The following is a 57,671-nucleotide window of genomic DNA, read 5'->3' as shown; positions in this document are numbered from 1 at the left end:
GCCGAGGCGGCGCAGGTCGGCCAGGGCGAGTAGACCACGTCGAACAGCGCCGGCACCCCGGCCAGGGCGTCGGCGTAGGCGTCGGCCGCGCCGCCCGGCAGCGTGGAGACGACCAGGTCCACCCCCAGAGCGGCGTCGAGCTTGTCGAACGTCTCCACGGCCAGCGCCACGCCGAGCCGTTCGGCCGCCTCCGTGGTCTCCGTCGCGCGGGCCGGGTCGCGTACGAGCAGCGTGGCGGAGCGCAGGCCGAGGCCGCGCAGCGCCGCGAGCGCCGAGGCGGCCGTGGCGCCGCCGCCGAGCACGGTCGCCGAACCCGGGGCGGGCACCCCCGCCTCCGTGAGCGCCTGCCGGACGCCGTGGACGTCGGTGTTGTAGCCGTGCGCCGCGCCGTCGCGGAACACCACGGTGTTCGCGCCGCCGACCTCGGTGACGGGCTCGGTGACGGTGTCGAGCAGGGGCAGCACCGCGCGCTTGAGCGGCATCGTCAGCGACAGGCCCGCCCAGGCGTCACCGCCGTCGGGGGCGGCGGGGTTCTCGCCGCGCACCGGACGCAGCCGCCGGAGGGTCTCCGGCAGCGCCGCCTCGTCGCACTCGATCGCCTCGTAGCTCCACCCGGCCAGCCCCATCGCCGCGTACGCGGCCCGGTGCAGGCAGGGCGAGAGCGAGTGCGCGATCGGTGAGCCCATCACCGCGGCCCGCATGATCACCTGCTCCTTCACGCCTTACCGAACTGCGAGCACCCTATCGCCCCGGGAGGAGGCGTCCCGCGTGGCGCCGTCGCGCACCCCGGGCTCCCGCCCCCGACGTGCCGGACGAGTGGCGTACCGCGTCCCCCGGACACGGCGAGGGCCGCCCGCGTGCGTGCGGGCGGCCCTCGCCGGTCGTCATCCCCGAGCGGCGGCCTCCGGCGCGCGGACGGACCCGCGCCCCGAAGGCCCCCGGTTCAGCCGCCGTTGCGGCGGTACTCGTCCAGCAGCTGCTGGAACTCGGCGTCCGTCGTGGCGAACTTGGTGACGTTGCTCTTCGGGTCGGTGGCGACGAAGTACAGCCAGTCGCCCTTCTCCGGGTTGAGCGCCGCCTCGATCGCGTGCTCGCCCGGGTTCGCGATGGGGCCGGGCGGCAGCCCGTCGTGCATGTACGTGTTGTACTTCGTGTCGATGCGCAGCTCGGCCTCGGTCGCGGCCGTGCGGTACTTGCCGAGCCCGTACATGACCGTGCTGTCCATCTTGAGCTTCATGGGCGGCTGGTGCTGGAGCCGGTTGTAGATCACCCGGGCGATCTTCGGCATGTCCTCGTACCGGCCGGCCTCGGCCTGGATGATGCTCGCGATCGTGACGATCTCGCCCGGCGTGTGGCCCAGGCTCTTGGCGCCGTCCGCCAGGCCGGTCTTGTCGGCCTCCTGCTCGAAGCGCTCGACCATCTTGCCGAGGATGTCCGCCGGGGTGTCCTTCGGCTGGAACTCGTACGTGGCCGGGAAGATGTAGCCCTCCGGCCTGCCCTTGGCGTACCGGGGCAGGTCCAGCGCGCGGGCGTTGCGGGACGCGGCGAGGAACTCCTTCTGCGGCTTGCCGGTCTGCTTGGCGAGCTGGGAGAGCGTGTCCGACAGGCGCAGGCCCTCCTTGATCTGCACCCGCACCAGCAGGCGGTTGGTCGAGTCGAGGAGCTTGACCGCGTTGGCCGCGGACATGCCCTTGCGCATCGTGTACGAGCCGGGCTGGAGCGAGGCGCTCTTGCCGGCGTTGGCGATGGCGTTGGTGAACGCCCGGGCGCTGGCCACGACCCCCTGCCGCTCCAGCTCCTGGGCGACGTCGGAGGCGCTCTGGCCCTCCTTGATCTCGATCACCACGTTGCCCTGGCCCTGCCCCGTGTAGTCGTCGGGGACGAGGGCGCCGCTGAGCCACTGGTAGCCGAAGTAGCCGCCGCCGCCGATGATGCCGGCGAGGACGATGAACGCGAGAAGCGGGGCGATGAAGCGGCCGCGGTTGCGGCGCCTGCGCCGCCTCCTGTTGCCGCTTCTGCCGGAACCACGGGACCGGCGCCGGTCACGACCTTCGTCGTCCTCGGCGCCCAGCAGGAAATCCATGTCGAGCTCGCTCATAGGTGCGCTGGCCAATCTCCCGGTTCGGTACGCCCGCCGTCAAGCGGCCGGACCGAACGATGGGGGGTCACCGTACGGAACGGGGGGATCCGCCGGTCGTGCGCCGATGCCCCGGGGCCGTGACTCTCCGTAGCCGTGCGGGGCGACGGAAGGAGCTGCGGCGTCCCGGCTCCGTGACTCCGCCCGCGGATCTCGCCGATCCTCCGGGGGGTGAGGGGCGTCGCGGGGAGCATCAGTTCGTCCCGAGGTTTTCGTTCAACTCTTCCCGGTATCTCACGAACTCGCTCTCTTTGTCGGTGAATTTGGTGATTCTATGCGCCGGATTGGTTGTCACAAACCAGTACCAATCCCCCTTCGCGGGGTGCAGGGCGGCGTGCAGCGCCCGTACCCCCGGGTTGGAGATCGGTCCAGGTGGCAGCCCTCTGCGCGTGTACGTGTTGTACGGAGAGCCGACCCTCGTCTCGCCGGGTGACAGGCGGGAGGTCCGCTTCCCGAGCGCGTACAGGGCGGTGGAGTCGATCCGGAGCGGCAGGTCGCGCCCCAGCCGGTTATAGATCACCCTGGCGATCTTCGGGTAATCGGCGGGGCGGCCCGGCTCGGCCTGCACGATGCTCGCCACCGTGACGGCCTCCAGCGGGGTCAGGTCCATCCGGGCCGCCCGCTCCTCCAGGTCGAGCCGGTCGGCCACGGTCACGAACCGCTCCACCATCGCCGCGAGCAGTCCCCTGGCGGTCGTGCCGGGCCCCATCTCGTACGTGGCGGGGAACAGGAAGCCCTCCAGGCCCCGGGCGTAGTCGGGCAGGCCGACCTGGCGCGAGTCGACCGCGCGCAGGTCGGCCAGCGGCACGCCGGCCTGCTTGGAGATGCGCCGCAGCGCCTCGTCGAGCCGCAGCCCCTCGGGAACCGTGATTCGCCGCACGGCCTGCGCGCCGGCCGCCACGGCTCCGCCGCCCTCCGGGTCGTCCGGGCTCAGGTACGCCCTGAGCAGCCCGTACGCGCCGGCGGCGAGGACGAGTGCGCTGAGTGTGAGGCCGCCGATGACGACGGCGGCCCGGCGCACGCCTTCGCGCCGTCCCACGGGCAGCGGCAGCGTGTCGGCCTCGTCGGCCTCTTCGCCCCCAGGACCGCCTTCGGCGCTGTCGCCCGCTTCGGCGCTGTCGTTCCCTTCGGCGCCGTTGCTGGCTTCGGCGCTGTCGCTCGCTTCCGCGCGATGGTGGCCTTGGGCGCGATGGTCGCCTTGGGTGGCACAGTGGTCCCCTGGGACGTGGTGGACCCTGTGGACGCTGCCGTCCTCAGCCCCTTCGTCACCTCGCCCCTGCGGAACATCTCGGCCGAGGCCGTCCTCACCGCGCGCCTGGGACGTGTCGCGCCCCGGCCGCTCCGCGGCGTCGCCCCGGAGGGTGTGGGCCGCGGTGTGCTCCTCGCTTCGCGTCGAGGAGGGAGTCGGTAGGTGGGGGGCGCCGGCGCGGGGCTCCTCGTCGTGCCCCCGCGCCGCTCCCCCGCTCACCGAGTCGCTCCGCGCCCGGCGGGGCGGGCTCCGGTCAACGCGGCGGCTCCGGCCGAGCGACGGGACGCGATCGATGAGCGACCCGAGAGACCAATGCGGCTCGCCCTGTTCAAAGGGCGGCTCACCAGATCGGAGCGGCCGGACCTCGTCGCAGAACGGCCCACGGGACGAGAGCGCCCTGTCCTCGCCGAAAGGCGACTCAGGAGATCAGAAAGCCCAGCCACCCTCAAGGAGCGGCTCACCCGACCAGAGTGCCCGGCCCTCCTCAAGAAGGGACTCACCTGACCGGGGTACTCAACCCCCCTCGGGGAGGGACTCACCCGACCAGGGTGCCCGGCGCACGCCGAAGGACGTCGTACGAGACCGGAGTGGCCGGTCCCCGTCGGAGGGCGGTTCATGAGGCCGGCCCGGCGTCCGCCGCGGACGGCGGATCGACGGGCCTGCCCGGCGGCGCGCCGGTGGCTCTCTCGGAGTCCAGGGCGTCCTGCAGCAGCACGACGGCCGCCGCCTGGTCCACCACGTCGCGCTGCTTCTTGGCGCGTACCCCGCTGGCCCGCAGCCCCTGCTGGGCGGCCACGGTCGTGAGGCGCTCGTCGAACAGCCGGACCGGTGTGGGCGCGAGCCGCCCGGCCAGCGCGACCGCGAACGCGCGGGCCAGCCCGGCGGCCTGCCCCTCACGGCCGGACAGGGAGGTGGGCAGGCCCACCACGACCTCGATCGCCTCGTGCTCCGCCACGATCGCGGCGATGCGGTCGAGGTCGCCCCTGCCGCGCCTGACGGTCTCGACCGGCGTGGCCAGCATGCCCGACGGGTCGCTGCGGGCCACGCCGATGCGGACGGATCCGACGTCCACGCCGATCCGTGAACCGAACCGCATGTCAGCCGAGCTGCCCCTCGATGGCCTGCTCGACCAGCCGCAGGGCGTCGCCGATCGCCTCCGGGCGCGTGCCGCCGCCCTGCGCGACGTCGTCCTTGCCTCCACCGCCACCCCCAAGAGCCTTGGCGGCGACGCCGACCAGTCTCCCGGCCTTGAGCCCTCGCTCGCGTCCCGCCTCGTTGACCGCGGCGACCACCACGGGTCGGTCGGAGGGGACGCCGGCGATCACGACGACCGCAGGCCTGTCGGCCGGGAATCTGCCACGCACATCAAGCGCGAGCTTACGCAAATCATCACCGGTCGTGCCATCAGGCGCGCGGTGTGTCACCACGGAGACGCCCTGCAGGTCACGAGCCTGCCCGGCCAGCTCACCGGCCACCTGGAGGACCTGGGCGGATCGGACCCGCTCCAGCTCCTTCTCGGCGGTGCGCAGCCGGGTGACGATGCCCTCGATGCGCTCGGGCAGCTCCTCGCGGCGCGCCTTGAGCTGCTCGGTGAGCTGGGCGACCAGCACGCTCTCGCGGGCCAGGAAGCGGAAGGCGTCGATGCCGACGAGGGCCTCGACGCGGCGCACGCCCGCGCCGACCGACTGCTCGCCGAGCACCTTGACCAGGCCCAGCTGGCCGGAGCTGTGGACGTGGGTGCCGCCGCACAGCTCGCGCGAGTAGTCGCCGATCTCGACCACGCGGACCTCGTCGCCGTACTTCTCGCCGAACATCGCCAGCGCGCCCATCGCCCGGGCCTCGGCCTGGGAGGTGTAGAAGGCGTTGACCTTGAGGTCGTTGATCAGGACGGCGTTGACCTCGTCCTCGACGTCGCGCAGCACGCTCGGCGGGACGGCGCCGGCGGCGGTGAAGTCGAAGCGGAAGCGGCCCGGGGAGTTCTCGGAGCCGGCCTGGGCCGCCGACTCGCCCAGGGCGTTCTTGAAGCCGCGGTGGACGAGGTGGGTGGCGCTGTGGCTGCGCGAGATCGCGCGGCGCCGCTCGATGTCGATCTCCGCCTGGGCCTCGTCGCCGGTGCGCAGCTCGCCGGAGCGGACCTTGCCGCGGTGGACGACCAGGCCCGCGAGCGGCGACTGCACGTCGACGATCTCGACTTCGGCGCCGGCCGTGCGGATGACGCCCTGGTCGGCGAGCTGGCCGCCGCCCTCGGCGTAGAACGGGGTGCGGCCGAGCACGACCTCGACGGTCGAGCCGGCGCCCGCGGCCGGGACGGGCACGCCGTCGACGAGGACGCCGACGACGGTGGTCTCGGCCTCGGTCTGGTCGTAGCCGAGGAACTCGACCCGGCCCGCCTGCTCCAGCAGCTGCCCGAAGACCGAGATGTCGGCGTTGCCGGTCTTCTTCGCCGCGGCGTCGGCCTTGGCCCGCTCCCGCTGCTCCTTCATGAGGCGGCGGAAGCCCTCCTCGTCGACCTTGAGGCCGTGCTCGGAGGCCATCTCCAGGGTCAGGTCGATCGGGAAGCCGTAGGTGTCGTGCAGCTGGAACGCCTGGTCGCCGGAGATCGTGGTGCCGGACTTGCGCTTGGTCTCCTCGACGGCCACGTCGAAGATCGCGGTGCCGGTGCGCAGCGTGCCGAGGAAGGACGCCTCCTCGGCGTCGATGACCGCGTGGATCTGCGGCGCGTCGGCCTTGAGCTGCTCGTACTGCTGGCCCATGACGTCGATGGCGACGGAGGTGAGGTCGTGCATGTAGCGGTCGTCGCCGGAGCCGAGCAGGCGCAGGTTGCGCACGGTGCGGCGCAGGATGCGGCGCAGGACGTAGCCGCGGCCCTCGTTGGCGGGCATGACGCCGTCGGCGACGAGCATGGTGCCGGTGCGCACGTGGTCGGCGATGACGCGCAGGCTGACGTCCGCGCGATGGTCGCGGCCGTAGCGGGTCTTGGTCAGCTCGGCCGCGCGGTCGAGGATCTTGTAGGTGGTGTCGATCTCGTAGATGTTGTCGACGCCCTGCAGGATCGCCGCCATGCGCTCCAGGCCCATGCCGGTGTCGATGTTCTTGCTGGGCAGCTCGCCGCTGATGTCGAAGTCGATCTTGCTGCGGACCTGGCTGAGCTGGTACTGCATGAACACGAGGTTCCAGACCTCGAGGTAGCGGTCCTCGTCGGCGACGGGGCCACCGTCCTTGCCGTACTCGGGACCGCGGTCGTAGTAGATCTCCGAGCAGGGGCCGCCGGGGCCGGGCACGCCCATGTGCCAGTAGTTGTCCTCCAGGCCGCGGCGCTGGATGCGGTCGGCGGGCAGCCCGACCTTGTTGTGCCAGATGTCGAACGCCTCGTCGTCCTCGTGGTAGACGGTCGCCCACAGCCGGCTCTCGGGGAAGCCGAAGCCGCCGTCGGACTCGCTGCGGGTGAGCAGCTCCCAGGCGAACGGGATCACCTCGGCCTTGAAGTAGTCGCCGATGGAGAAGTTGCCGAGCATCTGGAAGAACGTGGCGTGACGGGTGGTCTTGCCGACCTCGTCGATGTCGGGCGTGCGCACGCACTTCTGGGCGGTGGCCAGCCGTGACGCCGGAGGCTTGCGCTGCCCCAGGAAGTACGGCTTGAACGGCACCATACCCGCGTTGACCAGGAGAAGCGTCGGGTCCTCTGCGATCAGGCTGGCCGAGGGCACTACCTTGTGCCCACGCTCCTCGAAGAAGCGCAGGAAGCGGCGCGCGATCTCTGCCGACTCCATGGTGGCCATCCTTTGCGTTAGTCGTGTGTGGTGGATCTGTGGCGGTCAGTCGCCCTGACCAGCCTGGTCAAGGCCGAACCTGGCGCGCAACTCGGTTTCGCGCTCGGCCGCCTCGCCGAGGGCGTCGGAAGTAAAGTCTCTCACCCGCGCGAGCATGCCCGCCGCGCCGGCGGCCGTGCGACGGGCCACGTGGTCGGGCTGGAGCGCCTGCAACCGGCGCATCACCCACAGGGCGATGAACGCGCCCAGGGACAGGTAGAACAGCCGCCGGATCACGGGCGCCTCCCCGCCTGGCTCACGGACCGGCGCCCGGCCTGCCCTGCGGGACGGGCCGTGGCCCGGGCCGCGCGCGGACGGCGGGCTTCGATCGCCCGGCGGACGCCGTGGACGAGCGAGGACACCTTGATCAGGGGGCCCGTGAAGATGGTCTGGGTCACGGCGCTGAGCTTGGCGGCGTGGCCGCTGACCTGCTTGAGGTCCTGGGCGATGGCCTCGACGGCGACGAGCTGCCGGTTGGTCTCGTTGACCGTGACGCTGACGTCGTCGAGCAGCGGCGCGACCCGGCTGCTCAGGTCGGAGACCGCGCGGGTGGTCTCGGTCAGCAGCCTGGCGAGCCTGACGAGCACCAAGGTGAGCACGCACACGAGGACGATCCAGCCCGTGGCCGCGATCAGCCCGGCGACCTCTCCAGCGGTAAGCATCCGGTCATCTCCCTCGTACGCTGCGCCGGAAATGCAAGAACCCTATCGCGTTCGGGGACCCAGGTTACTGGGCACCGCGCTCGCGGCCGGATCCGCCGCACCGTGATCACCCCTGCCGAGCCTGTCTTGGCCGCGGTCGTCGGCAGGTGTGGGCGGAGGTCAGCGGGCAGGGGCTCCGGTCATTCGCAGGTGCGGGCCGGGTGGACGTCGGGGGCGTACTCCGGCCACTGGGCGGCCGTGAGGCCGGTGCCGACGAGGCCGCACAGCCTGCGCTCCCAGGAGGCGGGGTCCACGTCCCAGAGGACGACGGCGCGGTCGTCGCCCGCCGAGGCCAGCGTGCGGCCGTCCGCGCTGAAGGCGAGGGTGAGCACCTCGCGCGTGTGGCCGGTCAGGGGCGGGCTCAGCCGGGTCCTGGCGGCGGCGTCCCACAGGACGACCCGCCCGTCGTCGCCGCCGGTGGCGAACGTCCGGCCGTCGGGGCTGACGACGACGGCGTTGACCGGCCCGGCGTGGCCCGCGAGCGGGGCCGTGAGGGGGCGGCGGGCGGCGCCGTCCCAGAAGGTGACGCCGCCGCCGAGCCCGCCGCCGGCGAGCGCCATCGTGGGGCCGCGGGGGCCGGTGGCCATGCCGCCGACGACGGCGGGCCGGTGGACGCGGGCGGAGACGCGGTGCCGCGCGTCCCACCAGGTGAGCGTGCCGTCGGCACCGGCCGACACGAGCGTGCCCCCGGCGCCGTACGCGAGGCCGACGATCCCGTTCTGCACGCCCGTCGGATGCTGTACGCCCGTCGGAGGCGGGCCGGGGAACGGCCCGGCGACCAGGGCGCGCCGGGGGACGTCCCAGAAGGTGACGCCGCCGTGCAGGTCGCCGGCCGCCAGGGTGCGCCCGTCCGGGGCGAAGGCCAGCCGGGCCGGGACGTCCCGGTCCGGTGCGACCAGGCGGCCGACGACGGCGCGGCGGGTGGTGTCCCAGAGGGTGATGGCGGCGTCGTAGCCGGCGGCGGCGAGGGTGCGGCCGTCCGGGGCGAAGGCGATGGCGGTGCTGACCGTGACGGTGTCGTCGCGCAGCGGCTCACTGAGCGGGGCAGCCCTGTTCGGGTCCCGGTTCGGGTCCCGGATCGGGTCCCACAGGATGATCGAGTCGTCGTCGGAGGCAGAGGCGAGGGTGCGTCCGTCGGGGCTGAACGCCAGGCCGGTCACGCGTTCGGTGTGGCCGGTGAGCCGCCGGTCGAGGCGTCCTCCGGCGGCGGGGTCCCAGAGCACGACGCGGCCGGCGGCGTCACCTGTGGCGAAGATCGTCCCGGCTGCGCTGCTGGAGGTGCCGCCGGTGGCGGAGGGGGGCGTGGCTGGGCTGCCGGGGGCGGAAGGGGTTCCGGCGGGGCTGGAGGCCGGGCTGGACGCCGGGCTGGAGGTGGCCATGATGGAGAGGGCGCCGCCGGGGCCTGCCGCGACCGTGGTGACGGGGCGCGGCCCGGTCGTGAGGCGGGTGGCGCGGGGTTTGGCCCGGGTGAGGTCCCACAGGTCCGCCGACCCGTTCTCGGAGACGGTGACGAGCGTACGGCCGTCCGGACCGAACGCCACGCCCTCGACGGCGTCGCGGACACCGGTCGGGCGGCGCAGGAGGCGGGCGCGGCCGGTGCGCAGGTCCCAGAGGGCGACGGAGCCGTCCATGCTCCCGGAGGCGACGATCTCCCCGTTCGCGGTCGCGCCGGTGGCACCGTTCGCCCTCCCGACCCTCTTGATCCCGACGATGGCGCCGTCTGCCGTCCGGGCCCTCGTGATCCGGCGGGCGGCGCCGTTCGTGATCCCGGCCCCCGTGGTCACGCCGGCGGGCCCGGATGCCGCGCCTGAGCCGCCCGGTGCGAAGGCGACGGCGAAGACCGGGTCCGCGTGGCCGGCGAGCGGCGGGCCGTGGCGGGTGCCTCGCGCGGCGTCCCAGACGATGACCTTGCCGTCGTCGCCGCCGGAGACCAGCAGGCGGCCGTCCTGGTTGAACGCGACGCTCGTCACCTCAGCGGTGTGACCGGTCAGGGGACGGCCGTGCCGGGCGCGGCGGGCGACGTCCCACAGCAGCACGGCGCGGTCGGTCGCCGAGGCCAGCAGCCGGCCGTCCGGGCTGAAGGCCACGCCGCTGACGGCCTTCGCCGGTGCGGGCAGCGCGGGACCGGTGCGGGCGTGGCGGGCCACGTCCCAGAGGTACAGCCTGCCGTCGTAGCCGCCCGACGCCAGCAGCCGGCCGTCCGGGGCGAAGGCGAGGCTCTTGACCGTGTCCGTGTGCGCCGGAAGGCTCGCCACGTGGCCGAGGCCGCGCACGTCCCACAGGTCCAGCCGTCCGTCGTACGTGCCCGTGGCGAGCGTACGGCCGTCGGGACTGAAGGCCAGGGCGCTGACCGGGCCGGACAGGACGGGCAGGAACGCGGCCACGCGGCTGCGCCGCAGGACCTGCGTGAGCAGCGCGCTGCGCGCCTCCGCGGTGTCGGCCAGCCGGTACGCGGCCAGGCTGAGCCGTGTCGACAGCACGGGGTCGTCGTCGAGCAGCGGCATCGCCTCGGCGGCCAGGCGGCGGGAGGCGGCCAGCAGCGCGCGCCGCTCGGCCAGCTCACCCTTGGCCGCGGCCTCCTCGCGGTTGCGCGCCGCCACCACCGCCATCGTGCCCGCCAGCACCGCGAGCACCGTCAGCAGGGCGGCCGCGGTCCGCGTCAGCCGTAGCGTACGGCGGTGCTGGCGGAGGTCCTCGCCGATCAGCTCGTCCTTGGCGATCCCGTGCAGGGGCGCGGCGACGTCGGCCACGCAGCCGTGCAGGCGCGGCTCTCGGGGCGAGAGCCCGGCCCGTCCGCGCGCCCACCGCAGGTCCACCCAGAGCGGCTCGCCGCCGAACCAGTCCAGCGACTCGGGCGGCAGCGCGGTCGTACGGGACGGGTCGAACCCGCCCAGGTCGTCGTCCCAGGCCAGCTCCCCGCCCGTCAGGACGATCAGGACGGTGGACGGCGACCGGTTCTCCCGCCACCACCGCAGCTCCCGGCGCACCCAGCGCGACGCTGCGGCCTCCGGCGAGGCCAGCAGGACCAGGTGACGGGAGGCGGCCAGCGCCCGTTCGATCGACGGCCACAGCTCCGGCGCCGCCGGCAGGCTCACCTGGTCACGGAAGACGTGCAGCGCGCGCCGCCGGTACCAGGGTTTGCCCATGGCACGCAGACCGGCCTCCAGCAGCGGTGCGAGCCGCGCGTCCGCGGTGTGGCTGTAGGAGATGAACGCGTCGTACGCCGCCGTCTCGGCCACGTCCGTCCCCTTCCGCGTCGCGGGTCGCCCAGCGCCGACGGTACGTCTCGTAAGCGCGTCCCGCAGGGGAAACCGAGCGTCGCGCGGCGGGAACCGGGCGTCATGCGGCGGCATGCGTCCGTTCCGTGGCGGGCCACGCGTCCTGCGGGGGAATCGGTCCGGGATCGGACCGTTGGGGTCGAAGTGCTTGGGGTCAGGGCGGTCGAGGCCAGGGCGTTGGGTCAGGGCGTTGGGTCAGGGCGCTCGGAGTCAGGACGCTGGGGTCAGGACGCTCGGGGGTCGGAGAGCTGGGGACAGGGAGGTGGAGGCCCGGGTGCTCAGGGGCACGGGGCTGGGATCGCGGTGCTGGGGCAGGGCGCTGAGGACAGGCCGTCGGGGCTAACGCGCCCGAACCTAGGGCTCCCGGTGGGCGGCCGGTTCCAGGGGTCGCGTGGGGGGTTCCCGCGTACGGTGCTGAGCGTGGAAGGGGCCCGGCTCCCGGGGCGTCCTCCGGACGTTTCAGGGAGCGCGGGATGGAGCGCGGCATGGACGGAGACGACGGCGTCGCGTCAGGACGCGGCGCGCGCCCCTGGGAGCCCCGCCGGACCCGTGGCAGGTCGCGTGGAGCAAGGCCGCGCGAGTCGAACGCCCGCGAGTCGAACCCGTATGAATCGCCTTCCCGTCGGTCAGGGCCGCGCCGGCCGACCTCCCGTCGGCCGACCTCCTGTTGGCCGGCCTCTCGCTGGTCAATCTGGCGCTGGTCAAGCCCCCGCTGGCCGGTCTGGCTCGCGCCGGGTTCCCGCCGGTCGGGTCCGCGCGGGCGCGGCGAGCGCGGGCCGGGTTACGACGCGTTCATCTCGTACGCGCACGGCCCCCACGACCGGCTCGCCGTGGCGCTGCAGCGGCGGGTCGAGCGCTTCGCCAAGCCCTGGTACCGCAGCCGCGCGCTGCGCGTCTTCATGGACCGGGCCAGCCTGGCCGCCGCCCCAGAGCTGTGGCCGTCGATCGAGCGCGCGCTGGAGGCGTCCGCCTGGCTGATCCTGCTGACCTCGGCGAAAGCGGCCTCCTCGGCCTGGGTGGATCGGGAGGTCGCGTGGTGGCTGGCCCACCGGTCGCCGCGGCGGCTGCTCGTGGTGGCCCTCGACGGCGGGCTCGCGTGGGACCAGGCGCGGGGCGACTGGGCCGCCACGGCAGCGGTACCGGCGGCGCTGCGTGGCGTGCTCCCGCACGAGCCGCTGTGGGTGGACCTCAGCGGCCTCACCGGCCCCGGCGCGGCCTCCCCCAGCGCGGCCGTCCCCGGCACGACCGAGCCCCGCACGGCCAACTCCAGCACGACCGAGCCCCGCACGGCCAACCCCGGCACGACCGAGCCCGGCACGACCGAGCCCGGCACGACCGAATCCGGCGCAACCGGTCCCGCCATGCCGGACGATCCCCTGATCTCCGGCAGCCCCGTGATCCTCGGCGATCCCGTGATCCCCGGGGCTCCTCCTACCGACGATTCCGCCATCACCGGCGACTCCGCGGCTCCCGACGACGTCGTGATCCCCGACGACCTCGTCGCCGCGGTGGCCGCGCCCCTGCGCGGCCTGCCCAAGGACCTCCTGGTGGGTGAGCACCTGCGTGAGCGCCGCCGGACGATGCGCTGGGTGCGCGTCGTGGTCACCGTCCTGACCGTCCTGCTGGTGACGGCGGTGGCGGCGGCCCGGATCGCGGTGGGCGAGCGGGACGAGGCGCGGACGCAGGCGCGGGTGGCCACCTCGCGCCAGCTCGCCGCCGAGGCGGTCGCCGCGCTCCCGTCCGACCTGGACCGCGCCCAGCTCCTCGCCGTCGCCGGGTACCGGACGGACCGCAACCCGCAGACCCGCTCGGCCCTGTTCCAGGCGGTGACGGCGGCTCCGCACCTGGTGGGCTACCTGCACGCCGGGGCCCGGGTGTCGGCCCTGGCGGCGTCCGGCGACGGCCGTGTCGTGGTCGCGGGCACGGCCGACGGGCGGCTCGTGCGGTGGTGCCACACCTGCGGGACGCGGGAGGAGACGAAGGCGGACGGACGGCTCGTGTGGGACGTCGCGGCCGGCGCCGACGGCTCCGTGGTGGCCGCCGCGGACGGTGAGAGCGCCGTGGTCTGGACGCGGGAGCAACGGATGACCCTGGAGGCGGGTCGGTGGCCGGCCAGGGCGGCCGTGTCGCCCTCCGGGCACCTCGTCGCGCTGCTGGAGGAACGGCCCGGCGCGGAGCGCTCCGTGCTGGCCGTGCACGACCTCGCGCGGGGGACGACGCAGCGGCGGACCCTCCGCCGGGTCTACGCGCGGATCGCCTTCACCGGCGAGGCGGCGATCACGCTGATCGACATGCACGGGCCCTGGGAGCGCCGGGCCGTCTCCGGCCTGCGCCGCCTCGCCGGCTCCGGCCTGCTCGGCACCCCCATGGGCGGCTACACGCTGGGGATGTCGGCCGACGGCCGGCACGTCGGGTTCTGCAAGTACGGCGAGGTGACGACCTGGGCCACCACCGGGCCGCCCGAGCCGGCCATCCGGTCGGGCGCTGTGCCGTACGTCTTCGCGGAAAGCCTGGCGATCAGCGAGGACGGCGGCCGGGCCGCGGTCGCCCAGAGCGGCACGATCCGGGTGGTGCCGCTGAAGCCGGGCACCTCGCCGTCCCCCGTCCTCGCCGAGCTCACCGGGAACGCCGACACCGATCGGGTCGTCTTCGCGGGCGGCCCCACCCGGCTGGCCTCCACCTCGGGGGACGACGTGGTGCTGTGGGACCTGGAGCGGTTCTCCCGCCTCGGCACGGCCACGGAGGTCCCCTCCCTGGAGCAGGACGCCACCGCGGGCGTGCCGCCGCGGCTGGAGTTCTCCCCGAGCGGGCGCCGGCTCGCGCTCGCCAGCGCCGTCGGCCGCATCGTGACCACGTTCGGCGTGGCCGCGGGCCGGCTGTCGGAGGTGTCGCGGAGCGAAGGGCAGGTCGTGGACGCGCCGAGCGACGTGCCGCTGTGGTTCGGCGAGCGGCTCGCGCGGCTCGGCCCCGACCGTTCCGGCCTGAGGCTCGTGGACGACGGGAGCGGCCGGGTCCTCGCCCGGTGGCCGGTCCCCGCCGCGGAGGCGGAGGTCGCGGAGGCGCGCCAGGTGCGGGGCGGCACGCGGCTCGTGGGTGTGAGCAGCACCGGAGCGGTGAGCACGTACGACACCCGGACCGGGGAGGTCCGCCGGCTCCACCAGGTGCCCGGCAGCACCTGGTGGGGCGACACCGCCATCAGAGCGGACGGCGGGGGCGCGGTGACGGGCGCCCTGAGCGGCGAGGGCACGGCCTACGTCGACCTGCTCACGGGAGCGGCGCACGAGGTGGGAGAGGGACGGTCCTCGGGTGTCGTGTTCGCCCGGGAGGGGCTCGTCATCCAGCGCGAGAGCGGGCCCCTGGAGCTGTGGGACGTCCAGGGCAGGCGGCTGCTCCGCACCTTGCCCGGTGTCGGCAACCCGGCCGGCGCCCTGGCGGTGAGCCCGGACGGCGGCACGGTGGCGCGCGTCCGCGCCGACGGCTTCGCCGTGCTCACCGCGCTGGGCACCGGGGATCCGATCGGCACGTTCCCGCTCCCCGTTCCGGAGAACGCGACCAGCCCGACGCCCTGGGACGCCACCGCGATGGCGTTCACCCGCGACGGCCGGCACCTGGTCACCGCCACCTCCGGCGGCCGGCTCGCCGTGTGGCCCGTCGATCCGGCGGACTGGCGGCGCATCGCCTGCCGCACCGCCGGGCGCTCCCTGACCTCCGCCGAGTGGAACGGCGGGGCGGCCGGCGGTCCCCCTCCCGCCTCCTGCGACCGGTGAGCCCCGGCTCGCGCCGGACCGCGCAGCGGCGCACGGACCGCCCGGCACGTGGCCGCCGCCGCGTCAGGCGCCCCACGCGTGAACGAACACGCGCGGGAAGAAGCCGCGCGTCAGGTGCCCCGCAGGAAGTCGCGGATCTTGGCCCAGCGGTCGGCGACCGGGGCCTCCGCGCCGTGCCGGGTGGGCTCGTAGTAGCGCCGCTGCCGCACCTGCTCGGGCGCGTAGTCCTGCCGGACGAGGCCGTGGTCGAAGTCGTGCGGGTACTTGTAGCCCTCGCCGCTGCCGAGCTTGGCGGCGCCGGGGTAGTGGGCGTCGCGCAGGTGGACGGGCACCTGGCCGATGAGGCCGCGGCGCACGTCGCCGGCCGCGGCGCCGATGGCCTTGACGACGGCGTTGGACTTGGGCGCCAGCGCGCAGTGGATGACGGCGTGGGCGAGGTTGATCTGCGCCTCGGGCAGGCCGATGAGCTGGACGGCCTGGGCCACGGCGACCGCGGTCTGCAGGCAGGTGGGGTCGGCCATGCCGACGTCCTCGGAGGCGAAGATGACGATGCGCCGCGCGATGAAGCGCGGGTCCTCCCCCGCCTCGACCATGCGGGCGAGGTAGTGGAGCGCGGCGTCGGCGTCGGAGCCGCGCATCGACTTGATGAACGCGCTGATCACGTCGTAGTGCTGGTCGCCCTGCCGGTCGTAGCGGACGGCCGCCTTGTCGACGGCCCGCTCGACGACCTCGACGGTGATCTCGTCCTCCAGCAGGGCCGCCGCCTCCAGGTACGTCAGCGAGCGCCGGGCGTCGCCGCCGGCCAGCCGTACGAGGTGGTCGAGCGCCTCGGGGGTCAGCGTGGCGCGCCCGGCGAGGCCCCGCTCGTCGGCGGCGGCGCGTTCCAGCACGGCGCGGATGTCGTCGTCGGTCAGCGACTCCAGCGTGAGCAGCAGCGAGCGCGACAGCAGCGGCGAGATGACGGAGAAGAACGGGTTCTCGGTCGTGGCGCCGATGAAGGTGACCCAGCGGTTCTCGACGGCGGGCAGCAGGGCGTCCTGCTGGGCCTTGTTGAAGCGGTGGACCTCGTCGACGAAGAGCACGGTCTGCCGGCCGGACATGCCCAGCTCGTTGCGGGCCTGCTCGATGGCGGCGCGGACGTCCTTGACGCCGGCCGAGACGGCGGAGACCTCGACGAAGCGGCGCTTGGTGACGTTGGAGACGACGTAGGCGAGGGTGGTCTTGCCGGTGCCGGGCGGCCCCCACAGGAAGAGCGACATGGGCGCCTCGCTCTCGACGAGGCGGCGCAGCGGGGTGCCGGGGCCGAGCAGGTGGCGTTGGCCGATCACCTCGTCGAGGGTCCGCGGCCGCATCCGGACCGCGAGCGGCTGAGGTGTGGCCTGCTCGGCCGCCGAGTCGAACAAGCTCTCCACAGCGTGAGATTACAGGGTGGACCGTGTGCAGTGGTCCAGAGCCGGGCGGCGGTCCGGGGGTCAGGAGCTCCACACCGCTCGGGCGCCGGAGTCGCCGGCGCGGAAGACCAGGTACGCGGTCGCGGCGGCCAGCGCCACGACCAGCGCCGACAGTCCCAGCGTGGCGGTACGGCCCAGGCGGTCATGGGTGGAGCCGCGCGCGGATGTGGTGGCGTACACGAGCACCAGCGAGCCCAGCGCGAGGGCGCTGACCGACAGCAGCAGCGGCAGGGCGAAGCCCTCGTGCACCTCGATGCGCTCCCCCAGCGCGCCCCCCGCCGAGGCGAAGCGGGCCTCCCGCAGCCGCTCGCCGCTCTCCCTGGCCGCGAAGACGGCGGCCGGCGCCACCACGGACAGCAGGACGAGCGCCCAGGCCAGCAGGGGCCGCCGGGCCGCGAGCAACGCGTACCCGACGGCGACCACGGTGAGCAGCACGGTCAGGACGACGGCGAAATGGATGATCAACGGGTGCGCCGGCAGGCCCAGGATCTGGTCGAACATGGCATGGGCTCCTTTTCGTCCTTATTTCAACTACGTGCTGGTGCGCGATATGGTTCCGACCTGCCGCGCCACAGTGACCGGTTTTCATCACTTACGTCCATCACATTCAGGTGCCGGTAGCATTCGAGGAGTTGTTCGGTCATGCGTAGGCAAAGTGGAGGACATACCGGTGAGCGGCGAGGACCGCCAGAGCCAGCTGGCGCGGGAGCACAAGGAGCGGCAGGCACAGCGCGCCGCCGCGCAGTCCGCCAAGGCGCGGCGGAACACCTTCATCGGCGCGGGCGTTGCCGTCGCGGTGGTGGCGGGCGGCATCTTCGCCGCGACCACCCTGGTCAACCGGGATCCGGCCAAGACCGTCGCGGCCGAGAGCACACCCTCCGCCTCGGCCAGCCCGTCGGCCGCACTGCCCACGGCCAAGCCCACCCCCACACACACCGGCCCGGTCACCTGCACCTACAAGCGTGACACCTCGGATGTCCCGCAGAAGTACGTGGGTATGCCGGGCAAGCGGCCCAACATGAAGCTCAGCACGATGACCGTGGTCACCAACCACGGCAACATCGTGATCGACCTCGACCCGGCCCTCACGCCGTGCTCGGTCAACTCGATGGCGTTCCTGGCCAAGAAGCACTTCTACGACAACACCAAGTGCCACCGCCTGGTGACGCCCGAGACCTCCGGCCTGTTCCTCCTGCAGTGCGGCGACCCGAAGGCCAAGGCCGACGGCAAGAACCCCACCGACGGTCAGGGCACCGCGGGCTACGTCTTCGCGGACGAGGCCGTCGGAGCCGTCCCGTACACCAAGGGCGTGGTCTTCCTGACCCAGCCGCAGGACGCCGCGGGGCAGAACAGCAGCCAGTTCGCGATCTCGATGTCGGACGAGAACGCGCAGATCGAGCCGCAGTACTCGGTGCTCGGCATGGTCAGCTCCGGCCTGGACATCATCGAGCGGGTCGCCAAGGACGGCGTCATCGTCAACGACCAGGACATCACGGGTGACGGCGGCTCGACCGCGCCGAAGAACCCGGTCATCATCAAGCGGGTCATCGTGAAGTGACCCCGCGGGGCCACGTCGGCGGCCGCCTCACCGGAGATCCGGGAGGCGGCCGTCGCCGTCTCCCGCCACCGAAGCCCAGCGCCCCCGCCTCCGCGAAGGAGACGGGGGCGCTGTCAGGACGCCTGTACGGGCCTGTGCCTACGCCTCACCCTTGGGCTGGGCGTCGACACCGGCCTCCTTGCGCTGGGCGGCCGTGATGGGCGTGGGGGCCGCGGTGAGCGGGTCGAAGCCGGAGGCCGTCTTCGGGAACGCGATGACGTCGCGGATCGACTCGCCGCCCGACAGCAGCATGCAGATGCGGTCCCAGCCGTAGGCGATGCCGCCGTGCGGCGGCGGGCCGTACTTGAACGCCTCCAGCAGGAAGCCGAACTTGCTCTCGGCCTCCTCCTTGGAGATGCCCAGCACGTCGAAGACGCGCTGCTGCATCTCGGCGCGGTGGATACGGATGGAGCCGCCGCCGATCTCCATGCCGTTGCAGACCATGTCGTAGGCGTAGGCCAGGGCCTCGGCGGGGTGGTCCTGGAAGTTGTCGGCCCACTCCGGCTTGGGGCCGGTGAACGGGTGGTGGACGGCCGTCCAGCCGCCCTCGCCGTCCTCCTCGAACATGGGCGCGTCCACCACCCACAGGAACGACCACTGCGACTCGTCGATCAGCCCGCAGCGGCGGCCGATCTCCAGCCGGGCCGCGCCCAGCAGGTCGCGCGAGGCGTTGCGGGCGCCGGCCGCGAAGAAGATCGCGTCGCCCGGCTCGGCCTTGACCTGGGCGGCCAGGCCGGACAGCTCCTCCTCCGACAGGTTCTTGGCGACCGGGCCGCCGAGCGTGCCGTCGGGCTGCACGAGCACGTAGGCCAGGCCCTTGGCGCCGCGCGAGCGGGCCCACTCCTGCCAGCCGTCGAGCTCCTTGCGGGTCTGGGAGGCCCCGCCCGGCATGACGACCGCGCCGACGTACTCGGCCTGGAAGACCCGGAACGTGGTGCCGGAGAAGTAGTCGGTCATGTCGACGAGCTCCTGGCCGAAGCGCAGGTCGGGCTTGTCGGAGCCGTAGCGGGCCATCGCGTCGGCGTAGGTCATGCGCGGCAGCGGCATCGGGATCTCGTAGCCGAGCACCTCGCGCCACAGGCGGCCGATCAGCTTCTCGCCGACCGCGATGACGTCCTCCTGGTCCACGAAGGACATCTCGATGTCGATCTGGGTGAACTCGGGCTGCCGGTCGGCGCGCAGGTCCTCGTCGCGGTAGCACTTGGCGAGCTGGTAGTAGCGCTCCAGGCCGGCGACCTGGAGGAGCTGCTTGAACAGCTGCGGCGACTGCGGCAGGGCGTACCAGTTGCCCGGCTGCAGGCGGACCGGCACGAGGAAGTCGCGCGCGCCCTCGGGCGTGGAGCGGGTCAGCGTCGGCGTCTCGACGTAGACGAAGCCCAGCTCGTTCAGCACCTCGTTGGCCAGGTAGGTGGCCTTGGAGCGGGTGCGCATGGCCTGGGCGACCTGCTGGCGGCGGATGTCGAGGTAGCGGTACTTGAGGCGGGCCTCCTCGGAGACGCCGACGTTGCCCTCGATGGGGAACGGCAGCGGCGCCGACTCGCTCAGCACCTCGACCTCCTCGGCCACCACCTCGATGGCGCCGGTGGGCAGGTCGGGGTTCTCGTTGCCCTCCGGGCGCACGCGCACCTGGCCGACGACCTTCACGCAGTACTCGGCGCGCAGGTCGTGGGCGTGGTCCTCCTCGCGGAAGACCACCTGCGCCGAGCCCGAGGCGTCGCGCAGGTCGATGAAGACCACACCGCCGTGGTCACGGCGCCGGGCCACCCATCCCGCGAGCGTCACCTGCTGCCCGGCGTGCTCCTCACGGAGCGACCCGGCCGTATGCGTGCGAATCACTGCACTTTCCCTTTCAGAACGTCGACGACCTGGGCCAGCGGCACCTCGGTCTGCTCAGCGGTGGTCAGGTCCTTCAGTTGGACGGCCTCGGCCGCCAGGTCGCGCTCGCCCAGGATCAGCGCGAAGCGGGCGCCGGAGCGGTCGGCCCCCTTCATCGCCCCCTTGAGCCCCTTGCCGCCGAAGGCCATGTCGGCGCTGACGCCCGCCCGGCGCAGCTCGTCCATGAGCAGGAACATCCGGCGGCGTGCGTCCTCGCCCAGCGCGACACCGTACACCTGGACGCGCCCGGGCGCCTCGGCGGGCACCAGCCCCTCGGCCTCCATGGCGAGGAACGTGCGGTCGACCCCGAGCGCCCAGCCGACGCTCGGCAGCGGCGGGCCGCCGAGCATCTCGCTGAGCCCGTCGTAGCGGCCGCCGCCGCCCACGGCGGACTGGGAGCCCAGCCCGCCGTGCAGGAACTCGAACGTGGTGCGCGTGTAGTAGTCGAGCCCCCGCACCAGCCGGGGATCGTCCTCGAAGGCGACCCCGGCGGCCGTCAGCAGCGAGCGGACCTCCTCGTGGTAGGCCTTGCAGGCCTCGCACAGGTGGTCGACGACCAGGGGCGCCCCGGCGAGCTGGGCCTGCACCTCGGGCCGCTTGTCGTCCAGCACGCGCAGCGGGTTGATCTCGACGCGGGCGCGGGTGTCGGCGTCGAGGTCCAGGCCGCGCAGGAACTCCTGCAGGGCGGCGCGGTAGGCCGGCCGGCACACGCGGTCGCCCAGGGAGTTGAGCAGCAGCCGGACCTGGGTGAGGCCGAGCGCCGCGAAACCGCGCGCGGCGAGCACGATCAGCTCGGCGTCGAGCGCCGGGTCCTCGGCGCCCAGGGCCTCGGCGCCCACCTGCCAGAAGTGGCGGTAGCGGCCCTTCTGGGCGCGCTCGTAGCGGAACTGGCTGCCGGAGTACCACAGCTTGACCGGGAGCTGCCCGTTGTGCAGGCCGTGCTGGAGCACCGCGCGCACGACCGAGGCCGTGCCCTCGGGGCGCAGGGTCAGCGAGCGGCCGGCCTTGTCGGGGAAGGTGTACATCTCCTTGGAGACGATGTCGGTCGACTCCCCGACGCCCCTGGCGAACAGCTGGGTGTCCTCGAAGACGGGCGTCTCGACGTAGCCGTAGCCGGCCCGCCGCGCCGGGGCGACGAGGGCCTCGCGCACGGCGAGGACCTGCTCGGAGCGGGGCGGGAGCCAGTCGAAGGTGCCCTTGGGTGCTTGGAAACTCATGGATTCCCTGTCAGATGCCTCGTGTGGGACCGGCGTGCGGCGCGGCCTCCCTGAGATAAGGATTGGTGGCGCGCTCGTGGCCGATCGTGGTCTGTGGTCCGTGGCCCGGCAGGACGACCGTATCGTCAGGCAGCGTCAGGCACTTGGTGGCCAGGCTGCGCAGGATCGTCGGGTAGTCGCCGCCCGGCAGGTCGGTGCGGCCGATGGAGCCGGCGAACAGCAGGTCGCCCGCGAACATGATCGCGTCGTCGGGCAGCCGGAAGCTCACCGACCCCCTGGTATGGCCGGGCGTGTGGTCCACCGTGAACTCCAGCCCCGCCAGCGGGAGCGTGGCGCCGTCGGACAGCTCGCGCACGTCGTCGGGCTCGCTCAGCGTGATGCCGCCGAAGAGCTGGGCGCCGACCGAGCCCCAGCCCGCGGCGGGGTCGGACAGCAGGTGGCGGTCGTCGGGGTGGATCCAGGCCGGCACGTCGCGGGCACCGCACACCGGCGCCACCGACCAGACGTGGTCGAGGTGGCCGTGGGTGAGCAGGACGGCCACCGGCCTGAGCCGGTGCTCGCGCAGCAGCTCGTCGACCCCGTCCACGGCGTCCTGACCAGGGTCGACGATCACGCACTCCTCGCCCGCGGCGGGCGCGATGACGTAACAATTGGTCTGGAAGGCCCCTGCGGGGAAGCCTGCGATGAGCATCTGCCTCAGGTGATCTCGTCAAAAAAGCCAATGGGAATGTAACCGAAGGGTACCGGTGCGGGTCGCCGGGCTGCGAATCATCGCCCGTTGGCCGATACGATTCGCCCACCTCAGTTGATTGACTATGGGAGGCAAAGCGGTGGCCACGGGGAAGGACCGGCAGAAGCAGCTGGCGCGCGAGCACCACGAGCGCCAGTTGCAGCGCCGCATCGAGCGCGAGCAGAAGGCCAAGCGCACCGCGATCATCGGCTCCACGGTCGGGGTCGTGGTCGTGGTGGGCGGCATCGTGGCCGCGGTCGCGCTGCTGGGCGGCGACCCCGCCAAGGAGGCGGCGGCCACGCCCACCGCCTCGGCGCAGGACACCTCCGCGCCGCAGGACACCGCCTCGGCCTCGCCCGCCGCGCAGGCCAAGCCGTACGACCCGAAGACCGGCACGTGCGGCTACGTGGCCGACACCGCGGGCGGCAACGTCAAGAACGTCGGCATGCCGCCGGCCAAGGTGTCGCTCAAGCCCGCCACCAAGACGATGACGCTGAAGACCAACCTGGGCGACATCGAGGTCACGCTCGACAACGCCAAGGCGCCCTGCACCGTCAACTCCCTGGCGTTCCTGGCCAAGAAGAACTACTACGACGGCAGCAAGTGCCACCGCCTCGGCAGCGACAAGTTCCCGATGCTGCAGTGCGGCGACCCGACGGCCAAGGCCGACGGCAAGAGCGGCGGCGACGGCACCGGCGGCCCCGGCTACGTGATGGCCGAGGAGAACCTGCAGGGCGCCGCGTACAAGCGCGGCGTCATGGCGATGGCCAAGACCCAGGCGCCGGGAAGCACGGGCAGCCAGTTCTTCCTGGTGTACGGCGATATCGGACTTACCCCGGATTACACGCCGGTGGGTACGATCACGAAGGGGCTCGACATCCTGGACAAGGTCAACAAGGCGGGCGTCATCGGTGACGCCGGGGACGGCACGGGAGCACCCAAGGAAACCGTCGAAATCAAAGACGTGACAATAGCTGGCAAGAGCTGACGTAATACAACAAGGGACGTCATGTCCCGAAGGGTCTGATGGAAAGTGCGGGAGGACACGGTGAGCACCGACCCGTGGGGCCGGGTAGACGACGACGGCACCGTCTACGTGCGTACGGCTGAGGGAGAGCGCGCCGTCGGCTCCTGGCAGGCCGGTGAACCCGAGGAAGCGCTGGCGTACTTCCATCGCAAGTACGACGAGCTGGCCGGCCAGGTTCAGCTGCTGGAGCAGCGGGTCAAGGGCACCGACCTGGCGCCGGCCCAGGCCGAGGCCAGCATCGTCAAGCTGCGCGAGGCCGTGGCCGAGGCGCACGCGGTGGGCGACCTCGGCGCGCTGACCGCCCGGCTCGACGGCCTGTCCGAGCTGGTCGCGCACCGCCGCGAAGAGGTCAAGGCGGCCCGCGAGCACGCCCGGGCCGAGGCCAGGGCGGTCAAGGAGCGCATCGTCGCCGAGGCCGAGCGCATCGCCGACGAGACGACCCACTGGAAGTCCGGCGGCGAGCGGCTGCGCCAGCTCGTCGAGGAGTGGAAGGCCGCCGACCGCATCGACCGGGTCACCGAGGCGGCCCTGTGGAAGCGGCTGTCGGCGGCCCGCACCGCGTTCGCCAAGCGCCGCAAGCAGTACTTCGCGGGCCTCGACGAGCAGCGGGAGGGCGTGCGCGCCGCCAAGGAGCGCATCGTCGAGGAGGCCGAGGCGATCGCCGGCTCGACCGACTGGGGCGGCACGGCCGCGGCCTACCGCGACCTGATGCAGCAGTGGAAGAGCGCCGGCCGGGCCTCGCGCGAGGTCGAGGACGAGCTGTGGGCCCGTTTCAAGGGCGCCCAGGACCAGTTCTTCCAGGCGCGTTCGGCGGTGTTCGCCGAGCGCGACGCCTCGCTCGCGGCCAACGCCGAGGTCAAGGAGCAGCTGCTGGCCGAGGCCGAGAAGATCTTGCCGGTCACCGACGTGCGCGCCGCGCGGGCCGCGCTGCGCCACCTCGTGGAGCGGTGGGAGGCCGCCGGCCCGGTGCCGCGCGACCAGCGCGACCGCCTGGAGGGCGGGCTGCGCAAGGTGGACGACGCCGTCCGCCGCGCCGAGGAGGCCGAGTGGAAGCGCTCCAACCCCGAGGCGCGCGCCCGCGCCCAGAGCACCGTCGACCAGCTGCGCACCTCGATCGAGCAGCTGGAGAAGCGCCTGGCCAAGGCGCGTGACGCGGGCCGGGCCAAGGACGTCAAGGAGGCCGAGGAGGCCCTGACGGCCCGCCGCTCGTGGCTGGAGGAGGCCGAGCGCACCCTGGCCGAGTTCAGCTGACCGGCCGAGGTCGGCTGACCGGCTGAGGTCGGCTGACCGGCTGAGGTCGGCTGACCGGCCGCTGCGCGACTCGCGCGCCGGTCCGGCACGCGCCCGCGCGGGCGACGGGGGTCGCCTGCGTGTCCGCGCGCCCGTCCGCGTGCTCGGCGCCCTGAGCGGCGGGCGGGCGGACGAGCCGGGAGCCGTCAGCTCCCGGCGCCGCTGACGCGGTAGACGTCGAAGACGCCCTGGATGTTGCGCACGGCCTTGAGCACGTGGCCCAGGTGCTTGGGGTCGCCCATCTCGAAGGTGAACTTGCTGACCGCCACCCGGTCGCGCGAGGTGGTGACCGAGGCGCTCAGGATGTTGACGTGCTGGTCGGACAGCGTGCGCGTGACGTCGGACAGCAGGCGCGGCCGATCCAGGGCCTCGACCTGGATGGCGACCAGGAACACCGAGTCGTCGCCGGGCGACCAGCTCACCTCGACCAGGCGGTCCGGCTGCTCCTTGAGCTGCTGGACGTTCGTGCAGTCGGCCCGGTGGACCGAGACGCCGTGGCCGCGGGTGACGAAGCCGACGATCTCGTCGCCGGGCACCGGGGTGCAGCACTTGGACAGGCGCACCCACACGTCGGCGTCGCCCGCGACGACCACGCCCGCGCCGCCTCCGCCCCTGGGGCGGCCGCGCAGCCGCGTCGGCAGCGACGTCTCGGCGATGTCCTCCTCGGCGCTCTCGACGCCGCCGATGGACGTCACGAGCTTCTGCACGACCGTCTGGGCGGCCACGTGGCCCTCGCCGACGGCCGCGTACAGGGCCGACACGTCGGGGTAGCGCAGGTCGCGGGCCAGGGCCAGCAGCGACTCGCCGGACATCAGCCGCTGCAGCGGCAGCCCCTGCTTGCGCATGGCCCGCCCGATGGCCTCCTTGCCCGCCTCGATCGCGGTCTCGCGGCGCTCCTTGGAGAACCACTGCCGGATCTTGTTGCGGGCCCGGCCCGACTTGACGAACTTCAGCCAGTCGCGCGACGGCCCGGCGTCGGGCGACTTGGAGGTGAAGATCTCGACCGTGTCGCCGTTGCCCAGGCGCGACTCCAGCGGCACGAGGCGGCCGTTGACGCGGGCGCCGATGCAGCGGTGGCCGACCTCGGTGTGGACGGCGTAGGCGAAGTCGACCGGCGTCGCGCCCTCGGGCAGCGCGATGACCTGCCCCTTCGGGGTGAACACGTAGACCTCGGAGACCGACAGGTCGAAGCGCAGCGACTCCAGGAACTCGCCCGGGTCGGAGGTCTCCTTCTGCCAGTCGAGGAGCTGGCGCAGCCAGGCCATGTCGCTGCCCGGCTTGACCTTGCCCTGGGGGCCGGGGGCGCCGACCTCCTCCTTGTACTTCCAGTGGGCGGCCACGCCGTACTCGGCCCGATGGTGCATGGCGTGGGTGCGGATCTGCAGCTCCACCGGCTTGCCCTCGGGGCCGATCACCGTGGTGTGCAGCGACTGGTACATGTTGAACTTCGGCATCGCGATGTAGTCCTTGAACCGGCCGGGCACCGGGTTCCATCGCGCGTGGATCGTTCCGAGGGCCGCATAGCAGTCGCGCACGCTGTCGACGAGGACCCGGATGCCGACCAGGTCGTAGATGTCGTCGAAGGCGACGTCGCGGGCGATCATCTTCTGGTAGACGGAGTAGTAGTGCTTGGGCCGGCCCTTGACCACCGCGCGGATCCGTGCGTCGCGCAGGTCGCCGGAGACCTTCTCGATGACCTCCTGCAGGAACAGGTCGCGGCGCGGGGCCCGCTCCGACACCATGCGCGCGATCTCGTCGTAGCGCTTGGGGTAGAGCATCGCGAACGCGAGGTCCTCCAGCTCCCACTTGATGGTGTTCATGCCCAGGCGGTGGGCGAGCGGGGCGAAGATCTCCAGGGTCTCGCGGGACTTCTGGTGGCGCTTGTGCTCGGGCAGGTAGCGCATGGTGCGCATGTTGTGCAGCCGGTCGGCCAGCTTGATGATCAGCACGCGGATGTCGCGGGACATGGCGACGACCATCTTGCGCACGGTCTCGGCCTGCGCCGCGTCACCGAACTTGACCTTGTCCAGCTTGGTCACGCCGTCGACCAGCGAGCCGATCGTGTCGCCGAAGTCGGCGCGCAGCTCGTCCAGGCCGTAGGAGGTGTCCTCGACGGTGTCGTGCAGCAGGGCCGCGCACAACGTCTCGTCGTCGGTGCCCAGCTCGGCCAGGATCGTCGCGACGGCCAGCGGGTGCGTGATGTACGGGTCGCCGGACTTGCGCTTCTGGTCGCGGTGGTGGTGGGCGGCGACCTCGTAGGCGCGCTCGATCAGGCGCAGGTCGGCCTTGGGATGGGTGGCACGGACCGTGCGGAACAGCGGCTCCAGCACCGGGTTCATGGCCCCACCCCCAAAGCGGCGCCGACGCGTCGCAGGAGCGCCGCCGGCAGGTTCGGCACTTCCTGCGTCGGTTACGTCGGGCACGACCACATCACGGGGCACACAGACTCCTCATGTTCGAGTCCAGGTCCCCCAGTGTATCCAGGCGCGAAACCTGGCCTCCCGCGGGTCCGGCTCAGACGATCACCAGGGAGCGCAGGTCCACCTCTTTGAGGCGCTCGCGCCCCTTGAGGAAGGCCAGCTCCATGAGCATGGCGACGCCGACGACCTCCGCCCCGGCCCTGCGCACGAGCTCCACGGTCGCCTCCGCCGTGCCGCCGGTGGCGAGCACGTCGTCGACGATGAGCACCCGGTCGCCCTCGTCGAAGGCGTCGCGGTGGACCTCGATGGTCGCGGAGCCGTACTCCAGATCGTAGGACTCCTCGAGCGTTTCGGAGGGAAGTTTGCCCTTTTTCCGTACCGGCACGAATCCGGCTCCGGCGCGGTAGGCGACGGGGGCGGCGAGGATGAAGCCCCGCGCCTCGATGCCGACGATCTTGTCGGCGGGGCGCCACCCGGCCACCTCGTCCACCACGGCCGCGAACGCGGCGTGGTCGGCGAGCAGCGGGCTGATGTCCTTGAACAGCACGCCGGGCTTGGGGTAGTCGGGCACGTCCCTGATCCGGTCGAGGATCAGCGCGCTGAGGTCGGTCATGTCGGGGCTCCTTCGGGAGGTTCGTGTCGCCGGGGGGCGTCACGGAATGGGGCGGACGTGCGGCGGGGCGGGACGGCGTGGTGCCGGCCCGCCCCGCGTGTCATGCTCAGCCCTTGGCGACGGCCGCGTTCTCGGAGCCCTTGGACCCCTTGCCGGACTTCTTGCCGCCACCGCCGCTCGCGGCGGCGACGCGCCGGGCGATGGCCTGGTACTTCGGCTCGCGCTCCTTGAGCGTCACCAGCAGCGGCGTGGCGACGCACAGCGAGGAGTACGTACCGACGATCATGCCGACGAACAGGGCCAGCGACAGGTCCTTCAGCGTGCCCGCGCCGAGCAACGTGGTGCCGATGAACAGGATCGCCGCCACCGGCAGGATGGCGACCAGCGAGGTGTTCAGCGACCGGATCAGCGTGTGGCTGAGGGCGTTGTTGGCCGCCATGGAGTACGTCTGCTTGGACGTCGTGCCCAGCTTGGCCGTGACCTCCTTGATCATGTCGAACACCACGACCGCGTCGTAGAGCGAGTAACCGAGGATGGTCAGGAAGCCCAGCAGGGTCGCCGGGGTGACCTCGAAGCCGGACCAGGCGTAGATCCCGGCGGTGATGACGAGGTCGTGGATGAGCGCGACGATGGCGGCCAGCGCCATCTTCGGCTCGAACGCCATCGACAGGTACAGGATGATCGCCAGCATGAAGACGCCCAGGCCGATCCAGGCCTTCTGGGAGACCTCACCGCCCCAGGAGGCGCCGATCGACTGCACGTCGATCTGCTCCTTGACGTCGTACTTCTGCTTGATGACCTGCTGCAGCTTGGCCGTGGTGGCCTCGGAGAGGTCCTCGCTGGTGATGCGGTAGCGCTGGTTGGTCGTCTGGACGATCGCCTGGTGGACGCCCTCGTCGCGGAACGTGTTGCGGACGTCCTCGACGGTCGTGGCCACGGCCGGCTTGAAGGAGATGACCGAGCCGCCCTTGAACTCCACACCCAGGTTGAGGCCGTTGATCAGCAGGCCGGCGATGGAGACGATCAGCAGGAAGCCGGACAGGCTGTACCACAGCTTCCAGCGGCCGACGAAGTCGATGTCGATCTCGCCGCGGTAGAGGCGACGCCCCAGTCCCATGTCAGGCCTCCTGCGGGGTGGTCGTACGGCCGGCGGAGCCGGAGTGGTCGGCGCTCATGCGCTCGGAGTCGAGGCCGGACAGCGGATGCCCCTTGGCGAAGAACTTCAGCCTGGCGAGCACCGCGATGAACGGCTTCGTGAACAGGAACACGACCACGATGTCGATGAGCGTGGTCAGGCCCATGGCGAACGCGAAGCCGGCCACGCCGCCGACCGCCAGCGCGTAGAGCACGACCGCGGCGATGAACATGACGGCGTCGGCGATCAGGATCGTGCGCCGGGCGCGGACCCAGGCCACCTCGACGGCGGCGCGCAGGGTGCGCCGCCCCTCCTTCATCTCGTCGCGGATGCGTTCGAAGTAGACGATGAAGGAGTCGGCGGTGATGCCGATCGAGACCACCAGGCCGATGATGTGCGGCAGCGAGAGCCGGAAGTTGGCGTTGTGGCCGAGCACGACCACGGCCGTGTAGGTGAGGATCGTGGCGACCACGAGGCTCAGCACCGCGACGATGCCGAGGCCGCGGTAGTAGAGCAGGCTGTAGACGACCACGAGGGCCAGGCCGATGACGCCGGCGATCAGGCCGCCCTGGAGCTGGTCCTGGCCGAGGGTCGAGGACACCGTCTCGGCCGAGCTGCGGTTGAACTTCAGCGGCAGCGCGCCGTACTTGAGCTGCTCGGCCAGGTCGGTGGCGCTCTTCTGGTCGAAGCCGCCGGTGATCTCGGCGCGGCCGCCGGGGATGGCGCTGATGATGTTGGGGGCGGTGATGACGACGCCGTCGAGGACGACCGCGACCTTGTTGCGGGGCTCGGGTGCGCTGACGGCCTGGCCGGTGAGCGTGGCCCAGGTGCTCGCGCCCTTGGACTTGAAGTCGAGCTGGACGAGCCATTCGGTGGTGCCCTGGCGGACGCCCGCGGAGGCGGTGTCGATGTCGGTGCCGACGACCTTGGCCTCGTCGAGGACGTACTTGTAGCTGCCGTCGCTCTCGCAGGCCGCGTACTGCTTGTTGGGGTCGTCCTGGACGCCCTGGCCGCGCTTCTTGGGGTCGGTGCAGTCGAGGGTCTGGAACTGCTTGAGCACCGCCGGGTCGATGCCGGTGGTGTCGATGTTGGGGTTGGCCGGCTGCTGCGTGCTGCTCGGCGTGGCCGCCGGGGTCGGGGTGGCCTTCGCGTCCTGCCCCTTCTGCCGCTGCTGCCGCTGGTCGGACTGCGCCCCGCGGGTGGTCTCGGGCTTGGCGGCCTTACCGGTGGTCTCCGGCTTGGCGGCCTGGCCCGTGGCGGTGGGCGTGGGCGCGGTCAGGGCCGAGGACAGCGCCTTGCCCGTCGGCGACACGGACGGCCCGGGCGTGCCCGCCGAGCGGGTGGAGGACGGCTGGGGCTTGGCCGACGACGAGCTCGCCGGCGACGCCGAGCCGGACGGGGTGGCGCCCGGCGTCGGCGCCTGGGTGGGCAGATCCTGCGGGAGCTGCGTGGCCTCCATCGCGAGCACCTGGCGGAAGCGCAGCTCCGCGGTGGTCGAGACCAGCCCGATCGCCTCGTTCTGCCCGACGCCCGGGATCGAGATGATGATGTTGTCGCCGGACTTGGCGACCTCCGCGTCGGAGATGCCGTTGCCGTTGACCCGATCACGGATGATGTTGACCGCGCGGTCGAGGATCTCCTCGGGCGGCGAGGCACCGTTCTGGGTCACCGGTGTCAGCGTCAACGTGGTGCCGCCCGCGAGGTCGAGTCCGAGCTTCGGCGTGAACGCCTTCTGCAGGAACATCGTCCCGCCCAGGGCGAGGATGAGCGCCAGGAGCAGCAGGAGCGTCCGCCCCGGCTTGCTGTGGCTGCTGGTCGGTCGGGCCACTGGTCGTCAGTTCTTTCGGATAGAGGTTTGTCGCAGAAGCCTAGTCAGGACTTCGTGGTGTCCTGGCCGTCGTTGCGCTCGGAGGCGGTGCCGGTCGTGCCGTCCTTGTCCGTCTCGACGGCGTCGGACACGTCGTCCGCCGGAGGTTCGTCGGCCACCGGCTCGCCAGGGGTGACGACACGCCCGATCGCGGCCTTCACCCACCGGGTCTCGATGCCGGGGGCCACCTCGAGGACCACGTCCTCATTCTCCACCGCGACCACGGTGCCGAACAGGCCCGTCGTCGTCATCACGCGCGCCCCGGGGGTCAGGCTGTTCTGCATCTGGGCCGCTTCCTGCTGACGCTTGCGCTGCGGACGAATCAGCAGGAAGTAGAACACCACCACCAGAAGAATCAGCGGCAGGATACTCGTGAGTTGACCCGTGTTCATAAGGGGCGACCTTCCATCTTCGTACAAGAAGTTGACACCGGCGTCGCGCCGGAAATTCCGGGCTGTGCCTCCGGGGCCGCGCCGCTCAGCCCGTCAGCCTACACAGCCAGCCAAACCACGGAGTGTAGGCCGTTGTTGCGAAACGCGGCAACGAGGCAGCGTTTCGCCGCGCGGGGAAGTTCCCAATTCGAAACGGTTGCAACCGTTCTGTAATCAGTCGAAATGCGCCGCTCCGAAGGCGTCCGGGGGCGGCGTCATTCCCAGATGATGCCAGGCCGCGGCGGTCGCGACCCGACCGCGCGGGGTCCTGGCCAGCAGTCCCTGCCGGACGAGGAACGGCTCGGCGACCACCTCGACCGTCTCGGGCTCCTCCCCCACGGCCACGGCCAGCGTGGACAGGCCCACCGGTCCGCCGCCGAACTTGCGCAGGAGCGCGCCGAGCACCGCCCGGTCGAGCCGGTCGAGCCCTTCGGGGTCGACCTCGTACAGGTCGAGCGCGGCGGAGGCGACGTCGCGGTCGATGACGCCGTCGGCGCGCACGTCGGCGAAGTCGCGCACCCGGCGCAGCAGGCGGTTGGCGATGCGGGGCGTGCCGCGCGAGCGGCGGGCGATCTCGTGGGCGCCCTCCGGCGGCAGGGTCACGCCGAGGAGCCGCGACGAGCGGTGCAGCACCTGCTCCAGCTCGGCCACCTCGTAGAAGTCCATGTGCGCGGTGAAGCCGAAGCGGTCGCGCAGCGGCGCGGGCAGCAGACCGGCGCGGGTGGTGGCGCCGACGAGCGTGAACGGCGCGATGTCGAGCGGGATGGCGGTCGCGCCGGGCCCCTTGCCGACGACGATGTCGACCCGGAAGTCCTCCATGGCGAGGTAGAGCATCTCCTCGGCGGGGCGCGCCATCCGGTGGATCTCGTCGATGAACAGCACCTCGCCCTCGGCCAGCGTCGACAGGATGGCCGCCAGGTCACCGGCCCGCTCCAGGGCGGGGCCCGAGGTGATGCGGAGCGGGGCGCTCAGCTCGGCCGCGATGATCATAGCCAGGGTCGTCTTGCCGAGTCCGGGCGATCCGCTCATCAGCACGTGGTCGGGCGGCCGGTTGCGGCGCAGGGCGCTCTCCAGGACCAGCGAGAGCTGCTCGCGCACGCGGCCCTGGCCGATGAACTCGCCCAGCCGCTTGGGGCGCAGGGCCGCCTCGATCTGCAGCTCGTCGCCGTCGGCGTCGGGCGACACGAGGTCCCGCTCCAGGCTCACTTCCGGGTCTCCCTCACGCTCTGCCCTCTCCCTGCCCTCTCCGCCCCGCGCCGTGCCGGGGGCGGGGGTCCTGCGAGAGTACGGCACGCGCGCGCTCCCCGTCCGGGCGGGAGAGCACGCGGCCGGCGGCCGGACGGGCCTGACGGGTGACCGGGCGGCCGCGGTGACCCGAGGGCGGGGCGGGCGCGTGACCGGTGACCCGGCGAGCCCGCTGGCCCGGGGACGCGGTGGCCCCGGTGGCCATGTGATGGGTGGCCGGGCGGGCCCCGTGGCCAGGGGGCGGGGTGGGCGGTCGTGGGGTCATCGGACGCTCAGGGCGCGTAGGGCGGACTTGAGCAGGGCGGCGACCTGCGGCTCGCGGCCCTCGGCGGCGTCGGCCTCGGCCTGCGGCTCGACGGCGAGGACGGCCTCGTCGGCGTCCTTGGCGGAGTAGCCGAGGCCCACGAGACCGGAGTGGACCTGCTCGCGCCAGAGCGGGGCCGGACGGTCGCCGTTGAGCGCGGCGTCGAGGGCCGCGTCGGGGGTGCCGAGACGGTCCTTGAGCTCCAGCACGATGCGCTGGGCGCCCTTCTGTCCGATGCCGGGGACCTTGGTCAGGGCCTTGAGGTCGGCGGCGGCGACGGCGACGCGCAGCGCGTCGGGGGTGTGGACGGCGAGCATGGCCAGGGCCAGCTTCGGCCCGACGCCGCTGGCGGTCTGGAGCAGCTCGAACACCGCCCGCTCGTCCTCGGTGGCGAACCCGTACAGGGTGAGGGACTCCTCGCGCACCACCAGCGAGGTGGCCAGGCGGGCCTCCTCGCCGACCCTGAGCCGGGCCAGCGTGCCGGGCGTGCAGTGGGTGAGGACGCCGACGCCGCCGACCTCGATCACGGCGCCGTGGGGCGCGATGGCGGCGACCCGGCCGGCCACTGATGCGATCACGGTGTCACGTCCTTCTTCAGGGGCTTCGCCGGGGGCTTCGCGGGGGTCTTCGCGGGGACGTCCTGCTGGTGCGTCGCGGGGCCGCCGGAGGGGGCTCCGGCGGCGGCTGTCCCGGCGGCCATGGCGGCACGGCCGGTGAGGTCCGCGAGGGTGTCCGTGGGGGCGTCGGAAGCGCGGCCCTCAGCGGTACGGGCCTCAGGGGTGCGGGCCTCAGGGGTACGGGCGTCAGGGGTACGGCCCTCAGGGGTACGGGCGCTGTTGATGCGGGCTCCGAGGGTGCGGGCTCCGACGGTACGGGCCCCGGCGGCGCGGGCCCCGGCGGCGCGGGTCGATGCGGTGCCGCGGGCGGCGCCGGCCATGGCCTGGGCCAGGCGGTGCTGGGCGCCGCCGCGCCACACGTGGCAGATGGCCAGGGCGAGGGCGTCGGCGGCGTCGGCCGGCTTGGGCATCTCCTTGAGCCGCAGCAGCCGGGTGACCATGGCGCCGATCTGCTTCTTGTCGGCGGTGCCGCTGCCGGTGATCGCGGCCTTGACCTCGGACGGCGTGTGCAGGGCGACGGGCAGGCCGCGCCTGGCGGCGCAGAGCACCGCGATGCCGGCGGCCTGGGCGGTGCCCATGACGGTGCGGACGTTGTGCTGGCTGAAGACCCGCTCGACCGCCACGGCGTCGGGACGTACCTCGTCGAGCCACTGCTCGATGCCGGCCTCGATGCCGACCAGGCGCGCGCCCAGCTCCTCGTCGGCCCCGGTCCGGACCACCCCGACGGCCAGCAGGGTCAGCGGCGCGCCGGGACGGCCCTCGACCGCTCCCACGCCGCACCGGGTCAGTCCCGGGTCGACGCCCATCACTCGCACCCTCGCGCCTCCCGCCCGTATGCCTCGGGGCTCACCGCTCCCCGCCGAACACGTGTTCGGCAGGAGACTCTACCCCGGCCGGCCTGTCCACGCACCGGAAACGCGCGGACGTCGGGAAACGTCGGCGCGTCGCGGGCGAGGGCGCCTTCGCGCGCCGAGGCCCCCTGTGCGTCGCCCACCGACGTGCACAGACGTCGTCCCGCCTCCGGGGGCCCCGTGGACGCTCCCCGCTCCGGAAGCCGTCACGAGCGGCCTCACGGCCCGGTACGCGGACATCAGCGCGAGGCCCGCCAGTGCTGGTGGACGGAAGGTTCCGCCGGAAGACGAGAGGCCCGCAGAGAGAGCCACCCGCATGGAGAGCCACCCGTGGGGAAGGCCGCCGGCCCCGTGGGGAAGGCCGCCCGCCCCGTGGGGAAGGCCGCCCGCCCCGTGGGAAGGCTGCCGGCAGGGAGAGCCGCCCGCAGGCCAGGCCGCCCGCAGGGAGAGCCGCCCATCCCGCGAGGAGGGCCCCTGTGGGGAAGGCGGCCCATCTCGCGGGGAAAAAACCCGTAGGGAGAGCCGCCCGTAGGGAGAGCCGCCCGTAGGGGGCGGGAGGCTCTGTCAGAAGTAGTCCAGCATGTACGGCCGGGCCGCGAAGGCCGTGTCCAGGGCCTCGTCCCAGGAGTCGTCCCCCGACAGCAGGCCGCTGCGGCGCAGCGTGGCCGTGGGGATCCCCGCGTAGAGCGCGGACAGCCCGTTGATCCCCAGCCGCGGCCCGGTGAAGGAGCTTGCGCCGGTCGTGAGCGCCGTGGCCGTGCCCTTGCCGTCCGCGACCGTGAGCCGCCACAGTCCCGTGTTGCCCGCGCGTACCGTGTCCTCGACCTCGACGGCGGCGTCCAGGGCCGCCCCAGACGGGAAGCCCCTGCGCTCCACCGCCGCCTCCACGTCGAGGACCCGGAACATCCAGCGCTCCGCCGTGAGCCGCTCCTCCGAGCGTTCGCGCAGCAGCCACAGGACCGGGTCGTCCGGGGCGACGACGGCCAGGACGGTCTTGGCGATGGAGGAGGCCGAGCCGACCAGCGACCACAGGGCCCGGGCGGTCTCCGGCGAGCCGGCGACGAGGTTGTCGACGCGCATGCTGTCGCCGTCCCAGCGGTAGACGGCGTAGCCGTCGGGGGCCAGGTAGAGGAAGTCGTCCTCCTGGGACAGCCAGTGGGCCCAGGTGCGTTCGTCCCAGGAGATGGGGCCGGAGGAGCGGGCCGCGCCGTGCAGGCGGTGCAGCAGCGCGACGACCTCCGCCGCGTCGCCGGCGTCCATGCGGCGTACCGGCACGTCGCCGGACGGCCGGATCCCGCGCAGCGCCTCGGTGGGGATGGTGACCAGGTGGCGGGCGCCGGCGTGCTCGTAGCCGGTGGCGCGGTAGACGGGGGTGGTGGCCGGGTAGAGCGCTGAGACGGCGTCGCCCAGGCCGACGGCCCGCTCGACGACGGCGCGCATGAGCCGCGTGCCGACGCCCCTCCCCCGGTACTCAGGGTTGACGGTGACGCCGGCCACGCCCGCCAGGGGCTGGGGCCGGCCGTGCCACCACTGGGTGAACGCCCGCACCCGCGCCGCGCCGGCCAGCCGGGAGCCCTCGAACACGCCGAGGTAGCGGCCCTCGTTCAGGGCCGGGATGACGAAGGAGCGCCAGGTCTCGCGCTCGGCCGGAGAGACCGGTCCGAACGAGCGTCGGCGGACGTCGAGCAGGTCGTCGTAGTCGTCGGTGGTCAGGTCGCGAATCTCCACAAGGGGACAACCTACGCAGCCGGGGCGGGGTTGCGCGAACCGCTCCCCGGCGCGCCCGCGCGCAGGGCCAGGCGGTGGAGGTACAGCACCTGGGCGGCCCCCGCCGCGAGCAGCGCGACCAGGACCACCGGCAGCGGCGTGGACAGGCCGGCGGAGGGCCAGCCGCCGTACTGGCGGAGCTGGAGGAACTGGGTGACGGGCGCGGTGGTCAGGCCGGGGTCGTGGGCGACGAGGAGCGGCCACAGGAGGTCCTGGCCGTTGAGCAGGGTGACGACGAGCACGAGGATGCCCGCCATGGGCAGGGAGGGCCGGACGACTCCGCCGGCGAAGTCGCCTCCGGACCGCTCGGCCAGGCCCCTGCACAGCAGCGTGAGCAGGAACAGGCAGGGGACGCTGACCAGCACGGGCGGCACGAGGGCGACGAAGGTGTCGATCAGCCCCAGGTTGCGCATGTCGGTCCAGCCGGCCACGCCCAGCGGCCCGACCCCCACGAACAGCCAGGGCGCGAACGGCAGGAGCAGCCACTCGCTGCGGCGGCCGAGCGGCCGCAGCGCGCCGATGCCGAGCGCGCCCAGGTAGGCGACGCCCACGGAGACCACGGCGCCGATGACGGCGGGCGCCCACGTGTTGACGTGGACGGCCAGGCCGCCGGGGCTCGAGGAGGGCCGGGTGAGGGCCGCGAGCCAGGGCCAGGTGAGGACGAGGGCGACGGCGGCGTAGGCGACGAGGGCGGCGATGCCCGCGGCCCTTCCCGCCACCGAGGCGCCCCGCCCGCCGCTCCCCGGCCCACCGCCGACCGGCCCGCCGCCTGCTGCTCCGCCGCCGGCCAGCCCGCCGCCGGTCGGTCCGCCGCTTCCCGGCGCGCCGGTGGCGCCCGGGTGCGCCTCGTACGGCACCGGCTGTTCCGTGCCCGGGACGGGCATCGCGGCCCCGTACGCCACGCCGCCCCGGGGAGCGCCCGGCCCGAATTCGTGACCGCCCGCCGCCGGGCCGGCCTGGCTCGCGCCGCCCTGGCCCGGAGCCGTCCACCCCGGGGCCGTCTGGCCCGGGACCGTCTGCCCAGGGGCCGTCTGGCCCGCGGCGGCGGCCTTCACCGGCTCGTACGCCGGCTCGTACGCCTCCTCGGAGCCGCTCTCGTCCCCCTGCGCGACCCAGAGCCGCACCCCGGCCGCCACCACGACGACCGCTGCGACGAGGCCGAGCACGCCCAGGACGATCCCCGTCAGCGTGGCCACCGCCGCGCCCATGCCCGGCCGGCCCTGGACGAACGCGTGGGCGTACTGCATGCCCGCCAGCGTCTGCGCGCCTCCGGGGCGCGCGCCGCCCGTCAGGAGCGCGGACAGCGTGAACGTCTGGAGACCGGCCGCGAGCGTGGCGAGCGCCACGACGACGCCCACGACGATCATGCTGCGGGTCACGGCGCCGCCGCGCAGCGCCGGCAGGAACGCCATGACCGCGAGCGCGCACACGACGCCGAACGTGGCCGCGGCGACGATCAGCCGCAGCCCGGAGGGCGCCGTGGCCGGGTCGCGGAGCGCGGTGGCGAGGGTGACCAGGCCGGACTCGCCGGGCCTGAGCCCGTACAGCCAGGAGACGGCGACGGCCGTCGGCGAGAAGACCACGGGCGCGAGCGACAGCACGACCAGGCCCGCGCGCCGCGGCCAGGTGCCGGCCCGGTCGAGCGCGACCGCCAGCAGCGGCCCGGCGACCAGCGCGACCAGCAGCGGCATGAGCACCAGCGACAGGCTGAACCCCAGGGCCGCCCAGACCTCACCCGCTCCGGTGAGCTGGGCGTAGTTGTCCAGGCCCACGTACTTGCGGGGGGTGAGCGAGCCGCCCGACTCCAGGCTGAGGCGGATCGTCTGGACGGTGGGCAGGAGCAGCGAGATGAGCATCCCGAGCCCGGCCGGCATGAGGAGCACCCAGCCGAGCGCGGGCGACGGGGGTCGGGGAAGGCTGTCGGAGGTCACGGCCCACGACCCTACGCCGATCCAGGAGCGCCCCGCACGCCGTCGCCCCCTGGCGCGGGGACGGCCGGGGCCCCCGGCGCGCCGGGGGCGCGAGCCGGCCTTCCTGCGCGCGCAGGACCCGGGCGCCGCGCGCCGGGGCCGCGAGCCCGCCTTCCGGCGGCATGCCGAAGGCCGCCCCCGCGCGGGAGGCGGCCCGGAAGAGCGGGGCCGAGGAGGCTCAGGCCTCCAGCTTCTCCATGACCTCGTCGGAGACGTCGAAGTTGGCGAAGACGTTCTGCACGTCGTCGCTGTCCTCCAGCGCGTCGATGAGGCGGAAGACCTTGCGGGCGCCCTCCTCGTCGAGCGGCACCGTCATGGTCGGCATGAAGCTGGAGTCGGCCGAGTCGTAGTCGATGCCGGCGTCCTGGAGCGCCTTGCGCACCGGGACGAGGTCGCCGGCCTCGGAGACGACCTCGAAGGAGTCGCCGAGGTCGTTGACCTCCTCGGCGCCCGCGTCGAGGACGGCCATGAGGACGGTGTCCTCGTCGAGGCCGTTCTTGGGGACGATGACGACGCCCTTGCGGTTGAACATGTAGGACACCGAGCCGGGGTCGGCCAGCGAGCCGCCGTTGCGGGTCAGCGCGACGCGCACCTCGGAGGCGGCGCGGTTGCGGTTGTCGGTGAGGCACTCGATGAGCACCGCGACGCCGCCGGGCGCGTAGCCCTCGTACATGATGGTCTGCCAGTCGGCGCCGCCGGCTTCGAGGCCGCCGCCGCGCTTGCGGGCCCGCTCGATGTTGTCGTTGGGCACGGAGTTCTTCTTCGCCTTGAAGATGGCGTCGAAGAGGGTGGGGTTGGCGTCGGGGTCAGGGCCACCGGTCCGGGCCGCCACCTCGATGTTCTTGATGAGCTTCGCGAACAGCTTGCCGCGCTTGGCGTCGAGCGCGGCCTTCTTGTGCTTCGTCGTCGCCCATTTGGAGTGGCCGGACATTACCTAGAGCTCCCTCACCATGTCTACGAAGTATCGGTGCACCCGCGTGTCCCCCGTGAGCTCCGGGTGGAACGAGGTCGCGAGCAACGGCCCTTGACGGACCGCGACGATCCTATCCCCAGGCTGGGCCATGCCCAGCACGTCGACGTCCGGGCCGACCGATTCGACCCACGGAGCGCGGATGAAGACCGCGTGCACGGGCTCGCCCGCGAAGTCGAGGTCGGCCTCGAAGGAGTCGACCTGGCGGCCGAAGGCGTTGCGCCGGACGACCATGTCGATGCCGCCGATGGTCTGCTGACCGGCGATGCCGTCCTCGATGCGGTCGGCCAGCATGATCATGCCGGCGCAGGAGCCGTAGGCGGGCATGCCGGCCTTGACCCGCATGCGCAGGGGTTCGAGCAGTTCGAAGGTCTCGGCGAGCTTCCACATCGTGGTGGACTCGCCGCCCGGGACGACGAGGCCGTCGACGGCCTCCAGCTCGGCGGGCCTGCGCACGGCGACGGCCCGCGCGCCGGCCTCGGTGAGCATGCGCAGGTGCTCGCGGACGTCGCCCTGCAGGGCGAGCACGCCGACGGTGGGCGGGCGGCTCGCGGGCGCGTCGGCAGGCTCGCTGGCGGGCGTGCTGTCGGGCACGGTGGCGGGCACGGTCGTCCTTCCGTCGGGGTGCGGGTCCGGTTCATTCAACACCACGGCGGGGTGGTGTCTTCCGCCGGGATGCACCGGCACGCCGGGGGTGCGGTGATCAGGCGGGCGCCGCGTCGTGGACGCTGTGGTCGAGGTCCACGCGGGCCAGGGAGCGCAGGTGGTGGCGGCGCGTGTACAGCACGGCCATGCCGATCAGGCAGCAGAGGGCGCCGGCGGCGTACGGCACGGTGACGCCGATCTCCTCGCCCAGCTTGGTGGCGACGAACGGGGCCAGCGCGCCGCCCATCCAGCGGACGAAGTTGTAGCCGGCGGAGGCGACGGGACGGGGCGCGTCGGAGACCTCCATGGCCGACTCGGTGAAGACGGTGTTGTTCAGGCCGATGGGGATGCCGGACAGGACCGTGCAGATCACGACGCCGGCGCGGAGGCCCTCGCCGGCCGACACGGCGATGCCGATCTGGAGCACGGCGAGCAGGCCGAGGGCCAGGTGGAGCACGTTCACCGAGCCGATGCGCCGCTGGAGCGGCGGCGCGCCGAAGACCGAGGCGAGGGCCACGCAGACGCCCCAGCCGAAGAAGACGGCGCCGATGCCGTACGGCGACATGCCGAGGATGAACGGGGTGAAGGCCAGCACGGTGAAGAACGCGAAGTTGTAGAACAGCGCGGTGAAGGCCGTGGTGGACAGGCCGCCGTGGGCCAGGGCGCGGATCGGTGCGCTCAGCCTGGTCTTGACCCTCGGCGCGGGCGTGGCGCGCAGCAGCGTGGCGATGAGCACGAAGCCGGCGGCCATGAGCGTGGCGGTGCCGAAGAAGGGCGCCCGCCAGTTCCAGTCGCCGAGCAGCGCGCCGACGAGGGGGCCGGCGGAGATGCCGAGGCCGAGGGCGGCCTCGTACAGGATGATGGCCGACTCGGCGCCGCCGCTGGCCGCGCCGACGATGACGGCGAGGGCGGTGGCGACGAACAGGGCGTTGCCGAGCCCCCAGCCGGCGCGGAAGCCGACCAGCTCGGCGACGCTGCCGGAAGTGCCGGCGAGCGCGGCGAAGACGACCACGAGCGCGAGGCCGGCGAGCAGGGTGCGCTTGCCGCCGATGCGGCTGGACACCCAGCCCGTGACGAGCATCGCCACGGCGGTCACCAGGAAGTAGCTGGTGAACAGCAGCGACACCTCGCTGGGGGTGGCCTTCAGGCCCTGGGCGATGGACGGGAGGATCGGGTCGACCAGGCCGATGCCCATGAAGGCCACGACCGCGGCGAACGCGGTGGCCCAGACGGACGTCGGCTGGCGCAGGATTCCGCCACCGGATGACATGGTGCTCCTTCTCCGGGTCGTGCAGGTGCGACGGTTGTCGCGGGGGCGTACGGGTGCGCGGTCAGGCGCGGCCGAGCTTGGCCAGCACGGGCAGCGCGGCGGCGAGCGTGTCGCGTTCCCGCTCGGTGAGGGCCGCGAGGTCCTGGCCGAGGCGGGCGAGCCGGGCCTGCCGCACGGCGAGCAGGCGGGCGCGGCCCTCGCCGGTGAGCTCGACGGTCCTGACGCGGGCGTCGGCGGGGTCGGCCCCGCGGGCGACCAGCCCGGCGTCCTCCAGCCGGTTGATCTGGACGGTCATGGTGGGGAGCTGGACGGCGTGCTCCTCGGCCAGCTCGGTCATCCGCCGGGGCCCCTGTTCGAGGGAGCCGAGCACGGCGTACTGCTGGCTGGTGACGGGCTGGCCGGCGGTGGTGCGCCTGAGCAGGAGGACGAGGTGGCGCAGGACGGCGGAGACGCCCTCGGCGAGCACGCCGGGGTCCGCCTCGCCGGGGCCGGGGGTGCTGGGATCGGTCATGCTTAGCCCAACTAACTTAGCTGAGCTAATATTCCGATCGGCCTCCGGAAAACGCAGGAGCGGCGCCCACATGACGTGGACGCCGCTCGGCGGGAGGCGGGGTCAGGGACGCTCGGTCTCCAGGCGGACCGTCTCCTCGATCGACGGGGCGCCGAGGGTGCGCGCCGCCGGGTCGAGCGGACGTAGGTACGTCTGCTGGACGCCGGGCACGCGGTCCTCGACCACGAACGTGGCCTTGGTGTGGACCGCGGCCCCCGGGGTGCGGACCTGCGGGACGACCCGGAAGTCGGCCGTGAGCGCGTCGCGGTCGATCTTGGTCAGGACGTAGCCGCGCTGGTTGTTGTAGAACTTCAGGTGCGGGTTGATCTTGAGGAAGGGCTGGGAGGCGGGGTTGGAGTCGGCCCCGTCGCCGCCGGTGGTGATCGAGGTGGTGACCAGCTCGGAGCCGACCGTGGGCCCGGTGGGGTCGTCGTAGTTCAGCTTGAGGTCGCTGGCCCAGTGGGCGTGCACGTCGCCGGTGAGCACGACCGGGTTGCGGACCCCGGCGTCGATCCAGCCCTGGGTGATGCGCTGCCGGGAGGCGACGTAGCCGTCCCAGGCGTCCATGCTGGTGACCTTCGCCGGGCCGGCGTTGTTGTCGCGCTGGGCGAAGAAGACCTGCTGGCCGATGATGTCCCAGTGGGCGCGCGACTTGTGGAAGCCGTCGATCAGCCACGCCTCCTGCTCGGCACCGGTGATCGACCGGTTGGGGTCCACGGCCGCCGGGCAGTCCCGGTAGCCGTCGCCGCAGCCCTGGTCGTCGCGGTACTGGCGGGTGTCGAGCATGTGGAAGGTGGCCATCCGGCCCCAGCGGATGCGCCGGTAGAGCTGCATGTCGACGCCGCGCGGGATCGAGGTGCGGCGCAGCGGCATGTTCTCGTAGTAGGCGCGGAAGGCGGCCTCGCGGCGGGCCAGGAAGTTCGGCTGCGGGATCTCGGGCTTCTCGGGCACCTCGTCGGCCCAGTTGTTGTCCAGCTCGTGGTCGTCCCAGACGACCAGCCACGGCGCGGCGGCGTGCGCGGCCTGCAGGTCGGGGTCGGCCTTGTACTGGGCGTGGCGCTGGCGGTAGTTGGCCAGCGTCTCGGTCTCCGGGCCCTCGTGGTCGCGGACGTTGCCGCCCGGGATCGTGTAGGTGTCGCGGGCGTACTCGTACTGGTAGTCGCCCAGGTGCAGCACCAGGTCCGGGTGCTCCTCGGCCAGCCGCCGGTACGAGGTGAACAGGCCGTGCTCGTACTGGGCGCAGGAGACGAACGCCATGGCCAGGCCGCTGCCGTAGGCGAGCGGGTGCGGCGCGGTCCGGGCGCGGCCGATGGGCGAGACGTACGGGCCGACGCGGAAGCGGTACCAGTAGTCGCGGTCGGAGCTCAGGTGGTCGACCTCGACGTGGACGCTGTGCCCCCACTCGGGCGCGGCCACGGCGACGCCCGCGCGCACGACCCGGCGGGCGTTCTCGTCGGCGTAGACCTGCCACTGCACGGTGAACGGGCGCTGCGGCATGCCGCCGAGGCCGTCCTCGGCCAGCGGCTCCTGGGCCAGGCGGGTCCACAGCACGAAACCGGAGTGGTCCGGGTCGCCCGAGGCGACGCCCAGCGTGAACGGGTCGGTCCGCAGGCCGCGCGAGGCGAGCGACTGGGCGGTCTCGGCGGCGGGGTCGGGGGTGGGGGTGGGGTCCGCGTGCGCGGCTCCGGCGGGGAGCGCCGCGGCGGCGCCCGCCGCTAACCCGGTGACGAGGAAGTGCCGCCGGTTGAGCTGGGACATGCGTGGCTCCTGGGACGATCAAGGGTGGAGGACGTCCGTAGCCTGACGGAGTCCCATGACGCTCCGGTGAACACCACACAACACGAAAAAGGCGACATCCTTCGCGGATATCGCCTAATCGGAAATTACCCTCATGGAGGCCGGCGCCCGCCGGACAGGATCATGCCCTAACGACGCGCCGCGCCCCGAGCCGACGCGCCGATGATCGCCCTGCGCCCGGCCCCACGGAGCACCACGCCCGGCCCCGCCGTCGACCGGGAGCCCGGACGGCGACCGCCCGCGACCCGGCGGCCCCGAGCGGGGCGCCACGAAGCGCGGGCGGTCGCCGGCAGGGTCACCAGCCGCGCTCGGCCAGGCGGTGCGGCTGCGGGATCTCGTCGACGTTGATGCCGACCATGGCCTCGCCCAGGCCGCGCGAGACCTTGGCGACGACGTCGGGGTCGTCGTGGAAGGTCGTGGCCTTGACGATGGCCGCGGCCCGCTTGGCCGGGTCGCCCGACTTGAAGATGCCGGAGCCGACGAACACGCCCTCGGCGCCGAGCTGCATCATCATCGCGGCGTCGGCCGGGGTGGCGATGCCGCCCGCGGTGAACAGCACGACCGGCAGCTTGCCGGTGCGGGCCACCTCGGCGACCAGCTCGTACGGCGCCTGCAGCTCCTTGGCCGCGACGTACAGCTCGTCCTCGGGCAGGGACGTGAGGCGCTTGATCTCGCCGCGGATCGTGCGCATGTGGGTGACGGCGTTGGAGACGTCGCCGGTGCCGGCCTCGCCCTTGGAGCGGATCATGGCCGCCCCCTCGGTGATGCGGCGCAATGCCTCGCCGAGGTTGGTCGCCCCGCACACGAACGGCACGGTGAACTGCCACTTGTCGATGTGGTTGGCGTAGTCGGCCGGGGTCAGCACCTCGGACTCGTCGATGTAGTCGACGCCCAGCGACTGGAGCACCTGGGCCTCGACGAAGTGGCCGATGCGGGCCTTGGCCATGACGGGGATCGACACCGCGGAGATGATGCCGTCGATCATGTCGGGGTCGCTCATCCGGGACACGCCGCCCTGCGCGCGGATGTCGGCCGGCACGCGCTCCAGGGCCATCACGGCGACCGCGCCGGCGTCTTCGGCGATCTTCGCCTGCTCGGGGGTGACGACGTCCATGATGACGCCGCCCTTGAGCATCTCGGCCATGCCGCGCTTGACGCGGGCCGTTCCGGTGACGGGGCCGGTGGCCGGCCCGGGGGTGGACGGAGCTTCGGGCGTGCTGCTGGACACGGTCTTCCTCACGAACTCTGCTGTCGAGCCGGCCGCGCCCGTCGTCCCGTCGTCGGGGGTCGGGGCCGGCTGCCTCTCCTGCGCCTACGGTCAGTTGTCAAACCCATGGTAGGTCCTGGAGGGGCCTCCACCCCACACACCACCATGTCATGATTTTTCAGGATATTTGTACGTCACGGCGTGACGGGCTTGCGGCTCGCCAGGGCGATCCACACCTGGCCCGGGGCGAAGTTCATCGGCTCGCCGCTCTCGGTGGTGAACGTCGTGCCCTCCTCCTCGGACTTGCGCTCCCAGCGCGCCTTGTACGCCTTGCCGTCGCGCAGCACGATCGCCGACCCCTTGCCCACGGAGTGGACGAGCGGCGTGTAGCTCTGGTTCTTGTCGTGGAACTGCGAGCGCTCGGTCTTGGTGTACTGCACCACCACCGTGGGCGCGCTGAGCTGGCCGCCCTCGGCCGCCATGTCCTTCTTGCCGTCCTGCCAGATCAGCCACTGCTTCTTCTCCTCCGACCAGGCGAAGGTGAAGCGCGCGCCGGGCCAGCGGACCGTGTACGACGTCTTGTCCACGCCGCCCTCGGCCGGGGCGTCGCCGAAGGTCAGGCCGATGTCCTTGGCCTTGCTCGCCTTGGGCGCCTTGGCGAGCAGCTCCTTGGTGTTGGCGAACAGGTTGTACGGGGCGACGCGGCCCGGCTGGCGGAAGTACGCGCCGGGGGCGCGGCTGTCGGAGACGTCCCACAGCGAGGCCTGCGCGATGAACGGCAGCATCTTGGTCTGCGCGCCGGAGTAGGCGAAGGCCGGCTTGCCGAACTGCGGCACGATGTGCAGGTCGGAGATGCGGGCGCTGCGGACCGGGCCGACCTTGGGCGGGATCTTCGAGGAGAAGATCGCCATGAGCCGGGTCAGACCGGCCTCGACCTGCTCGACGTAGACGATGTCGGCGCTCTTGAGGCCGAGCTGCGGCTTGCCGGCCGCGGTGTTCTCGATCTTCACCGCGAGCACCGGCCTGAGCGCCGTCGCCGGCTTGCCGGTGAACGGGTGCAGGTCCGGCTCGTCCGTCGGCTCGGCGGAGGCCGGCGCGGAGGTGGCCGCCTGGGGGACCTTGCCGGGAGCGGGCTCGTCCGACGAGCACGCCGCCAGCGGCGGCACGACCGCTGCTCCTGCCAGCGTGACGGCGATCAACCGGGATAGGCGCACCTGTACGACTCCTCCGCTTCGGCCCGGAAAATGGAAGAAGCTTACCGGCCGGGCCAAATCGGGGTCATTCAGTTGCCATGGCCGCCGGAGGATCGTCGTCGATCTCGAAGAACGACGGGAACTCGGTGTGCCCGGCCAGGCGCAGGGTCCTGGCCAGCCAGCGGCGCTGCGCCGTACGGGTGACGCCGACGGCGTTGTTGTAGAAGCGGCGCGAGTAGACGACCTTGGCCACGGCCGCGTCGAGCTCCTCCAGCAGGTCGGGGCCGCCGGGCGCCTCCGACAGCTTCTCGCGGAAGCGCTCCTGGTCCACGGCGGCGCGCAGGGCGCGCGACAGGTCGCTCTCGGCGTGCTCGCGCTCCTCGGGCCCGGCGATGCGGGCCTCGTGGGCCGCGGCGGCCAGCACGAGCGAGGTGGCCGGGTCGAGCAGCCGGGAGCCGGCCAGCTCCAGCACGACCGCCCGGCGGCGCATGAGGGCGGCGTCCAGCGCCTCGCGGGCCAGCTCCAGCCGGATGTGCAGCCGGTCCAGGCGGCCCGCCCGCCAGGAGACGTACACGGCGGTGAGCACCACCACGATGCCCGCGATCAGCACGATCAGGGTGGACGTCACAGGTCTTCCTCCACGAGGCCGGGCGCTCCCGGCGTCACAGGTCTCACTCCACGAGGCCGGGCGCTCCCGGCGTCACAGGTCTTCCTCGACGCGGCCCGCGCCCGCGGTCGTCACCGTCTCGTACACGCGGACCACGTCGCGCGCCACCGTCGACCAGTCGTACTTCTGGACCGCGACCAGCGCCTCCTCGGCCAGCTTGGCGCGCCGCTCGGGCGCGTCGAGCAGCGCCGCCGCCTCGCGCGCCAGCGACGACGGGTCGCCGTTGGCGAACAGCGCCCCCGCCTGCCCCTCCCCCAGCACCTTGCGGAACGCCGGGATGTCGCTGGCCAGCACGGTCGCCCCGGACGCCATCGCCTCGGCCAGCACGATGCCGAAGCTCTCGCCGCGCGTGTTGGGCGCGCAGAAGACGTCCACCGAGTGGTAGGCGCGGATCTTGTCGGCCTCGCTGACCATGCCGAGCACGGTCACCCGCTCGTGCAGCTCGCGCGGCAGCCGCTCGTAGACGTCCTTGGCGTCGCCCGGCCCGGCGATCAGCAGCTTGAGGCCGGGCCGGGCCGGGCCCAGCTCGGCGAAGGCGTCGAGCAGGATCGGCAGGCCCTTGCGCTCCTCGTCCATGCGGCCGAGGAAGCCGATCGTGGCCCCGTCGGGCCCCCAGCCGTCCAGCGGCTCGGCCGAGGTGTAGCGCGCCACCGTCACCCCGTTGGGGATGAGCACGGTGTCGCCGCCGAACTGCTCGACCAGGCTCTTGCGGGCCGCGTCGGACACGGCGATGCGCCCGCTCAGCTTCTCCAGCGCGCTGCGCAGCAGCGGCTCGGCCACGGCGATCGCCCGCGAGCGGGTGAAGGAGGCGTGGAAGGTCGCCACGATCGGGCCTCTGGCCGCCCAGCACGCCAGCACGCCGAGGCTCGGGATCAGCGGCTCGTGGATGTGCAGCACGTCGAACTCGCCGGTGCGCACCCAGCGGCGCACCCGCGCCGCCGACAGGAAGCCGAACGACATGCGCGCCACCGACCCGTTGTACGGCACGGGCACCGCGCGTCCGGCGCCCACCACGTACGGCGGCAGCTCGTCGTCGTCGGCGGCCGGCGCGATGACCGACACCTCGTGGTCCTGGGCGATGAGCGCCTGCGCCAGGTCGTCGATGTGCTGCTTGACCCCGCCCGGCATGTCCCAGGAGTACGGGCACACGATGCCGACCCTCATCGCGGCAGGTCCTCCAGCCACAGCCGCTGCAGCATGTGCCAGTCCTCGGGGTGGGCGGTGATGCCCTTCTCGAAGACGTGGGCGAGGCTCTGCGCCATCGCCGCCACCTTCTCCTGGCGGGTGCCCTCGGCCGGCACCGGGATCTCCTCGTGGATGTCGATGCCCCAGTCGTCGCCGTGGAAGTAGACGGTGGCCGGCAGCAGGGCCGCGCCGGTCTGGACCGCCAGCAGCGGCGGCCCGGCGGGCATCTTGGTGCGGGCGCCGAAGAAGTCGACCTCCACGCCGCTCTTGGTCAGGTCGCGCTCGGCCGGCAGGCAGACGACGCCGCCCCGCCGTACGCGGATGGCCAGCGTCGCGAAGTTGTGGCCGTCGCCGCCCGTGAGCGGCAGCACCTCCATGCCAAGGCTCTCGCGGAAGGCGACGTAGCGGCGGAACAGCGACTCGGGGCGCAGCCGCTCGGCGACCGTGGCGAACGGGTGGCCCACGCCGACCAGCCAGGCGCCCGCCTGGTCCCAGTTGCCCATGTGCGGCAGCGCCAGCACGACGCCGCGCCCGGCGGCCACGGTGTCGAAGATGTGCTCGGCCCCGGTGACGTGGGTGCGCCGCACGACCTCCTCGACCGGGAGGGACGGCAGCCGGAAGATCTCCTCGAAGTAGCGGAAGTAGGACCGCATGCCGGCCCTGGTCAGCTCCCCCAGCTCCGGGCTGCCCGGGGCGAGCCCGGTCACCCGCGCCAGGTTGGACTCCAGGCGGAGCACGGACTTGCCGCGCCGCGCCCAGACCCGGTCGGCGGCCAGCCGGAAGGCGCCCGCGGTCAGCCCGCGCGGCAGCAGCGGCACGAGCCGCCAGCCCGCCGCGAACCCCGCGGCGACGACCCGGTCGGTGACGGACGGCTTGTCGCTCATCGCTCCCTCGTCTGCCGGTGGACGTGGACCACGCGCTGCACCACGGTGACAGCGCTGGCCGCCGCGAGCAACCACATGCCGGCAGCCAGCACGTACGGCACCCCCAGCCCGGCCAGGAAGCTGGCCACCAGCGCCACCACCAGCCGCTCGGGCCGCTCGGCCAGCCCCACGTCGCAGGTCAGCCCCAGCCCCTCTGCCCGGGCCTTGGCGTAGGACACCAGAGCGCCCGCCACCAGGCAGAACAGCGTGACCGACGCCATCAGCAGGTCGCCCTCGGCGAAGAAGTACAGGATGAGCCCGCAGAAGATCGCGGCGTCGGCGACCCGGTCGAGCGTGCTGTCGAGAAAGGCTCCCCAGGTGCTGCCGCCCCCGCCGCCGAGCCGCGCGACCACGCCGTCGAGCAGGTCGAACAGCACGAACACGGTGATCACCAACGCGCCGGCGGCCAGCAGACCCGCGGGGAAGAACAGCAGGGCCGCGGCCACGGTGCCGAGGGTGCCGATCGCGGTGACCATGTTGGGTCCGATCCCGTGGCGGACCAGGGCCCTGCCCAGCGGGGTGAGTATCCGGGTGACGGCCGGACGCAGGAGTTTCAGCATCGCGCTCTGATCGTAGGCCATCCCGGGCCCGGCCACTTTCTTTGCCTCACCCCCCTTGTGATATCCGCCACACGGGTATTTGGTGAACACACCGCGTCTGTTCATGCGGTCCTGCTTCACCCTCCGCGCGGGCGCGGCGTTGGAACTCGAACCGACGACACGGGAGAGGATGCCCGGCCGGGCGCCTGGCCGCGGGTCAGGCCGCCGGAGCGGGCCGTCTCGTCCCACGAGACCGGAGGCGATGTGGCGGAGAAGAACCCGGGCGCGGCCATGGGAGCCGCGGGCAGGGCACCATCGGCCGACAGTGCGGACGCGATACGCAACGTCGTGCTGGTCGGCCATTCGGGAGCGGGCAAGACGACCCTCGTCGAACAACTGCTGACCGCCACCGGCACCATCCAGCGGGCGGGCCGGGTCGAGGACGGCAACACGGTCAGCGACTTCGACGAGGTGGAGGTGCGCCAGCAGCGGTCGGTCAACCTGGCCCTGGCGCCTCTCACGCACAACGGCGTGAAGATCAACCTTCTGGACACCCCCGGTTACGCCGACTTCGTGGGCGACCTGCGCGCCGGCCTGCGCGCCGCGGACGCCGCCCTGTTCGTCGTGTCGGCGGCGGAGGGCATCGACGGGCTCACCCGGATGCTGTGGGAGGAGTGCGCCGGGGTCGGCATGCCCCGCGCCGTCGTGATCACCAAGATCGACCATCAGCGGGCGGACTTCGACGAGGTGCTCGCCACCTGCCAGGACGCCTTCGGCGACGGCGTCGCCCCCCTCTACCTGCCGGTGATCACCAACGGGCACGTCAACGGCCTGATCGGGCTGCTGTCGCAGAAGTTCTACAACTACGCCACCGGCACGCGCACGGAGAAGGACCCCGGGGCCGAGTACGAGGAGCGGATCGAGGAGTACCGCGGCGTCCTTATCGAGGGGATCATCCAGGAGAGCGAGGACGAGTCGCTCATGGACCGCTACCTCCAGGGCGACCCGATCGACACCAAGGTGCTGATCGAGGACCTGGAGAAGGCCGTCGCCCGCGGCAGCTTCTACCCGGTGCTCTGCTCGGGCATCGGCGTCGGCGCCATGGAGGTGCTGGAGCTGATCACCCAGGGGTTCCCGTCGCCGCTGGAGCACCCCCTGCCGGAGATCACCACCCTCGACGGCAAGCCGGTCGCGGACGTCACCTGCGACCCGGACGGGCCGCTGGTCGCCGAGGTGGTCAAGACCACGAGCGACCCGTACGTGGGCCGCATCAGCCTCGTGCGGATCTTCTCCGGCACGCTGCGTCCCGACATGACCGTGCACGTCTCCGGGCACGGCCTGGCCGAGCGCGGCCACGAGGACCACGACGTCGACGAGCGCATCGGCACCCTGACGTGTCCGCTGGGCAAGCAGCAGCGGCCCGCCGCCAAGGGCGTCGCGGGCGACATCGTCGCCGTCGCCAAGCTGTCGCGGGCCGAGACCGGTGACACGCTGTCGGAGGTGGAGCGGCCGCTGCTCATGACCGCCTGGCAGATGCCCGACCCGCTGCTGCCCGTCGCCATCCAGGCCAAGTCCAAGGCCGACGAGGACAAGCTGTCGCAGGCGCTGGCCCGGCTCGTCGCCGAGGACCCGACGCTGCGGCTGGAGAACAACCCCGAGACCAAGCAGCTCGTGCTGTGGTGCATGGGCGAGGCCCACACGGACGTGCTGCTCGACCGGCTGGCCAAGCGCCACGGCGTCGAGGTCGAGCGGGTGGAGCTGCGGGTGCCGCTGCGCGAGACGTTCGGCGGCAGGTGCCAGGCCATGGGCCGCAACGTCAAGCAGACCGGCGGGCACGGCCAGTACGCCATCTGCCACATCGAGGTCGAGCCGCTGCCCTCCGGCGGCGGCTTCGAGTTCGTGGACAAGATCGTCGGCGGGGTGGTGCCGCGGCAGTTCATCCCGTCGGTGGAGAAGGGCGTGCGGGCCCAGATGGAGCGCGGCGTGGTGGCCGGCTACCCGATGGTGGACGTGCGGGTGACGCTGTACGACGGCAAGGCACACTCGGTGGACTCCTCCGACATGGCCTTCCAGATCGCGGGCCAGCTCGCGCTCAAGGAGGCCGCCGCCAAGGTGCCGACGCTCCTGCTGGAGCCGGTGGACGAGCTGTCGGTGCTGGTGGCCGACGACTACGTGGGCTCGGTGATGTCCGACCTGTCGTCGCGGCGCGGCCGGGTGCTCGGCACCGAGCCGGTCGGCACGGGCCGCACGCTGGTCAAGGCCGAGGTGCCGCAGCTGGAGATCACCCGGTACGCGATCGACCTGCGCTCGATGTCGCACGGGACGGGGACGTTCACGCGGACGTTCCTGAGGTACGAGCCGCTGCCGTCGCACCTGGCGGGCAAGGTCACGGCCACGGACTGAGCCGAGCGTCCCGGCCGCAGGCCGGGGAGCGGGACCGCGTGGAGAGCCGGGCGCGCCGCTCGGGGCGCGCCCGCTCTCGCATGCCCTTCCTTCACTCGCGCATCACGAATCGATTTCTTTTTTCCGGCCGGAGCATGCGGGACGGGGTGCCAGACTGGGGGCATTATGCGTACCGGACGCCCTCTGCTCGCCGCCGCCGCTCTGGCCGTCCTCACCACGGGTGCCGCCTTCGTCTTCGGCCCCGGCCCCGGTGAGCCGCCCGCGGCGGGAGCAGCCAAGAAGAAGACGGCCGCCGCTGCGGCGGTGTCCTGCAAGGCCGACGCCCGCTATCCGAAGCGGCAGTTGCGCGGCGTGTGGATCGCGACGGTCAAGAACATCGACTGGCCGTCGAAGACCGGGCTGACGCCCGAGCGGCAGCGCGCCGAGTACGTCCGCATCCTCGACGGGGCGGTCAAGCGCCGGCTCAACGCGGTGTTCGTGCAGGTGCGGCCGGCCTCCGACGCGCTCTACCGCTCGTCGCTGGAGCCGTGGTCGCAGTACCTCACCGGCACGGCCGGCAAGGACCCGGGCTGGGACCCGCTGCCGTTCCTCATCGCCGAGGCGCACAAGCGGGGGCTGGAGTTCCACGCCTGGTTCAACCCGTACCGCGCCTCCTACGACGGCGGCGCGGGCAAGCTGCCCGCCGGCCACCCGGCGCGCGAGCATCCCGGCTGGACCGTCGCCTACGACGGCCGCCTCTACTACAACCCGGGCCTGCCGCAGGTGCGCGAGCACGTCGTCAAGGTCGTCACCGACGTGGTCAGGCGCTACGACGTCGACGGGGTCCACTTCGACGACTACTTCTACCCGTACCCGGGCCAGGGCGGGGCCTTCGACGACCGGGCCGCCTTCGCGAAGTACGGCAAGGGCCGGAGCCTGGCCGACTGGCGCCGCCACAACGTCGACACGCTGGTCGCCGAGGTCGACGCGGCCGTCCACGCGGCCAAGAAGCACGTGAAGTTCGGCATCAGCCCGTTCGGCATCTGGCGCAACAAGGCGCAGGACCCGGCCGGCTCCGCCACGTCGGGCATGTCCGCCTACGACAGCATCTACGCCGACGCCCGCGCCTGGATCAAGGCGGGCACGGTCGACTACCTGATCCCGCAGCTCTACTGGCCGATCGGCTTCAAGGCGGCCGACTACAAGACGCTCATGCCGTGGTGGGCGCGCCAGGTCAAGGGCACCGGCGTCGACCTCTACATCGGCCAGGCCGCCTACCAGGTCGGCACGCGCACCGACAAGGCGTGGTCCAAGCCGGGCGAGCTGTCGGCGCAGCTCACCCTCAACCGCGGGCACAAGCAGGTCGAGGGCGACGTCTACTTCAGCGCCAAGAACGTCCTGGACAACCCGCTCGGCGCCATGGACCGCGTGGTGGCCGGTCACTACGCCCGGCCCGCGCTGCTGCCGCTGATCAAGGAGCGCGGCGGCGACGCCCCGGCCACGCCGGTGGGGCTCAAGGCCGGCGCGGCCAAGGGCGAGGGCGCGGCGCTGACGTGGACGCCGTCGCAGGGGGCGCGCGCCTACGCGGTCTACCGGCTGCCCGCCTCGGGCGCCGACTGCCACACCGTGGACGCCCGCGACCTGGTGGCGCTGGTCACCTCGCCGTCGTTCGCCGCGCCCAAGCCGGGCACGTACCTCGTGACGGCCCTGGACCGGCTCCAGCACGAGAGCGACGCCGCCAGGGTCACCGTGCGCTGACCCCCGAAGGGCCCCTGGCGGGCGTCAGCCCCAGGCGCTCGCCAGCAGGTCGCGGGTGTCGCGCAGGAGCTGCGGCAGCACCTTGGTGCGGGCCACCACCGGCATGAAGTTGGTGTCGCCGCCCCAGCGCGGCACCACGTGCTGGTGCAGGTGGGCGGCGATGCCCGCGCCCGCGACGTCGCCGAGGTTGAGCCCGACGTTGAAGCCCTGGGCGCCCGACGCCTTGCGCAGGGCCCGCAGCGCCCGCTGGGTGAACTCGCCCAGCTCCAGCACCTCGGCCCGGTCCAGCTCGTCGTAGTCGGACACGTGGCGGTACGGCACGACCATGAGGTGACCCGAGTTGTACGGGTAGAGGTTGAGCACCGCGTAGACCACCTCACCGCGGGCCACCACCAGGCCGTCCTCGTCGCTCATCCGCGGGATGGCGTCGAAGGGGCACCCGTCGCCGGGGCCGGTGCCGGTCGGCTTGCCCTCGCCCTTGATGTAGGCCATGCGGTGCGGGGTCCACAGCCGCTCGAAGTTGTCGGGGTCGCCCGCTCCTGGCTGATCGTGCATATCTAGCAGCATAGGGCCCCCTCCCGGGTGTGGGAGGGGGCCCTGAGAGGCGTGGGCGTCAGACCTGGATCCGGCGCTCCACCGCCGAGACGATCTCCTCGACCGCGTCGTCCACCGGCACGCCGTTGTTCTGCTCGCCGTTGCGGTAGCGGAACGACACGGCGCCCTTGGCGACGTCGTCGTCACCGGCCAGCAGCATGAACGGCACCTTGGCCTTCTGCGCGTTGCGGATCTTCTTCTGCATGCGGTCGTCGGAGGTGTCGACCTCCACCCGGATGCCCCGCTCACGCAGCCGCTTGGCGACGTCGTTGAGGTAGGAGGCGTGGGCGTCGGCGATCGGGATGCCGACGACCTGCACCGGGGCCAGCCACGGAGGGAAGGCGCCGGCGTAGTGCTCGGTCAGCACGCCGAGGAAGCGCTCGACGGAGCCGAACAGCGCCCGGTGGATCATGACCGGCGTCTGCCGGCTGCCGTCGGCCGCCTGGTACTCCAGCCCGAAGCGCTTGGGCTGGTTGAGGTCGAGCTGGATGGTCGACAGCTGCCAGGTGCGGCCGATCGCGTCCTTGGCCTGCACGGAGATCTTCGGGCCGTAGAAGGCCGCGCCGCCCGGGTCGGCCACCAGCTCCAGGCCCGACTCGGTGGCCACCTGGCGCAGCGCCTCGGTGGCCTCGTCCCACTCGGCCGGGTCGCCGATGAACTTCTCGGAGTCGTCGCGGGTGGACAGCTCCAGGTAGAAGTCGGACAGGCCGAAGTCGCGCAGCACGCTGAGCACGAACCGCAGCAGCGACTTGATCTCGTCGGCCATCTGCTCGCGGGTGGTGTAGATGTGCGCGTCGTCCTGCGTCATGCCGCGCACCCGGGTGAGCCCGTGGACCACGCCGGACTTCTCGTAGCGGTAGACCGAGCCGAACTCGCACAGCCGCAGCGGCAGCTCGCGGTAGGACCGCCCGCGCGCCCTGAAGATCAGGTTGTGCATGGGGCAGTTCATCGGCTTGACGCGGTAGTCGACGCCCTCCAGCTCGAAGGCCGGGAACATGTCGTCGGCGTACCACGGCAGGTGGCCGGAGGTCTCGAACAGCGACGACTTGGTGATGTGCGGGGTGTTGACGAACTCGTAGCCGGCCTCGGCCTGCCGGCGGCGCATGTAGTCCTCCATCTCCTTGCGGATGATCCCGCCCTTGGGATGGAAGATCGGCAGGCCGCTGCCCAGCTCCGGCGGGAAGCTGAACAGGTCGAGCTCCGCGCCCAGCTTGCGGTGGTCGCGCTTCTCGGCCTCTTCGAGCAGCTTGAGGTATTCGTCCTGCTTGTCGCGGGACTCCCACGCGGTGCCGTAGATGCGCTGGAGCTGCGGGTTCTTCTCGCTGCCGCGCCAGTAGGCGCCGCCGGAGCGCATGAGCTTGAAGGCCGGGATGGACCGGGTGGACGGCACGTGCGGGCCGCGGCACAGGTCCTTCCAGCGCAGCTCGCCGCTCTTGGCGTCGAGGTTGTCGTAGATGGTGAGCTGGCCCGCGCCGACCTCGACCGACTCCTCGTCGGCGGCGCCGCCCTTGAGCCCGATGAGCTCCAGCTTGTACGGCTCGCCGGCCAGCTCCGCGCGGGCCTCGTCGTCGCCGACGGGGCGGCGGGAGAACAGCTGGCCCTCCTTGACGATCTCGCGCATGCGCTTCTCGATGCGCTTGAGGTCGTCGGGCTGGAAGGCGTGCTCGACGTCGAAGTCGTAGTAGAAGCCGTTGTCGACGGGCGGCCCGATGCCCAGCTTGGCGTCGGGGAACAGCTCCTGCACCGCCTGGGCCATGACGTGGGCGGTCGAGTGGCGCACGATGGCCCGGCCCTCGGCGCTGGAGATCTCGATCGGCTCGACCACGTCGCCGTCGGCGAGCCGCCAGGCGAGATCGCGCTGCTCGCCGTTGACCCGGGCGGCGATGACGGTGCGGCCGTCGGCCTCGAGCGCGTCGCCGGCCGTCGTGCCGGCCGCCACCACACGCTCGGCTCCGGCGAGGGTGATGTGTAGCTCGGCTGACACGGTGGCTCCCTGATGCTAGGCGCCGGGTGGCCCGGATGGCGTCCGGCGGTGTTGGACACCGATGCTATCGCGGGTGATACCCCAGCCTGGTCAGCGCTTGACGGCTGCCGTCGAACACGTTGCGGTCCACCGGCCGGCTGGAGTACTGGTGGATCGTCCACTCCGCCCACGGCGCGGGCACCTGCGGGTCGCCGCGCGCGTGGCTGGGACTGGCGATCCACAGCGGGTAGCCCTCCAGGCCGGCGCAGTGGCCGGAGTGCGCGAACGACGGGTAGGTGTAGACGAACGGGCGCACGCCCGCGTGCAGCTCGACGTAGCGCAGCCAGCGGCGGGCGTGCCGGGCGACCTGCTCGGGCTTCAGGCCGTCGCTGGTCTCCAGGTCGAGCGCGATCAGGTCGCCGCGGCGCAGCCCGCCGGCGCGGCGCAGGGCGGCGAGGAAGTGGCGCGCGTGCTCGGCCGCGTCGCCCTTGGGCCGGGCGAAGTGGTAGGCGCCGCAGACGACCCAGTTCTCCCGCATGCCCTGCCAGTTGCGGCTGAAGTAGCGGTCGGTGAAGCCGCCGCCCTCGGTGGCCTTGGCGAAGGCGAAGGCGACGCCCTCCTCGGCGTGGTGGGCCCAGTCGACCCGGCCCTGCCAGTTGGACACGTCGATGCCATGCAGCAAGCGCTTCACCTTGTGGAAGTCTAGGCGCGCGCCTCCCGGCGGGCTCCCCGACGCGCCGTCGGCCTCCCGGCGCGGCCCGAGCCGCCGCCGGGAGAGCCGGCCGCCGTCAGAGGAGCCGGCCGAGCAGCGCGAGGGTGCGCTCGCTCTTGGAGTAGGGCGAGGCCACGAAGTCCGTCACGCCGGCCCGGCGCAGCTCGTCGAGCTGGGCCAGCACGGAGTCCTCGTCGCCCACGACGGCCACCTCGCCGGGCCCCGACACGCCTTCCTTGTCGAGCATGGCGCGGTACGACGGGAGCTGGCCGTACATGGAGAAGACCTCGTCGGCGCGGGCCCGCGCGGCCTCGGCGTCGTCGGTGACGCAGACCGGCAGGGCGCACACGATGCGCGGCCGCGGCCGGCCCGCCTCCTCGGCGGCGGCGGTGATGGCGGGCACGACGTGCTGGGTGACGGTCCGGGGGCCGGTCATCCACAGCACGGTGCCGTCGGCGCGCGAGCCGGCCAGCTTGAGCATGCGCGGCGCGAGCGCGGCGATGAGGACCGGCATGCCGGCCCCCGGCGTGCTCAGCCGGATGTCGGCCTTCAGCGTCTCGCCCTCGACGTGGACGTGCTCGCCGCGGGTGGCCGGCAGCAGGATGTCGAGGTACTCGGCCATGTGCCGGGCCGGGCGCTCGAAGCTGTAGCCGAACATGTTCTCGATGACGACCTGGTGCGACAGGCCGATGCCGAGCGTCAGCCGGCCGCCGAGCGCGGCGTTGGCGGTCATCGCCTGCTGGGCGAGCGCGGCCGGGTGGCGCGGGTAGGTGGGCACGACGGCGGTGCCGAGCTCGATGCCGGGCGTACGGGCGCCGGCGACGGCCAGGGCGGTGAGCGCGTCGAGGCCGAAGATGTGCGACATCCACGCCGAGGCGAAGCCCGCGTCGCGCGCCGCCGCGATGCCGTCGCCCAGCTCCTTGATCGGGTCCGGCCCCGTGGGCTCGTTCAGGAACAGTCCGATGCGCATGGTGACCGAGCTCCATTCTGGTCTGGTGTGCGCGAGTCTAACGGCGGCCGCCCGGGGGGCCGCCACGCGACACGGGAGATCGCCGAGGCGTCCGCGAGGGGCGTTTGTAAGGTGGGAACATGAGCCACGATCGCGCCGGAATGCCCGCTCAGCCCGCCGACCTCGTCGACGTCGCCCGGCTGGTCACCGCCTATTACGCGCTCCATCCCGATCCGCAGGAGGTGGCGCAGCGGGTGGCGTTCGGCACCTCCGGGCACCGCGGCTCCGCGCTCAACGCCGCCTTCAACGAGGACCACATCCTGGCCACCACCCAGGCGATCTGCGAGTACCGCGCGGCGCAGGGCACCGACGGACCGCTGTTCCTCGGCGCCGACACCCACGCCCTGTCGGAGCCGGCCCGGGTGTCGGCGCTGGAGGTGCTGGTGGCCAACGGGGTGGACGTGCTGGTGGACTCCCGCGACGGCTACACGCCGACGCCGGCCGTCTCGCACGCGATCCTCGCCCACAACCGGGGCCGCACGAGCGGCCTGGCCGACGGCGTCGTGGTGACGCCGTCGCACAACCCGCCGGCCGACGGCGGCTTCAAGTACAACCCGCCCAACGGCGGGCCGGCCGACACCGGGGCCACCTCGTGGATCCAGGACCGGGCCAACGAGCTGCTGGCCGCCGGGCTGGCCGGGGTGAGGCGCGTGCCGTACGCCAGGGCGCGGCGGGAGGCGGGCCGCCACGACTTCCTCGGCGCGTACGTGGACGACCTGCCGTCCGTGGTGGACCTCGACGCGATCCGCGCGGCCGGGGTGCGGATCGGCGCCGACCCGCTGGGCGGGGCGAGCGTGGCCTACTGGGGCGAGATCGCCGAGCGGCACCGGCTGGACCTGACCGTGGTCAACCCGCTGGTGGACCCGACGTGGCGGTTCATGACGCTCGACTGGGACGGCAAGATCCGCATGGACTGCTCGTCGCCGTACGCGATGGCGTCGCTGATCGCCGGGCGCGAC

Annotated in this window: 44 protein-coding genes and 1 pseudogene (2 of these 45 running past the window's edge); 7 read left to right on the top strand and 38 right to left on the bottom strand. The window is 72.8% G+C overall.

From position 1 onward, the window contains the following. The 8 genes from HT134_RS36935 to HT134_RS36900 all read right to left on the bottom strand — a co-directional run. Window positions 1-701: the 5' portion of a shikimate dehydrogenase gene (locus HT134_RS36935; RefSeq protein ID WP_175605105.1), read on the bottom strand. Its footprint begins 172 nt before the window's first position; only the first 701 of its 873 coding nucleotides appear in the window; it begins with the start codon at window positions 699-701; its stop codon lies beyond the left edge, outside the window. 242 nt (window positions 702-943) lie between these two features. Further along, window positions 944-2,098 carry an endolytic transglycosylase MltG gene (gene mltG / locus HT134_RS36930; RefSeq protein WP_175605104.1) on the bottom strand — a complete coding sequence of 385 codons (1,155 nt, stop codon included), beginning with the start codon at window positions 2,096-2,098 and terminating at the stop codon, window positions 944-946. A gap of 232 nt (window positions 2,099-2,330) precedes the next feature. Further along, entirely contained in the window at window positions 2,331-3,176 is an 846-nt protein-coding gene (mltG, locus tag HT134_RS36925) for an endolytic transglycosylase MltG (RefSeq protein ID WP_312888708.1), read from the bottom strand. 823 nt (window positions 3,177-3,999) lie between these two features. Continuing rightward, window positions 4,000-4,482, bottom strand: a complete 483-nt coding sequence (gene ruvX, locus HT134_RS36920; protein WP_175605103.1) for a Holliday junction resolvase RuvX — start codon at window positions 4,480-4,482, stop codon at window positions 4,000-4,002. Between the two features lies 1 nt (window position 4,483). Beyond that, on the bottom strand, window positions 4,484-7,156 hold the full coding sequence (gene alaS / locus HT134_RS36915; RefSeq protein WP_175605102.1) for an alanine--tRNA ligase: 2,673 nt from the start codon (window positions 7,154-7,156) through the stop codon (window positions 4,484-4,486). A gap of 45 nt (window positions 7,157-7,201) precedes the next feature. After that, the gene (locus tag HT134_RS36910; protein ID WP_175594724.1) at window positions 7,202-7,432 is read right to left on the bottom strand and encodes a hypothetical protein; all 231 of its coding nucleotides are present in this window, start codon (window positions 7,430-7,432) and stop codon (window positions 7,202-7,204) included. Further along, the gene (locus HT134_RS36905) at window positions 7,429-7,857 is read right to left on the bottom strand and encodes a DUF948 domain-containing protein (protein WP_175605101.1); all 429 of its coding nucleotides are present in this window, start codon (window positions 7,855-7,857) and stop codon (window positions 7,429-7,431) included. The genes HT134_RS36910 and HT134_RS36905 overlap by 4 nt, the downstream gene beginning before the upstream one ends. 179 nt (window positions 7,858-8,036) lie before the next feature. After that, entirely contained in the window at window positions 8,037-11,135 is a 3,099-nt protein-coding gene (locus HT134_RS36900) for a TIR domain-containing protein (protein WP_175605100.1), read from the bottom strand. 512 nt (window positions 11,136-11,647) lie between these two features. Between HT134_RS36900 and HT134_RS36895 the strand changes: the two genes are divergently transcribed. Then, window positions 11,648-14,941 carry a toll/interleukin-1 receptor domain-containing protein gene (locus HT134_RS36895; RefSeq protein ID WP_312888707.1) on the top strand — a complete coding sequence of 1,098 codons (3,294 nt, stop codon included), beginning with the start codon at window positions 11,648-11,650 and terminating at the stop codon, window positions 14,939-14,941. Between the two features lie 110 nt (window positions 14,942-15,051). Here the strand turns inward: HT134_RS36895 and HT134_RS36890 are convergent, their stop codons facing one another. After that, a complete protein-coding gene (locus HT134_RS36890) occupies window positions 15,052-16,353 on the bottom strand; it encodes a replication-associated recombination protein A (protein ID WP_175605098.1) in 1,302 nt (433 codons plus the stop codon). A 60-nt stretch (window positions 16,354-16,413) separates the two neighbouring features. Then, entirely contained in the window at window positions 16,414-16,893 is a 480-nt protein-coding gene (locus HT134_RS36885) for a DUF2231 domain-containing protein (RefSeq protein WP_175605097.1), read from the bottom strand. Window positions 16,894-17,062: 169 nt separating this feature from the next. On the opposite strand from HT134_RS36885, the gene HT134_RS36880 reads away from it, so the two are divergent. Then, on the top strand, window positions 17,063-17,950 hold the full coding sequence (locus HT134_RS36880) for a peptidylprolyl isomerase (protein WP_175605096.1): 888 nt from the start codon (window positions 17,063-17,065) through the stop codon (window positions 17,948-17,950). Window positions 17,951-18,088: 138 nt separating this feature from the next. Here HT134_RS36880 and aspS read toward each other — a convergent pair whose 3' ends face one another. The 3 genes from aspS to HT134_RS36865 are packed head-to-tail and all read right to left on the bottom strand — an operon-like array spanning window position 18,089 to window position 21,772. After that, on the bottom strand, window positions 18,089-19,825 hold the full coding sequence (gene aspS / locus HT134_RS36875; protein WP_175605095.1) for an aspartate--tRNA ligase: 1,737 nt from the start codon (window positions 19,823-19,825) through the stop codon (window positions 18,089-18,091). Further along, window positions 19,822-21,081 (bottom strand): histidine--tRNA ligase, encoded by a 1,260-nt coding sequence (hisS, locus tag HT134_RS36870; protein WP_175605094.1) that lies wholly within the window; start codon window positions 21,079-21,081, stop codon window positions 19,822-19,824. The genes aspS and hisS overlap by 4 nt, the downstream gene beginning before the upstream one ends. A gap of 10 nt (window positions 21,082-21,091) precedes the next feature. Then, window positions 21,092-21,772 carry an MBL fold metallo-hydrolase gene (locus tag HT134_RS36865; protein ID WP_175605093.1) on the bottom strand — a complete coding sequence of 227 codons (681 nt, stop codon included), beginning with the start codon at window positions 21,770-21,772 and terminating at the stop codon, window positions 21,092-21,094. A gap of 139 nt (window positions 21,773-21,911) precedes the next feature. Between HT134_RS36865 and HT134_RS36860 the strand changes: the two genes are divergently transcribed. Both HT134_RS36860 and HT134_RS36855 read left to right on the top strand, forming a co-directional pair. Then, window positions 21,912-22,799 carry a peptidylprolyl isomerase gene (locus tag HT134_RS36860; protein WP_312888706.1) on the top strand — a complete coding sequence of 296 codons (888 nt, stop codon included), beginning with the start codon at window positions 21,912-21,914 and terminating at the stop codon, window positions 22,797-22,799. Window positions 22,800-22,859: 60 nt separating this feature from the next. Continuing rightward, on the top strand, window positions 22,860-24,089 hold the full coding sequence (locus tag HT134_RS36855) for a DUF349 domain-containing protein (protein WP_175605091.1): 1,230 nt from the start codon (window positions 22,860-22,862) through the stop codon (window positions 24,087-24,089). 185 nt (window positions 24,090-24,274) lie between these two features. Here the strand turns inward: HT134_RS36855 and HT134_RS36850 are convergent, their stop codons facing one another. The 21 genes and pseudogenes from HT134_RS36850 to pgsA form a co-directional block, all read right to left on the bottom strand. After that, complete coding sequence (locus HT134_RS36850; RefSeq protein WP_175605090.1) at window positions 24,275-26,467, bottom strand: RelA/SpoT family protein; 2,193 nt, start codon at window positions 26,465-26,467, stop codon at window positions 24,275-24,277. A 175-nt stretch (window positions 26,468-26,642) separates the two neighbouring features. Beyond that, window positions 26,643-27,161: an adenine phosphoribosyltransferase gene (locus HT134_RS36845; RefSeq protein WP_175605089.1), complete on the bottom strand. Its 519-nt coding sequence runs from the start codon at window positions 27,159-27,161 to the stop codon at window positions 26,643-26,645. 106 nt (window positions 27,162-27,267) lie between these two features. Beyond that, on the bottom strand, window positions 27,268-28,278 hold the full coding sequence (gene secF, locus HT134_RS36840; protein WP_175605088.1) for a protein translocase subunit SecF: 1,011 nt from the start codon (window positions 28,276-28,278) through the stop codon (window positions 27,268-27,270). 1 nt (window position 28,279) lies between these two features. Next, the gene (gene secD / locus HT134_RS36835; protein WP_312888705.1) at window positions 28,280-30,124 is read right to left on the bottom strand and encodes a protein translocase subunit SecD; all 1,845 of its coding nucleotides are present in this window, start codon (window positions 30,122-30,124) and stop codon (window positions 28,280-28,282) included. A gap of 44 nt (window positions 30,125-30,168) precedes the next feature. Continuing rightward, the gene (gene yajC / locus HT134_RS36830; RefSeq protein ID WP_175605087.1) at window positions 30,169-30,555 is read right to left on the bottom strand and encodes a preprotein translocase subunit YajC; all 387 of its coding nucleotides are present in this window, start codon (window positions 30,553-30,555) and stop codon (window positions 30,169-30,171) included. Window positions 30,556-30,768: 213 nt separating this feature from the next. Next, window positions 30,769-31,800 (bottom strand): Holliday junction branch migration DNA helicase RuvB, encoded by a 1,032-nt coding sequence (ruvB, locus tag HT134_RS36825; RefSeq protein ID WP_175605086.1) that lies wholly within the window; start codon window positions 31,798-31,800, stop codon window positions 30,769-30,771. 300 nt (window positions 31,801-32,100) lie between these two features. Beyond that, the gene (gene ruvA / locus HT134_RS36820) at window positions 32,101-32,721 is read right to left on the bottom strand and encodes a Holliday junction branch migration protein RuvA (protein WP_175605085.1); all 621 of its coding nucleotides are present in this window, start codon (window positions 32,719-32,721) and stop codon (window positions 32,101-32,103) included. 341 nt (window positions 32,722-33,062) lie between these two features. Then, window positions 33,063-33,575: pseudogene (gene ruvC / locus HT134_RS36815) on the bottom strand (crossover junction endodeoxyribonuclease RuvC); the annotation flags it as partial. 600 nt (window positions 33,576-34,175) lie between these two features. After that, entirely contained in the window at window positions 34,176-35,339 is a 1,164-nt protein-coding gene (locus HT134_RS36810) for a GNAT family N-acetyltransferase (RefSeq protein ID WP_312888704.1), read from the bottom strand. Between the two features lie 11 nt (window positions 35,340-35,350). Then, window positions 35,351-37,309, bottom strand: coding sequence for a carbohydrate ABC transporter permease (locus HT134_RS36805; protein WP_175605084.1), 1,959 nt, complete (start codon window positions 37,307-37,309; stop codon window positions 35,351-35,353). A gap of 217 nt (window positions 37,310-37,526) precedes the next feature. After that, window positions 37,527-38,279, bottom strand: coding sequence for a YebC/PmpR family DNA-binding transcriptional regulator (locus HT134_RS36800; RefSeq protein WP_175605083.1), 753 nt, complete (start codon window positions 38,277-38,279; stop codon window positions 37,527-37,529). A 3-nt stretch (window positions 38,280-38,282) separates the two neighbouring features. Next, complete coding sequence (gene pdxT, locus HT134_RS36795; protein WP_312888713.1) at window positions 38,283-38,846, bottom strand: pyridoxal 5'-phosphate synthase glutaminase subunit PdxT; 564 nt, start codon at window positions 38,844-38,846, stop codon at window positions 38,283-38,285. Window positions 38,847-39,021: 175 nt separating this feature from the next. Then, the gene (locus HT134_RS36790) at window positions 39,022-40,233 is read right to left on the bottom strand and encodes an MFS transporter (RefSeq protein WP_175605082.1); all 1,212 of its coding nucleotides are present in this window, start codon (window positions 40,231-40,233) and stop codon (window positions 39,022-39,024) included. Between the two features lie 61 nt (window positions 40,234-40,294). Continuing rightward, the gene (locus HT134_RS36785; RefSeq protein ID WP_175605081.1) at window positions 40,295-40,744 is read right to left on the bottom strand and encodes a MarR family winged helix-turn-helix transcriptional regulator; all 450 of its coding nucleotides are present in this window, start codon (window positions 40,742-40,744) and stop codon (window positions 40,295-40,297) included. 102 nt (window positions 40,745-40,846) lie between these two features. Continuing rightward, window positions 40,847-42,541, bottom strand: a complete 1,695-nt coding sequence (locus HT134_RS36780; RefSeq protein ID WP_175605080.1) for an alkaline phosphatase D family protein — start codon at window positions 42,539-42,541, stop codon at window positions 40,847-40,849. A 334-nt stretch (window positions 42,542-42,875) separates the two neighbouring features. Then, window positions 42,876-43,808, bottom strand: coding sequence for a pyridoxal 5'-phosphate synthase lyase subunit PdxS (pdxS, locus tag HT134_RS36775; protein WP_175605152.1), 933 nt, complete (start codon window positions 43,806-43,808; stop codon window positions 42,876-42,878). 173 nt (window positions 43,809-43,981) lie between these two features. Continuing rightward, entirely contained in the window at window positions 43,982-45,001 is a 1,020-nt protein-coding gene (locus tag HT134_RS36770; protein ID WP_175605079.1) for a DUF3048 domain-containing protein, read from the bottom strand. 64 nt (window positions 45,002-45,065) lie between these two features. Continuing rightward, window positions 45,066-45,608 carry a hypothetical protein gene (locus HT134_RS36765; protein WP_175605078.1) on the bottom strand — a complete coding sequence of 181 codons (543 nt, stop codon included), beginning with the start codon at window positions 45,606-45,608 and terminating at the stop codon, window positions 45,066-45,068. A 72-nt stretch (window positions 45,609-45,680) separates the two neighbouring features. Next, window positions 45,681-46,811: a glycosyltransferase family 4 protein gene (locus HT134_RS36760; RefSeq protein ID WP_175605077.1), complete on the bottom strand. Its 1,131-nt coding sequence runs from the start codon at window positions 46,809-46,811 to the stop codon at window positions 45,681-45,683. After that, on the bottom strand, window positions 46,808-47,716 hold the full coding sequence (locus HT134_RS36755) for a phosphatidylinositol mannoside acyltransferase (RefSeq protein WP_175605076.1): 909 nt from the start codon (window positions 47,714-47,716) through the stop codon (window positions 46,808-46,810). The genes HT134_RS36760 and HT134_RS36755 overlap by 4 nt, the downstream gene beginning before the upstream one ends. Further along, window positions 47,713-48,315 (bottom strand): phosphatidylinositol phosphate synthase, encoded by a 603-nt coding sequence (pgsA, locus tag HT134_RS36750; RefSeq protein WP_175605075.1) that lies wholly within the window; start codon window positions 48,313-48,315, stop codon window positions 47,713-47,715. The genes HT134_RS36755 and pgsA overlap by 4 nt, the downstream gene beginning before the upstream one ends. A 243-nt stretch (window positions 48,316-48,558) precedes the next feature. Between pgsA and HT134_RS36745 the strand changes: the two genes are divergently transcribed. Both HT134_RS36745 and HT134_RS36740 read left to right on the top strand, forming a co-directional pair. After that, complete coding sequence (locus tag HT134_RS36745) at window positions 48,559-50,697, top strand: elongation factor G-like protein EF-G2 (RefSeq protein ID WP_376768144.1); 2,139 nt, start codon at window positions 48,559-48,561, stop codon at window positions 50,695-50,697. A 165-nt stretch (window positions 50,698-50,862) separates the two neighbouring features. After that, window positions 50,863-52,434, top strand: a complete 1,572-nt coding sequence (locus HT134_RS36740) for a glycoside hydrolase family 10-like protein (RefSeq protein ID WP_175605074.1) — start codon at window positions 50,863-50,865, stop codon at window positions 52,432-52,434. A 24-nt stretch (window positions 52,435-52,458) separates the two neighbouring features. On the opposite strand, the gene HT134_RS36735 is transcribed toward HT134_RS36740, so the two are convergent. The 4 genes from HT134_RS36735 to HT134_RS36720 form a co-directional block, all read right to left on the bottom strand. Continuing rightward, window positions 52,459-52,989 (bottom strand): HIT family protein, encoded by a 531-nt coding sequence (locus HT134_RS36735; RefSeq protein WP_246366196.1) that lies wholly within the window; start codon window positions 52,987-52,989, stop codon window positions 52,459-52,461. 58 nt (window positions 52,990-53,047) lie between these two features. Continuing rightward, window positions 53,048-55,012 (bottom strand): threonine--tRNA ligase, encoded by a 1,965-nt coding sequence (gene thrS / locus HT134_RS36730; protein WP_175605072.1) that lies wholly within the window; start codon window positions 55,010-55,012, stop codon window positions 53,048-53,050. A gap of 64 nt (window positions 55,013-55,076) precedes the next feature. Continuing rightward, entirely contained in the window at window positions 55,077-55,682 is a 606-nt protein-coding gene (locus tag HT134_RS36725) for a glycoside hydrolase family 25 protein (RefSeq protein WP_175605071.1), read from the bottom strand. Window positions 55,683-55,779: 97 nt separating this feature from the next. Next, window positions 55,780-56,673: an LLM class F420-dependent oxidoreductase gene (locus tag HT134_RS36720; protein WP_175605070.1), complete on the bottom strand. Its 894-nt coding sequence runs from the start codon at window positions 56,671-56,673 to the stop codon at window positions 55,780-55,782. Between the two features lie 119 nt (window positions 56,674-56,792). On the opposite strand from HT134_RS36720, the gene pgm reads away from it, so the two are divergent. Beyond that, a protein-coding gene (pgm, locus tag HT134_RS36715; protein WP_175605069.1) for a phosphoglucomutase (alpha-D-glucose-1,6-bisphosphate-dependent) crosses the window boundary here: on the top strand, window positions 56,793-57,671 show its 5' portion. 759 nt of this gene lie beyond the right edge of the window; only the first 879 of its 1,638 coding nucleotides appear in the window; its start codon is at window positions 56,793-56,795; the stop codon falls past the right edge of the window.

It is taken from the genome of Nonomuraea rhodomycinica (genome assembly GCF_013363995.1).
Lineage (GTDB): Bacteria > Actinomycetota > Actinomycetes > Streptosporangiales > Streptosporangiaceae > Nonomuraea > Nonomuraea rhodomycinica.
Note: the sequence above shows the minus strand (reverse complement) of the source record. Positions and strands in the feature narration are given on the sequence as shown.

What these genes read in the sequence shown, in the direction of transcription:
- yajC (WP_175605087.1), bottom strand. Translation starts at nt 30,555, where the DNA reads ATGAACACGGGTCAACTCACGAGTATCCTGCCGCTGATTCTTCTGGTG.
- HT134_RS36740 (WP_175605074.1), top strand. Translation starts at nt 50,863, where the DNA reads ATGCGTACCGGACGCCCTCTGCTCGCCGCCGCCGCTCTGGCCGTCCTC.
- HT134_RS36720 (WP_175605070.1), bottom strand. Translation starts at nt 56,673, where the DNA reads ATGCGCATCGGACTGTTCCTGAACGAGCCCACGGGGCCGGACCCGATC.
- HT134_RS36755 (WP_175605076.1), bottom strand. Translation starts at nt 47,716, where the DNA reads ATGAGCGACAAGCCGTCCGTCACCGACCGGGTCGTCGCCGCGGGGTTC.
- HT134_RS36845 (WP_175605089.1), bottom strand. Translation starts at nt 27,161, where the DNA reads ATGACCGACCTCAGCGCGCTGATCCTCGACCGGATCAGGGACGTGCCC.
- ruvX (WP_175605103.1), bottom strand. Translation starts at nt 4,482, where the DNA reads ATGCGGTTCGGTTCACGGATCGGCGTGGACGTCGGATCCGTCCGCATC.
- HT134_RS36905 (WP_175605101.1), bottom strand. Translation starts at nt 7,857, where the DNA reads ATGCTTACCGCTGGAGAGGTCGCCGGGCTGATCGCGGCCACGGGCTGG.
- HT134_RS36735 (WP_246366196.1), bottom strand. Translation starts at nt 52,989, where the DNA reads ATGCACGATCAGCCAGGAGCGGGCGACCCCGACAACTTCGAGCGGCTG.
- HT134_RS36865 (WP_175605093.1), bottom strand. Translation starts at nt 21,772, where the DNA reads ATGCTCATCGCAGGCTTCCCCGCAGGGGCCTTCCAGACCAATTGTTAC.
- pgsA (WP_175605075.1), bottom strand. Translation starts at nt 48,315, where the DNA reads ATGCTGAAACTCCTGCGTCCGGCCGTCACCCGGATACTCACCCCGCTG.
- HT134_RS36895 (WP_312888707.1), top strand. Translation starts at nt 11,648, where the DNA reads ATGGAGCGCGGCATGGACGGAGACGACGGCGTCGCGTCAGGACGCGGC.
- HT134_RS36760 (WP_175605077.1), bottom strand. Translation starts at nt 46,811, where the DNA reads ATGAGGGTCGGCATCGTGTGCCCGTACTCCTGGGACATGCCGGGCGGG.
- alaS (WP_175605102.1), bottom strand. Translation starts at nt 7,156, where the DNA reads ATGGAGTCGGCAGAGATCGCGCGCCGCTTCCTGCGCTTCTTCGAGGAG.
- HT134_RS36850 (WP_175605090.1), bottom strand. Translation starts at nt 26,467, where the DNA reads ATGAACCCGGTGCTGGAGCCGCTGTTCCGCACGGTCCGTGCCACCCAT.
- HT134_RS36800 (WP_175605083.1), bottom strand. Translation starts at nt 38,279, where the DNA reads ATGTCCGGCCACTCCAAATGGGCGACGACGAAGCACAAGAAGGCCGCG.
- HT134_RS36785 (WP_175605081.1), bottom strand. Translation starts at nt 40,744, where the DNA reads ATGACCGATCCCAGCACCCCCGGCCCCGGCGAGGCGGACCCCGGCGTG.
- HT134_RS36780 (WP_175605080.1), bottom strand. Translation starts at nt 42,541, where the DNA reads ATGTCCCAGCTCAACCGGCGGCACTTCCTCGTCACCGGGTTAGCGGCG.
- hisS (WP_175605094.1), bottom strand. Translation starts at nt 21,081, where the DNA reads ATGAGTTTCCAAGCACCCAAGGGCACCTTCGACTGGCTCCCGCCCCGC.
- HT134_RS36885 (WP_175605097.1), bottom strand. Translation starts at nt 16,893, where the DNA reads ATGTTCGACCAGATCCTGGGCCTGCCGGCGCACCCGTTGATCATCCAT.
- HT134_RS36790 (WP_175605082.1), bottom strand. Translation starts at nt 40,233, where the DNA reads ATGTCATCCGGTGGCGGAATCCTGCGCCAGCCGACGTCCGTCTGGGCC.
- mltG (WP_175605104.1), bottom strand. Translation starts at nt 2,098, where the DNA reads ATGAGCGAGCTCGACATGGATTTCCTGCTGGGCGCCGAGGACGACGAA.
- secF (WP_175605088.1), bottom strand. Translation starts at nt 28,278, where the DNA reads ATGGGACTGGGGCGTCGCCTCTACCGCGGCGAGATCGACATCGACTTC.